This window comes from Luteimonas salinisoli (assembly GCF_013425525.1).
In the GTDB taxonomy this organism is placed as follows: Bacteria; Pseudomonadota; Gammaproteobacteria; order Xanthomonadales; family Xanthomonadaceae; genus Luteimonas; species Luteimonas salinisoli.
The window spans coordinates 57672-113451 of the sequence record NZ_JACCKA010000024.1 but is presented as its reverse complement, the minus strand read 5'-3'; the positions used below and the strand labels follow the sequence as shown (position 1 = coordinate 113451).

The window sequence follows — 55780 nt, the reverse complement described above, 5'->3', positions numbered from 1 at the left end:
CGCCCGGCAAGTGCGGGCTTCGGAGCCGGAAGCAGCGGAGCAAGCTCCGCTCTACGGCACGTCACCCCTTTGCGAGCGCGTCATGAGCGATCCGCATGACATCGTCACCATCGACACCGGCTACCAGCGGCCGCGCTTCTGCGCGGCCTACCTGATCGTCGAGCGCGGGCGCGCCGCGTTCGTCGATTGCGGCACCAATCACAGCGTGCCGCGTCTTCTCGCGGCGCTGGAAGCGCAGGGGTTGGCGCCCGATGCCGTCGACAGGGTGATCCTGACCCATGTGCATCTCGACCACGCCGGCGGCGCGGGCGCGCTCATGCGCGAGCTGCCCAATGCCCGTCTGGTAGTGCATCCGCGTGGCGCGCCGCACATGATCGACCCGGCGCGGCTGGTCGCCAGCGCGAAGCAGGTGTATGGCGAGGAGGAGTTCGCGGCCAGCTACGGCGAACTGGTGCCGGTGCCGGAGTCGCGCGTCGAGGCGGCCGCCGACGGCCACGTCGTCGACCTGGGCGGGCGGCCGCTGCTGTGCGCGGACACTCCGGGGCACGCCCGCCATCACCTCGCGGTCTGGGACGCGCGCAGCCGCAGCTGGTTCGCCGGCGACATCTTCGGGCTGTCCTACCGCGAACTGGACACGGCGCGCGGCGCCTTCGCGATCCCGACCACTTCGCCGGTGCAGTTCGATCCGGCGCAGATGCGGGCGTCGGTGCGGCGCATGCTCGGCGAGGCGCCCGAGGCGGTCTACGTGACCCACTACGGCCGCGTCACCGATGTCCAGCGGCTGGGCGCGGACCTGATCGCCCAGGTCGAGGCGATGGTTGACGCCGCGCGCGCGCTCGCCGACGATCCGCAGCGCCATCGGCGGCTGGTCGAGGCGCTGGTCCGGCTCTACGTCGAGCGCGCCCAGCGCCACGGCGTGGCCGATGCGCGTCGGCGCGTGCCGGAGCTGCTGGGGATGGACATCGACCTCAACGCCCAGGGACTGGAGGTCTGGCTCGACCGCGCCGAGGCCTGACGGCGGCTGCTCAGTGGCCGTCGTCCGCGGCGGCGGATTGCGCCGCCTGGCGGTAGAGCGCGTACTCGTCCCGGTCCAGCGCGAACCACTGCAGGGCGAACACGGCCGCGGCGCGGTCCTCGGCCGGGGCCTGCGCGTCGCTGGCCAGCCACAGCAGGCCGTCCTTGAGCCGCTCGGACCGGACGCGGGTGGCGACGATGCCGCCGACCGCGGCGCGCCTCACCTCGGGCGCGTCGTCGATCAGGGCGCGGCCGAGCGCTTCCTCCGCAGCGGCCGGCTCGCTCCACTGCGCGAACTGCACCACGCTGCGGCCGCGGATCTCCGGATCCGGATGCGCGGTGAGGGCCTCGAGCCCGCGCACGAGCGGCGCGGCGTCCTCGACCGGCATCACCGCGGGGGCGGCGAGCTCCACGTAGCGCTGCAGAACCGCGGGGTCGCGTTCGGCCTGCAGTCCCTGCGCCACCGTGTCGCGCACCTCGGGACGGTCCAGCGGGAACGCGTCGAGCAGCGCAAGGCCGCGCCGGCGCGCCTCCGCGTCGCCGCTGTCGGCCAGCGCGAGGGCGGAGCGCAGCACGTCGTCGTTGCCGACCTCGCGCAACAGCGCCAGCAGCGCGCCGCGTTCGTCTTCCTCGGCCGCGGTGGCATAGCGCTGCAGCAGCTGCTGCAGGAACGCGGGATCGCGCAGCGCGCGCGCGCGCTGCGCGCCGATGCCGGCCCCAGCCGCCGCCGGGGCCACGCCGGACGTGACCCCGCGGTCGGTTCCAGGCTTGTGGACCGTGGGATCGGGGGCCGGGGCCTCCATCGCAGCTTCGCCGCCAGGGCCCGCGCGCTGGCCGTACCAGGCGCCGGCGGCGAAGCCCAGGACGAGGGCGGCCGCGAGCGCCAGCAGCAGCCGCCCGCCGCTCATCGTGCTCCCGGCGCGCCGGGCCGGCGGTCAGCAGCGGGGCGCGACGAATCCATTCGAGCCGGTGTAGGTGTACGCATCGGGAATGAAGCGTCCGGCGCCGATGCGGTTCCAGATGTTGCTGGTGCCGTAGTAGCCGCTGATGCTCTGGCCGGTGGTCTGGCACTGGATGTTGACGCTGGCGCCGTTGGCCAGCGAGCCGACCACCGAGTAGCTGGTGCTCGGGCCGGCGCGCACGTTGAGATTGGCGCCGTTGGTGCGCACCGTGCCGGAAGCGCCGCCGCCGCAGCCGTTGCGGCTGGTGTAGTTGCGGGTGCCGTAGTAGTGCACCCCGGAGCCGTTGAACTTGATGCTCGTGGCCGAACCGTTGTAGCGCTGCTCGTAGTGCAGGTGCGGCCCGCTCGATCCCCCGGTGGAGCCGACCGTGCCGATCTTCTGCCCGCGCGAGACGCGCTGCCCCACCGAGACGCTCCACGAGTTGAGGTGCGCGTAGTAGCTGGTCCAGCCGCTGCCGTGGTTGATCACCACGTACCTGCCGTAGCTGGTGTTGCCGAGGTTGCGTACGACGCTGACGGTGCCGGCGGCGGAGGCGACCACGGTGTCGCCGAAATCGTTGGCGCGGTTGAAATCGATCGATCGCTGCGGATTGTGGTTGGTACGCGTCTGCCCCGACCAGGTCTGGTTGCAGGGAAACGGCATCTGGAACGCGGGCGCGGCCTCGGCGGCGGCGGCGAACAGGATCATCGACGACAGGACGGACAGGCGAAGGATGTTGCGGCGCATGCTGGTCTCCCCGGCAACATGGTGGCGGGCGACACTCCCCGGGTGTCGCGGCTGGGCGCGGCGGTCGCGCCAGACCGACCCTACCGCGCCGGAGCGATGCGGTCTGCTGGGGTAAACCCGTGCCCCTGAGCGACCGGTGTCGCGGTCCGGTGCGCGGCTGGCACCGTCAGTCCCAGGTGTTGAGGTGCGGGCCGAGCGGTTCGCGCTGCGGGCGTACGATGCAGAAGCGATGGCCGGTGGGCGCCTCCATCACCCACCAGCGCTCGACGAAGGCGATCTTCCTCGCGCCGAGCTTCTCCAGGCGCGCGGCCTCGGCGTCGATGTCGTCGGCCTCGATGTCCAGGTGGATGCGCGATTCGTGGTCGACCTTCTGCAGCAGCAGGATCGGTTCGTCCCGAGCGGTCTTCAGCGCGGCGTACTTGCCGTCGCCGTCCTCTTCGAGGGTTTCGACCGGTTTGCCGAGCGCTTCGCTCCAGAACTCGACGGCGGCCTTCAGGTCCCCGGTATTGCAGTCGAGGACGAAGGTGGACAGGCGGCTGTGGTGGGCCATGACGTTCTCCCGTGGATGTTGTTCCCCGCCAATCACCAATCACCAATCACGAGCCCTGCCCCAAATCGTCGAGCATCGCGCGCAGGAACCGCGCCGCCTCGCCGCCGGTGCAGGCGCGGTGGTCGAAGGTGAGCGACAGCGGGATCACCTTGTGCGATTCGAAGCCGCCGATCACCGGGGCGATCTGGTGGCGGGCGCGGCCGGCGGCGACGATCGCCACGCACGGCGGCACGATCACCGGGGTGGCGTAGCGGCCGGCGAACATGCCGAAGTTGGAGAGCGAGATGGTGTATCCGGTCAGCTCGCTGGCCGGCAGGCTGCGCTCCATCGCCTGGGTGCGCAGGCGGTCCACGCCCTCGCGCACGCCGGCGGCGTCGAGCACGTCGGCGTTGCGCAGCGCCGGCACGAACAGGCCCTCGTCGGTATCCACGGCGATGCCGATGTCGACGTGCGGGTGCAGGGTGCGGGTCAGGGCGTCGCCGTCGAACCAGGCGTTGAGCGCCGGCACCGCCTTCGCCGCCGTGCAGATGGCGCGCACCAGCCGCACCGTCATGTCGTTGCCGGGCGTCCAGGCATGGATGTCGGCATCGTCGGCGAGCGTGGTCGGCACCACCTTCGCGTGGGCATCGGCCATCACCCGCGCCATGTTGCGGCGCACGCCCTTGAGCTGCTCCGGCTGGCCGCTGGCGGCGACCGTGGGCGGCTGGGTGCGCATCGGCCGGCCGGTCGCCGACAAAGCCGTGCGTTGGTCCGCACGGCGGGTTACCGGCGCCGCGGCCGTCTCGCTGGCCCCGGGTGCGGTCCGCGCCGCGCCCCGCGCGGTTGCCGGGCCCGCCCCGGCGCGCGCGCTGCCATCGGCGGCGGCCTGCTTCACGTCGGCCATGGTGACCACGCCGTCGGCGCCGGTGGCGCGTACGCGCGCCAGGTCGACCTTGAGCTTGCGCGCCAGCGCGCGCACCGCCGGCATCGCCTTCACCCCGCCGACCGAACTGGCGCGCTCGCTGTGCACGGTGTCGGAGGACTGCATCGCCCCGACCACGGTGCCGCTGTCGGCGCGCTCGCCGTCGCCGTCGCCGGGCTCGCCCTGGGGCGGCGTTTCGCCCTCGTCGGAGATCGCGCCACCGTCGTCGGAGGCCACCACCTTGTCGCCGCCGCTGGGAGCGGGGCTGCCGGTGCCCTTGGGAGGGCCGTGGTGGTGCCCCGTATCCTGGCCCTCGGCACGCTGCGGCAGGGACGGGTCGATCTCGAACTCGGCCAGCACCGCGCCGGTCTCGATCACGTCGCCGGGCTCGCCGGCCAGCTTGAGTACCTTGCCCGATACCGGCGAGGGCACCTCGACCACGGCCTTGGCGGTCTCCATCGACACCAGCGGATCGTCCAGGCGGATGGTGTCGCCCACCTTGACGGACCACTCGACGATGGTGGCGTCGGGCAGGCCTTCGCCGAGGTCGGGAAGCTTGAAGGTTTTCGTGTCGGCCATGTCGGTCGTTGTCCTGTTCGTCCGCGCCCGGTCGGGCGCCGGCGGTTGTTTCGTCGTACGGTCCCGCTGCGCCGTGGCGTTCAGCCCGCCGCCATCGCCCGCTTCGCCGCGGCGACCACCCGGTCGACGCTCGGCAGGTACTTCATCTCCAGCCGGAACAGCGGGATGTGGGTGTCGTAGCCGGTGACGCGCTCGACCGGCGCCAGCAGGTCGTACATCGACTCCTCGGCCAGGCGCGCGGCGATCTCCGCGCCGAAGCCGGCCGTCTTCGGCGCCTCGTGCACGATCACGCAGCGGCCGGTCCTGGCCACCGACTCGGCGATGGTGTCGAAGTCGAGCGGCCTGAGCGTGGCCACGTCGATCACCTCGGCGGAGATGCCTTCATCCGCGAGCCGGTCGGCGGCCTCAAGGGTTTCCTTCACCTGCGCGCCCCAGGTGACCAGGGTGATGTCGTCGCCGTCGCGCAGCACGTAGCAGACATCGAGCGGCAGGGCCTCGCCGTCATCGGGCACGAGTTCCTTGTACTGGCGGTAGATGCGCTTGGGTTCGAAGTAGATCACCGGGTCCGGGTCGCGGATCGCCGCCAGCAGCAGGCCGTAGGCGCGCGCCGGCGACGAGGGCATGACCACGCGCAGGCCGGGCACGTTGGTGAAGATCGCCTCGTTGGCCTCGCTGTGGTGCTCGGGCGCGCGGATCCCGCCGCCCCAGGGCACCCGCAGCACCATCGGACAGTGCAGCCGGCCGCGGGTACGGGTGCGCAGGCGCACCGCGTGGCAGACGATGTGGTCGACCATCGGGTACATGAAGCCGTCGAACTGCGCCTCGGCCACCGGCTTCATGCCTTGCGCGGCCATGCCCACGGTGAGCCCGGCGATGGTGGTCTCGTCCAGCGGGGTGTCGAGCACGCGTTCGTCGCCGAAGCGCTGCTGCAGCCCGGCGGTGGCGCGGAACACGCCGCCGTTGACGCCGACGTCTTCGCCCAGCACCACCACGCTGTCGTCATTGCGCATCTCCCAGGCCAGCGCCTGGGTGATGGCCTCGATCAGGGTGATGGGGGTATCGGTCTTCGCAGGCGTCGCGGCTTCCGTCGCTTTTCCCGAGGCCTTCTTCGCGGGGGCGGCCTTGGCCGCGCTCACGTGCGCTTCTCCAGGGCGATGGCGGCCGCGCGCTGGGCCAGCAGATCTGCGGGCGGGTCGGCGTAGAGGTAGTCGAACATCGCCTCCACCGGCTGCACCTTGGATTCGAGGTAGGCGTTGATCTCGGCATCCACGCGCTTGCCGCATTCTTCCGCCCAGGCTTTTTCCTTCTTTTCGTCCCAGAGCTTGCTGGCGGCGAGAAAGGCGCGCAGGCGCGGGATCGGGTCGCGCTTCCAGGCCTCCTTCACCTCCTCCTCGGAGCGGTAGCGGCGGGCGTCGTCGGCGGTGGTGTGGTCGTGCAGGCGGTAGGTCAGGAACTCGATGACGGTGCCGCCGTCGCCGTTCCGCGCGCGCTCGGTGGCGCGGCGCATGCCCTCCATCACGGCAACGAGGTCGTTGCCGTCCACCTGCAGGCAGTGCAGGCCTCCGGCGATGCCCTTCTGGGCCAGGGTCTTGGCCCCGGTCTGCGCCGAGCGCGGCACCGAGATCGCCCAGCCGTTGTTGATCACGCACAGCACCAGCGGCAGGGTGTACGCGCCGGCGGAGTTGAGCGCCGCGTAGAAGTCGGTCTTCGAGGAGCCGCCGTCGCCGCAGCAGGCCACCGCGAGCCGCGGCTCGCGGCGCAGCTTGAACGCCAGCGCGGCCCCGGCAGCGTGCAGGCACTGGGTGGAGATCGGCACCGACCAGGAAAAGTCGTGGCGTGGCACCTCGAAGTCGTTGCCGCGCTCGTCGCCGCCCCAGTACATCAGCACCTCGCGCGGGTGCACGCCGCGCATGAACTGCGCGCCGTACTCGCGGTAGCTGGGCGCGAACACGTCTTCGGGCTGCATCGAGGCGCCGATGCCGATGTGGGTGGCCTCGTGGCCGAGGCAGGAGGCATAGGTGCCGAGCTTGCCGGTGCGCTGCAGCGCGATCGACTTGGTGTCGAAGGTGCGCACGAACAGCATTTCCTTGAACAGCGGCAGCAGGGTCGCCGGGTCGGCGAAGGCCGCCGGGAGGTCGGCGCTCGGTTTGCCGTCCGGGCCGAGGTATTGCAGGTACTCGATCTCGAAAGTCGCGGCGACGGTCATGCGCAGGGTGGTCGGTTTCGGGGCCGCCAATGTTAACCGTTCCACCGTAACGGCCCGTTGCGCGTTGCGTCATGACATGAACGGACGGCTGTGCCGGGGATTGCCCCAGGATCGCGGCGGCTCCGCAGGAGCGTGCCATGCACGCGAAAGCCCTCGCCGGCTCCGATGGCGGGAATCATCGTTCGCGGCGGCCGGAGCCCCCCGCGGCCTTCGCGGCCACGGGCCGCTCCTACGGACACAAAAGAAACCCCGGCCGAAGCCGGGGTTCTGGGCGACCTTCCTGATGAAGCCCGCGGTCAGGGCGTGAAGCTCGCCCGCAGCGAGACCCGGGCATGGGCGCGTTCGCCGACCAGGCGGACGTACCAGGTGCCGGCCGCGGGCGCGCCGACGTGGACGACCTCGTTGTTGCCCGGCCGCGCCGAGCGGGCGTCGTACTCGTCTCCGGTGGGCTGCTCGCCGTGACGCAGGTACAGGGTCACGTCGCCGCTGCCTCCGTAGCTGAGGACGCGCAGGTTGCGCGCGCCTTCCGGCAACTCGATCCGGTACAGGTGCGCCTCGCCGGCCGCGCCTTCCAGCCCGGTCACGGCCACGCCGTTCTGCAGCTCTGGCACCTCGGGCGGCTGCTCGGTCACCTCGATCGAGGCGCTGGCGTCGTTGTCGCCTTCGTCCGGATCGCTGGTCTGCGAGGTGGCGGCGGCCGCCAGCACCACGCTGGCGCCCACCGCGCTCCCCGGCGCGGTGGCGCTCAGGCCGAACACCGCCTCCGCGCCGGCGTCCAGCGCGTCGGCGGTGCAGGCGACCGAGGTGCTGTCGCTGCCGCTGGTGGGGGCGTCGCAGCTCCATCCCGCCGGGGCCGAGACCGCCAGGTCGGCGAGCTGCGCATCCAGCGAGAACCCGACGCCCGGGAACAGCGCCTGGTCCGGACCGTCGTTGGTCACCGTCACCGCGTACTCCAGCGCGCCGCCGACCATGACGCTGGACGCGACCGCCTCGGCCATCACCGCCAGGTCGGCGAAGCTGAGCGCGCCGATCCGCACCAGCAACATGGTCGGGTCGTGGTCGGACAGTCGGGTCGGCGTGTCCGGGTCGTTGCGCGCCACCACCGGGAAGTCGGCGTTGATGCGCGCGTGGCTGATCGCGTAGCCGTCGACGTCGGGCGAGGAGACGATCGCGTCGTTGATCAGCACGTGATCCAGCGATTGCGCCTGGTAGTCGAACACGAAGGAGTAGCGTTCCTCGGCTGGAGCGTCGAGGGTGGTGTTGCGCAGGTCGGGATCGACCAGGTCGGTGCCGTCGCCGTCCACCGCGGTCTCGTCGTCCGGCGACGGAACGCCGGTGACAACGCCCAGGGCGTCGACGTAGCCGTCGTTGAACTGGAAGGCGTTGAAGTCGCCCAGCACGGCGATGTTGCGGGCGGGGTCGGCGTCCTGCATGCCGTCGATCACGCCGGCCAGGTACTCGGCCTGGGCCTGACGCTTGGCGCGCACGCGCTGGCCGCCGGTGGTCCAGCCGCTGCTGCCGGGGTCCTCGCTGTCGATGCCGCTGAGCGAGCGCTGGTGCACCACGATCGCGGTCACCGGGAAGCTGCGGCCGTCGGCGAAATGCACCACCGCGTCCATCACCAGCGGCGGGCGGTCGTTGAGCAGCGTCGCCGAGCCGTCCGGATTGTCGAGCATCGCGTCGGCACCGACCTGCTCGACCGCCAGAACCTCGACCCGCGGCACGCCGGCGGCCACCTCTCCGGTGCGGGCGAGGAAGCCGACGTCGATGCCGCCGACGTCGTTGCCTTCCTCGAGCCAAGCGACGTAGCCGGGGTCCGGCTGGCCGGCATCGACCGCGTCGGCGTTGATGCGCCCGGCGAGGGCCTGCAGCACCGCCAGGTTCTCGACCTCGGTCACGCCGAGCACGTCGGGCGTGTGGAGGAACTGGCGGATGCCGATGGAAGCCTTGTTGAGGCGGCGTTCGAGCGCTTCCGGGGTCAGCACCGGATCGCCGGTCGCCGGGTCGTTCTCGGTGTCGAAGAAGCGCTCGAGGTTGTAGGTCGCGAAGGTGGCGTGGTCGGGCGTGGGCAGCTCCGCCGGGCGCGGCTGGCCGGCCTCGCCGCACTCGACCGCCAGTTCGCCCTCCGGGTAGATGGTGAAGCGGCGGAAGGTGTAGTCGAGCGGGCCGGTCAGCGAGCCGTCGACGATCTCGCAGCCGGCCGCCACGTCGGCCGCCGGGGCGCCGATGGTGGTGCTGTTGACCGCGATCAGCTCCGGGTTGAAATCCCAGCGCGGGATGTCGGTGGCGGTGCTGCCGGTAGGGTCGGGATCCGGGATCTGGATGCCGGGCTCGCGGAACGGCCGCGCGGTGCCGGTCACCACCACGGCGAAGCGGCCGTTGCTGGTGCCGGTGGCGGACGGTTCGTTGGTGAAGCCGCCGGTCGGCGCGACCACGGTGAAGCTGGGCGCGGTCACGCGCATGCCTTCGAGGTGCTCGAGCTGCTCCAGGCCGCCATCGGCGGTCGGCGTCTCGACGGTGAGCGCCACCGGCGCCGGAAGCGCGTGGCCGCTGGACAGCAGCACCACCGAGGGCGAGACGATCTCGGTCAGCGGAAGCTGGTGCGGATCGGCGGCCGGGATGTACTCATCGACGGTGCCCTGCACCAGCACCCGGTTGCCGACAGCGGCTGCGTCCGGCGGCGCGCCGCCGGTGAACACGAACACGCCTTCCGAGGTGGCCGGGTTGCCGTCGTCCTCGCCGTCGGCGCTCTGCAGGAAGAAGCCGTTGTTCTTGCGTCCGGTGACGATGCCCTCGGTGGCGACGGCCTGGCCGTCGTACGGCGAGAGCTGCCCGCTGCCCTGGATCTGGTGGATGGCGAGGGTCTCGACGTCGTCGTTGAGGATGGTGCCGGTGGCCTCCTCCCGGGCGATGAGCGCGCCGCTGGCGTTCTCCAGGACGACGAGGAAGGTCTCGTCCGGTTCGGTGGCGGTATCGCCGATCACGTCGATGGTGATCGTGACCGAGGTCTGGCCCTCGGCGAGGGCGACCGAGCCGCTGGCGGCCAGGTAGTCCTCGCCGGCCACGGCGGTGCCGTCGGCGGTGGCGTAGTCCACGCTGACGCCGTCGGCGCCCGCGGGCTGGTTGAGGCTGATGGTGAAGAAGAACGGCGTAGTACCGCTGTCGCCCTCCGCGGCGCTGGTATCGGCGATGCTCAGGTACGCTTCACCGCCGCCGCCGCAGACGTTGGGAATGGCGGCGCTGTTGCGCGGCGCCGGAGTGGCGGCGCCGAAGTCGGCGGCGTTGTCGTCGCTGTCGGTGCAGCCGGCCTCGGCGCGGAACGCCGCGGTCGAGCTGTTCAGCGCGGGCGCCGTGCCCCCGCCCTCGAAGTAGTTGGCGCCGCCGAACCCGACCAGGTCCAGGATCAGCGCCTCCTGCGCCGGCGTGCAGGGGGTGCTGCCGCCGTTGCAGCCCAGGCTGGTGGTGGAGTCGACCAGGGCCGCCTTGCCCGAGGCCGCGGCCATGTTGATCGTGCCGGAGGCGTCGGCCGCGGGCAGCGGCGCACCGGTGCTGCCGCCGGCCAGGGCGACCAGGTAGTACTGCCCGGGCTCGACGGTATCGCCGGGCAGGACCACGATCTGCGTCGCACTGGCGCCGAAGTTGCCGGTGCCGGTGGCGCTGGCGTATTGCAGCGATTTGCCGGCCAGCGAAACCGGGTCGCCGCCGCGGTTGAACAGCTCGACGTAGTCGTTGGTGAAGGTGGCGCCGCTGTTGCCGCCGCCGCCGTAGACTTGGCTGATGACCACCTGGGCCTGGGCGGAACCGATGCCGCAGGAAAGAAGCAAGGCCAGCCAGAGCTGGCGACCGATACCGCGCATGAGTGGTACTCCCCTGGAAAAGAGATGCTTTTCCGGCCCCCCGGCTACCCGATTGTGCACCGAAGCGATGGCGTTTGCATGACGGCGCCCCGGCCCGTTTGCGCTACCCTGCATCGATGACCATCGAACGCAACGAGCGCCCGCTCGAGGCCGGCATCCATACCGACCTCGACGGCCGCCTGACCTACGCCGGCTACCTGCGCCTGGACCGCCTGCTGGCGGCGCAGCAGCCGCTGTCCGATCCGCCGCACCACGACGAGATGCTGTTCATCGTCCAGCACCAGGTCTCGGAGCTGTGGATCAAGCTGGTGATCCACGAGCTCACGGCGGCGATCGCCCACCTGCGCCGCGACGAAGTCTGGCGCTGCCGCAAGGTGCTCGCGCGCTGCAAGCAGGTGTTGCGGCAGCTGACCGAGCAGTGGTCGGTGCTGGAGACCCTGACGCCGGCCGAATACCTGGAGTTCCGCGGCATCCTCGGCCCGTCTTCCGGGTTCCAGTCGCTGCAGTACCGCACCATGGAGTTCCTGCTGGGCAACAAGAACGCGGGCATGTTGCGGGTGTTCGCCCATGATCCGGAAGGGCAGGCCGGGCTGCGCTCGGTGCTGGAGGCGCCGAGCCTCTACGACGAGTTCCTGGGCTACCTTGCGCGCTGGGGGCACGTCGTCCCGCAGCGCCACCTGGAGCGCGACTGGAGCCAGCCGCACGCGCTGGACCGCGAGCTGCTTCCGGTGCTCGGCGCGATCTACGAGGACACCGACCGCTACTGGCGCGAGTACTCGCTGTGCGAGGACCTGGTGGACCTGGAGACGCAGTTCCAGCTGTGGCGCTTCCGCCACATGCGCACGGTGATGCGGATCATCGGCTTCAAGCGCGGCACCGGCGGCTCGAGCGGCGTGGGGTTTCTCAAGCAGGCGCTGGAACTGACCTTCTTCCCCGAGCTGTTCGAGGTGCGCACCCACATCGGCCCGGCGCCGGAGCCGGGCCCCTGACCGCGCCCCGCACGGTCGGCCCCCCGGTAGGAGCGGCCCATGGCCGCGAAAGCCGCGGGCGGCTCCGGCGGGATCGGCGGTGATTCCCGGCATTGGCCACCGCGCCGGCCTTCGCGTGCATGGCACGCTCCTACGGGGGCGCCCTGTGGATCGGCTTCCGCAGGAGCGGCCGATGGCCGCGAAAGCCGCGGGTGGTTCCGGCGGAACTGGCGGTGATTTCCGGCATTGGCCGCCCCGCCCGCCTTGCGAGGCGCGGTGCTGCTAGGATGCGGCGATTCATCCCAGCGACAGGAGCCCGCGCATGAGCCAGCAGCCCAGCCCGGAGGGCGCGATCGCCTCGCGCAACCTGGTGACCCGATTCCTCGATGCGGTCGAGCGCGTCGGCAACAAGCTGCCGGATCCGGCGATGCTGTTCCTGATCCTGATGGTGGTGGTCTGGGTGGTCTCGGCGCTGCTGGCCAATGTCGACTTCGCCGAGCTCGACCCGCGCAGCGGCGATCCGATCCAGATCCGCAACATGCTCGCCGGCGCCAGCTTCACCGAGTTCATGGCGCAGATGGTGCGCACCTTCGTCAATTTCGCGCCGCTGGGCGTGGTGCTGGTGGCGATGCTGGGGCTGGGCGTCGCCGAGCATACCGGCTTCATCAGCGCCGGGCTGCGGGCGATCCTGTCGTTCACGCCGAAGATGCTGCTCACCCCGGTACTGATCGCGGTCGGCGTGCTGAGCCACGTCGCGGTGGACGCCGGCTACGTGCTGGTGATCCCGCTGGGCGCGGTGATCTTCTACGCCGCCGGCAGGCATCCGCTGGCCGGCATCGCCGCGGCGTTCGCCGGCGTGTCCGGCGGCTTTTCGGCGACGCTGTTCGTGCCCTCGAGCCTGGACCCGCTGCTGGCCGGCCTGACCCAGGAGGCGGCACGGATCATCGACCCGGCCGCGGTGATCAATCCGCTCAACAACTATTTCTTCACCACCGCCTCGACCTTCCTGGTGGTCGGGGTGGGCTGGTTCCTCACCGACAAGGTGATCGAGCCGCGGCTGCGCAACACCGAGATCGACGGCGACGTCAGCGAGTTCCAGACCATGGAAGCGCTGGGCTCGCGCGAGCGCAAGGGCCTGCTGCTGGCGGTGCTGGGCATGCTGGTGGCGCTGGTCGTGTTCGCGCTGTCGCTGATGCCGGAGACCTCGGCCTGGCGCGCGCCGGCCGAGGCGGTGCCCGAAGGCGGGCACCCGCTGCTGGTGGCCGCGGCGCCGGTGATGCAGTCGATCGTGGCGCTGATCTTCGTGTTCTTCCTGATTCCCGGCGTGATCTACGGCTACGTCGCCGGCACGGTCAAGAGCCATCGCGACATCATCCAGGGCATGAGCAAGGCGATGGGCAGCATGGCCTACTACATCGTCATGGCGTTCTTCGCCGCGCAGTTCATCTATGCGTTCGGGCAGAGCAACCTCGGCGCGCTGCTGGCGATCAAGGGCGCCGCGTGGCTGCAGGCGATGGGGTTCCCGATGGGCATCACCCTGATCGGCATCGTGCTGCTGTCGGGCTTCGTCAACCTGATGGTGGGCTCGGCGTCGGCCAAGTGGGCGCTGATCGGCGCGATCATGGTGCCGATGCTGATGCAGCTGGGCGTGTCGCCGGACCTGACCCAGGCGGCGTACCGGGTCGGCGATTCCAGCACCAACATCATCACCCCGCTGCTGCCGTACTTCCCGCTGGTGGTGGTGTTCTGCCAGCGCTACGTGAAGTCGGCCGGCATCGGCACGCTGCTGGCGCTGATGCTGCCGTTCTCGATCACCCTGCTGGTGGTGTGGACTGGCTTCCTGCTGGCCTTCTGGGGCCTGGGCATCCCGCTGGGCGTGGGCGCGACCTACGCCTACCCGGCGGTGCCCTGACGGTATCGTCGCGCCGGTAGGCGGTGCGGCGATCCCGGGCCCGGCCAGCCGCGCCGGCCTTCGCGTGCATGGCACGCTCCTACGGAATAGCTGGATCGTCCCGAGTCTGTAGGAGCGGCCCATGGCCGCGAAGGCCGCGGGAGCCTCCGATCAGCGCGGCGGTGATGCCGGGCGTGTCCAGGCGCGCCGGCCTTCGCGTGCATGGCACGCTCCTACAGAACGCTGGATCGTCCAGTGCCTGTAGGAGCGGCCCATGGCCGCGAAGGCCGCGGGAGATTTCGACCGGATCGACGGTGATCCCCGGCATCCCGCCGCGCTGGCTTTCGCGCGCATGGCGCACTCGTGCGGAACCGGGGTCGACGCGGCAGTCGCCACGCCGCCAGAAGGAGCGCCTGCCTGCCGTCCCACCGCTGGCGCGTGTGGGTCAGGAATACCCCAGCAGGACCGCGGCCACCAGCGCCACCGCCGCCGCTAGCAGCAGTTTCAGGAACAGCGGCCAGGCGAAGCGGAACCAGCGGTCGTAGGGGATGCCGGCCATGCCCAGGATGGCCATGAGCACGATGTTGGTCGGCAGGATCATGTTGGAAAAGCCGTCGCCGAACTGGAACGCGAGCACCGCGACCTGGCGCTCGATTCCCACCACGTCCGCCAGCGGCGCCATGATCGGCATGGTGGCGAAGGCCTGGCCGGAGCCGGAGGGGATGAAGAAATTGATCAGCGTCTGCATGGCCAGCATGCCGACCGCCGCCAGCTCGGTGCCGACCCAGGAGAGCGGAATCGAAGCGCCGTGGACGATGCTGTGCAGGACCTGGCCGTCCTCCAGGATCAGCGCGATGGAGCGGGCGAAGCCAACGAGCAGGGCGACCACGGCAAGTTCACAAGCGCCGGCGACGAATCGCTTGGCGGTCTCGTCCAGCCCCAGGCGTGCCACCAGGCCGGCGGTCAGCGCCACCGCCAGCCAGATCGCCCCCAACTCGACCAGGTACCAGCCGCGCTGCGACATCCCGTACACCATCGCCGCGATGCCGGCCAGCACGATCAGCCCGATCAGCGCATGGCGACGGTCGAACGGCGGGTACTCGGTCACCGCGCTGTGCCGGGGGTCGTCGAGGTCCGCGACCAGGCTGGCGGCCGGGTCGGCGGCCACGCGCCGCGCGTAGCGCCAGATATGGTGTGCGGCGATCGCGACGAACGGCACGAACAGTGCAAGCCGCAGGCCGATGCCCGAGGTCGGCTGCAGGCCGGCGATCTCCTGCGCCACCAGCACCGTATAGGGGTTGGTCCAGGCGACGCCGTAGCCCACGCAATAGCCGCAGATCATGATGCCCATCGCGGTCATCGCATCCAGGCGCATCGCCATGCATAGCGAGATCAGCACCACGGCGAACGGGATGTACTCGGTGGATACCCCCAGTGTGCCGGAGCCGGCGGTGAACGCCGCGGTGCCGAAGATGATGAGCAGCGCCGGATTGTGGCCGATGCGCTTGAGCAGCCAGCCGAGCAGCGCGTCGATCACCCCGGTGGCGCGCAGCACGGCGATGGCGCCGCCGACGATCAGCAGGAAGAAGATGATCGCCTGGGCGTCGGCCATCGCCCTTGGAATGGCGGTGAACAGCACCGCCGGCGACAGCCACACGCGCTCGTCGTGCACCTGATAGCTGCCCGGTATCACCATCATCCGTCCCGCCTCGTTGGGCGCGGTCTGGAAGCTGCCTTGCGGCAGGAACCAGGTGGCGACCAGCGCCACGATCATGATCATGAACAACAGGACGAGAGTGTGCGGAATGCGGAAGCGATCGGTCATGGGCGGGTCCACGAGGCCGCGTCTCGGCGGGGCGGCCATGCTAACCCAATTCCGGAGGCGCTCCGGCCCGCTGGCGGCGCCCGGGCATCCCGGTGCCGCGACCGTGTAAAGTTGCCGGTCCGCGCCGTACCCCGGGGGTTTCCGCTGCGATGACCGCTTCCGATCGAGGTGTCCTGCCGCGCCCGCCCGCCCTGCATCGCTGGCTGGTGCTGCTGTTCGTCAGCCTGGCGATGTTCGGCAACTATTACATCTACGACGCGCTCAACCCGGTCATCGACCTGCTGCGCGAGCAGCGGGGTTTCAGCTACCGGCAGATCGGCATGCTGTCGACCGCCTACAACGTGGCGGCCCTGCTGGTGCTGCTGGCCGGCGGCTATATCATCGACCGCTGGGGTACCAAGCAGGCCATCACGGTCTTCGCGGTCATCTGCCTGCTCGCCGCAGCGCTGACCGCGGCCACTCCGCATTTCGAGACCATCCTGGCGGGGCGCTTCCTGCTGGGTCTGGGCGCGGAACCGTTGATCGTCGCGGCCACCACCGTGCTGGCCAAGTGGTTCAAGGGCAAGGAACTCAGCTTCGCCTTCGGCATCAACCTGTCGGTCTCGCGGCTGGGATCGGCATCTGCGGACTGGTCGACGTCCTTCGCCAGCCCGCTGTACACCAACTGGCAGGATCCGCTGTGGCTGGCGACCGCGGTCGCCGGCATCTCGGTCAGCGCGGCGCTGCTGTACTGGATGATGGAACGGCGCGCGGAGGGGCGTTTCGACCTGGGTACGACGGGCAAGACCGACAAGCTGGAACTCAAGGGGCTGTATTCGTTCAGCGCCTCCTACTGGTACATCATCGCGCTGTGCGTGGTGTTCTACGCGACGGTGTTCCCGTTCCGCACGTTCGCCATCGACTACTTCCAGCAGGCGCATGGACTCGACCGCGAGGCGGCCGGCATCCTCAGCAGCCTGCTGCCGGTGGCGGCGATCTTCGCCACGCCGCTGTTCGGGTTGTGGGTCGACCGCGTCGGCCGGCGCTCCCTGTTCATGGCCGTCGGTTCGCTGGTCATGTTGCCGCTGTTCCTGATGGTCACCTACCTTCCGCCCGGCCCCGATGTGTCGGTGTCGATCCCGTTCATCGGCGGCGCCCAGGTGCCGTTGACCCTGCTGCTGGTGATCCTGCTGCTCGGCGGCGTGTTCTCGCTGATCCCGGCGGTGATGTGGCCGTCCGTCGCCTACATCGTCGACGCGCGGCGGCTCGGTTCGGCCTATGCGCTGATGACGTTCTGCCAGCAGATGGGCTGGGCCGTCGTGCCGCTGGTGGTCGGCGTGCTCAACGACCGCTTCCAGGCCGGCCCCGAGAATCCTGCGGGCTATACGGCGGGCATGTGGTTCTACACCGCGCTGGCGTCGCTGGGCCTGCTGTTCGCGTACCTGCTGTGGCGAACCGAGTCGGGCCCGGGCGGGCACGGCCTGGAGCGCCTGACCATCCGCAGCGCGTCCGCCGACGGGTGACGCCGGGGGCCGGCCCCGTGCGGGCGGCGATGCGGCCGCGGCCGCGGAGAGGGCGCAGCGGGTGAGGTCGGCGCCGGCAAGATCAGGGCCGCGAGGCCTGGTCGAGCTTGGTCAACAGCCGGTCGAGCATGACGCGCTCATCGGCGTCCAGGCGCGCCAGCAATTCGCGCTCGTAGCCCAGCGCCAGCGGCACCACCTGGTCGTAGAGCGCATGGCCGGCCTGGCTGAGCTGCAGCACCGAGCGGCGGCGGTCCTTGCCGTGCATCTCGCGCTCGATCAGCCCGCGCCTGAGCAACCGCGCCACCGCCCGGCTCACCGCCACCTTGTCCATCGCGGTGCGCTCGGCCACGCCGTTGGCGGACAGCTCCGGGTAGCGGCCCAGCACCGCGATCACCCGCCACTCGGTGATGCCGATGCCGAAGCGCTCGGCATAGGCATTGGCGATGGTCTGGCTGACGTGGTTGGAGAGCACGCTCAGCCGGTAGGGCAGGAAGCGCTCGAGCTCGAGCACCTCGTGGGCGGCGGGGAGCTCCTGCGGAGGGGCGGAATCGTGGGCCATGTTGCATCGCACCTTGCAATTGGTTACAGGTGAAACTATAACTGCGGGTTCGTCAACCGCACGGCGCACTGTAGCGCGCCGCGCCCGCACAGCAGGAGCTGACCATGAGCGCCCAACCCCACGCGCCGTCGCAGGGCCCCAACCTCGGCATGCAGGTGACCACCTTCGAGAATCCGATGGGCATCGACGGCTTCGAGTTCGTCGAGTTCGCCGCTCCCGCGGGCCGGGGCGCGATGCTGCACGACTATTTCCGCCGCATGGGCTTCAGCGCGGTGCTCAGGCACAGGTCGCGGCCGATCACCGTGTACCGGCAGGGCGGGGTGAATTTCCTGGTCAACGAGGACCCGGACTCCTTCGCCGCCGATTTCGCCGACGCGCACGGTCCCAGCGCCTGCGGATTCGCGATCCGCTTCGGCAAGCCGGCCGGAGAGGTCTACGACAAGGTGCTGGCGAACGGCGGCGAGGCGGTGGACCGCAAGGAATCCACCAAGGCCGTCGGCGTGCCGGTGGTCAAGGGCATCGGCGACTGCATGCTCTACCTGGTCGACCGCTACGGCGACAAGGGATCGGTGTACGACGACTACGTGCCGGTCGAGGGCGCGGACCGGGATCCGGCCGGTTTCGGCCTGACCTTCATCGACCACCTGACCCACAACCTGTACCCGGGCAACATGCAGAAGTGGTCGGACTACTACGAGCGGCTGTTCAACTTCCGCGAGATCCGCTACTTCGACATCAAGGGCGCCAAGACCGGGCTGGTGTCGAAGGCCATGACCGCGCCCGACGGCATCGTGCGCATTCCGCTGAACGAGTCGAGCGACCCGAAGTCGCAGATCAACGAATACCTCGACGCCTACAAGGGCGAGGGCATCCAGCACATCGCCTGTTTCACCGACGACATCTACGCCACGGTGGAGAAGATGCGCGAGGCCGGCATCGAGTTCCTCGACACCCCGGACACCTACTTCGAGATCATCGAAGAGCGCATCCCGAACCACGGCGAGGACGTGCCCAGGCTGGCGAAAAACAAGATCCTGATCGACGCGGACCCCGAGACCAAGCAGCGCAAGCTGCTGCAGATCTTCACCCAGAACGCGATCGGCCCGATCTTCTTCGAGATCATCCAGCGCAAGGGCAACGAGGGGTTCGGCGAGGGCAACTTCCAGGCCCTGTTCGAGAGCATCGAGCGCGACCAGATCAAGCGCGGCGTGCTGTGACCACGAGCCCCGCCTGCCGCGGACGCGGCAGGCGGGGCGCGGGTCACCAGCCGGCGCCGGCGCCGGCCAGGCCGGCGAGCATGGCGAAGCCGCCGAGGGCGAACATCGCGGCCATGGCCAGCAACGCCACCAGCAGCATGATGCCCTGGATCATGAAGAACAGCCGCAGCTTGTCGGTGGCGCGCGCGGCGGTGGCGGCATCGCCGCTGGACACCGCCTGTTCGGCGGCCGCCGCGGCCTGGAACAGCAGCACGCCCAGCCAGATCGGGATCCAGGCCCACAGGATCCCCACGATCGAGAGCACCTGCAGCGCCCCGCAGATGATCAACACCACTCCCAGCAGTTTCAGCCACAGCTTGCCGTTGACCAGCGGTGCCATCACGGCGCCGACGGCGTTCGAATCGGTCTGCATCGATAATTCCCCAGTTGAATGTGTTACCCCGGACAACGCGGCGCGGCGGTTTGCCCGGCCGCGCAGGAGGAACCTACCATGACCGAGCCTTCGACTTCCCGCATTGCCGGCTACCTGTCCGGATTCGGCAACGAGTTCGCCACCGAGGCGGAGCCGGGCACCCTGCCGGTGGGGCAGAACTCGCCGCAGCGGGTCGCGCACGGGCTGTACGCCGAGCAGCTGAGCGGCACCGCGTTCACCGCGCCGCGCAGCGAGAACCGCCGCAGCTGGCTGTACCGCATCCGCCCGGCGGCGATGCACGGCAGCTTCGAGCCGTTCGACCAGCCGCGCTTCCACGACGACTTCCTGCACGGTCCGGTCACCCCGGACCAGCTGCGCTGGAACCCGTCGCCGCTGCCGGAGGCGCCGACGGATTTCGTCGAGGGACTGTTCACCGTGGCGGGCAACGGCTCGGCCGGGGCGCAGCAGGGCGTCGGCATCCACGTCTATGCCGCCAACGCGTCGATGCGCGGCCGGTTCTTCTACAGCGCCGACGGCGAGCTGCTGATCGTGCCGCAGCAGGGCCGGCTGCGGATCGCTACCGAGATGGGCGTGATCGAGGCCGAGCCGCAGGAGATCGCGGTGATCCCGCGCGGCGTGCGCTTCCGGGTGGAGCTGCCCGACGGCCCGTCCCGCGGCTACGTCTGCGAGAACTTCGGCGCGCAGCTGCGGCTGCCGGACCTCGGGCCGATCGGCGCGAACGGCCTGGCCAATCCGCGCGATTTCCTCACCCCGCAGGCGGCCTACGAGGATGCCGAGGGGGAGTTCGAGCTGGTCGCCAAGTTCCAGGGGCATCTGTGGCGGGCCCGGCTCGGCCACTCGCCGCTGGACGTGGTCGCCTGGCACGGCAACTACGCCCCGTACAAGTACGACCTGCGCCGCTTCAATGCGATCGGCTCGATCAGCTTCGACCATCCCGATCCGTCGATCTTCCTGGTGCTCACCTCGCCCAGCGACACCCCCGGCGTGGGCAACATGGACCTGGCGATCTTCCCGCCACGCTGGCTGGTGGCGCAGCATACGTTCCGGCCGCCCTGGTTCCACCGCAACGTCGCCAGCGAGTTCATGGGCCTGGTGCATGGCGCCTACGATGCCAAGGCGGAAGGCTTCGCGCCGGGCGGCTGCTCGCTGCACAACTGCATGACCGGCCACGGGCCGGACGCGGCCACCTTCGAGAAGGCCTCGAGCGCCGACCTGTCGAAGCCGGACGTGATCGCCGACACCATGGCCTTCATGTTCGAGACCCGCGCGGCGATCCGCCCGACCCGGCAGGCGCTCGACGCCGGGCACCGCCAGCGCGACTACCAGGCCTGCTGGGCGGGGCTGAAGAAGCATTTCGCGCCGCCGCGCTGAGCGCCGCGGTTCGCGGCCCGTTCACCCGCCATCGCCGACGCTTGCCGGCGTTCGCAAAAGGAGTCGCCGATGAAGTCCCAGGTCCTGCTGGTCGCCGCACTGTCCCTCGCCCTGTCCGCATGCGCGGACCGCGACCCGGCCCCCACAGCGGTCCCGCCGGGCGACGACGCCCTGGCCACGGATCCGGCCGCGCCGCCGCCGTTCGACCAGCCCGCCGGGGACGTGCCGCCGGCCACCGCGGCCGACGTGCCGGCCGCTCCGGGGGCGATGCCGGCCGAGGGCGCGATCGATTTCGCGGGCTTCGGCCCGGCCGCGTTCGGCGCGGACGCCGAGCAGGTGCGCATGGCCTGGGGCGGCGATCTTCAGGCGATGCCCGAGCCGGACGAGCCGGGCGCCTGCCACTACCTGATGCCGGCGATGGCGCAGGGCGAGGGCTACCGCATCGCCTTCATGATCGAGGGCGATCGATTCGTGCGCATCGACGTGCGCGACCGGGAGATCGGCGCGCCGGGTGGCGGCCGCGCCGGCATGGACGCCGCGCAGATCGAGGCGCTCTATCCCGGGCGCGTCGAGACCCGGCCGCACAAGTACGTGGACGATGCCAGCTACCTGCGCATCGCCGACGGTGCGGGCGGCGGCGGTGTGCTGGTGTTCGAGACCGACGCCGCGGGCCGGGTCGGCGAATGGCGTGTGGGCTTGCCGCCGCAGGTCGACTACGTCGAGGGCTGCTCCTAGGAGGGCTGCCCCTAGGACCGCCGCCCGCCCGTCTCCGCGCGGCGCGGGCCATCGCCTTCCCCCGCTTGCGGCTCGTCGCGCGGCGGCAGCGAGGGGCGCGGATCCTCCGCGGCGAGCGCCAGCGCCGCCTTGGCCATCAGGTGCGCGCTGATCGGCGCGGTGATGAACAGGAACCCGGTGATCAGCAGCTCGCGCAGTCCCAGGCCGTCGCCGAGCACCGCATGGTGTCCGATCGAGGCGATCATCACGCAGCCCACGCCCAAGGTGGACGCCTTGGTGGGCCCGTGCAGGCGCTTGAAGAAGTCCGACAGCTTGGCCAGGCCCAGCGAGCCCACCAGCACGAAGAACGCGCCGACCGCGAGCAGGGCGACCATCATGATCTCGAACGCGGTGCTCATTCGACGATGTCCCTGCGCATCACGTACTTGCTCAGCATCACCGTGCCGACGAAGCCGAGCATGGCGATGATCAGCGCGGCCTCGAAGTAGATCGACGAATCCAGGTGCATGCCGAACAGGATCAGCAGCGCGATCGTGTTCACGTACAGGGTGTCCAGCCCGAGGATGCGGTCGGGCACGGTGGGGCCGCGCAGCAGCCGCCACAGGCTCAGCAGCATCGCCAGGCCGACCACGTACATGGCGACGACGACGGCGGTCTCGATCACGGGAAGATCTCCTTCAGCGGCGCCTCGTAGCGCGCCTTGATGGTGGCCACCACCTGGTCGGCGTCGCGCAGGTTGAAGCAGTGCACCAGCAGGTGGCGGCGGTCCTCGCTCAGTTCCGCCGAGACCGTGCCCGGCGTCAGGGTGATGATGCTGGCCAGGGCGGTGATGCCGTGGATGTTGCGCAGGTCGAGCGGCACCTGCACGAAGCCCGGCGAGATCGCGCGCTCCGGCCCGAGAATGAGCCGCGCCACCTCGATGTTCGAGCGGACGATGTCGACCAGCACCACGGCGCCCAGTTTCAGCGCGACCGGCAGGCGCCCGAATCGCGCCCGTTCCGGGGCGAGCATGTCCGCGAGCAGCGGCAGCGCGACCGCCAGCGCCAGTCCCAGCGCGGCCTGGGCGGGACTGAAGTTGGAGACCAGCAGCATCCACAGCACGAACACCGCGAGGCTGAGCGGCAGCGATGGCAGGAATCGCTTCATGGCGAAGGCGCCCGCTTCGTCGGTGCGGTGCCGCGGATCGCGTCGGCCGCCGGCGCCGGCGCCAGCAGCTGGGCGGCGGCGGCATCGGTGTAGCGCAGCACCGGCGCCGACACCAGCATCAGCGCCCCCAGGTACCCCAGCAGCACGCCGGCGGCGATACGCTGGGCGGTGCGCGGCGGCCGCGGCGCCGCCGCGCCGTCGGGAAACGCCTCGGCGCGCCAGACCAGCTGGCTGCCCGAGCGCGCCATCGCCACCAGCGCCAGCAGGCTGGTGACCAGTACCGTGGTCCACACCAGCGCGACGCGGCCGTCGGGCACCGCGGCCAGCAGGGCGAACTTGCCGATGAAGCCCGGCAGCGGTGGCAGCCCGGCGACCGCCACGCCGGCGACCAGCAGCAGCAGGCCGAGCGCGGCCTTGTGGCCGAGCGGCGCGGCGATGTCGAGGCGATCGCCGGCCTTGCCGCGCTGTCGGCGCACCATGTCGGCGATCAGGAACAGCGCCGCGGTGACGAAGGTGCTCTGCACCAGGTAGTACAGCCCCGCCGACACCGAGGCCGGGGTGTCGAGCGAGAAGGCGATGAACAGCGTCGCGGCCGAGGCGATCACCAGCCAGGAGACCTGGGCGCGCAGCGTCGGCGAGGCCAGCGCGCCCAGCGACGCCAGCACCAGCGTGGCGATGCCGGCCGGCAGCAGCCAGTCCCAGGCCCAGCCGGCCAGCTCCCCGGCCTCGCTGCCGAAGACCAGGGTGTAGACCCGCAGCACCGCGTACACGCCGACCTTGGTCATCACCGTGAATAGCGCCGCCACCGCCGCGGGCGCGTGCGAGTAGGTTTCCGGCAGCCACAGGTACAGCGGCAGCAGCGCAGCCTTGGCGCAGAACACCACCAGCAGGATCCCCGACGCCGCCTGGATCAGCGCCACGTCGTCGGGATCGGCCGCGGCCACCCGCAGCGACATCTCCGCCATGTTGAGGGTGCCGGTCAGTCCGTACAGCAGGCCGAGCGCGACCAGGAACAGCGTCGAGGCGGTGATGTTGAAGGCGACGTAGTGCAGGCCGGCGCGCATCCGCGGGCCGCGCCCGCCGCTGAGCATCAGCCCGTAGGAGGCGATCAGGAGCACCTCGAAGAAGACGAACAGGTTGAACAGGTCGCCAGTGAGGAAGGCGCCGTTGAGGCCGGCCAGCTGCAGCTGGAACAGGGCGTGGAAATGCGGGGCGCGGCGGTCCCAGCCCGAGCATGCGTACAGCAGGCAGGGCGCCGCGAGCAGGGCCGTGGTCAGCACCATCAGCGCGCTGGTGCGGTCGACGGTCAGGGCGATGCCGAGCCGGGCAGGCCAGTCGCCGAGCAGGTAGACCAGGATCTCGCCGCGGTCGGCCTCGCGCGCGAGCAGCGCGGCCGTCGCCAGCAGCGCCGCCATCGCCGTCCAGGCGATCGCCCGCTGCGGCCCGATGCGGCGGCCGACCAGCAGCATCAGTGCGCCGGCCACCAGCGGCACCAGCACCGGCAGGACGGGCAGGTGCGCCATCATTGCTTGCCTCCGGCATCGGGCTCGCGGCCGTCGACGTGGTCGCTGCGGTTGTCGGCGCGGCTGCGCATCGCCACCACGATGGCCACCGCGGTCATGGCGAAGGCGATCACGATCGCGGTCAGCACCAGGGCCTGCGGCAGGGGATCGGTGTAGTTGGCCAGGGTCTCGGCCACGCCCTCGCGCAGCACCGGCGGCTTGCCGATCACCGGCCGGCCAGCGGCGAAGATCAGCAGGTTGGTGGCGTAGGACAACAGGGTCAGCCCGAGGATGACGTCGAAGCTGCGCGCGCGCAGCAGCAGGTAGATGCCGCAGGCGGTCAGCACGCCGATGCCGCTGGCCAGCGCGAACTCCATCATGCCGGCGTCCCCCTGGGCGCGGCGTCGCCCGTCGCCGCGGGCGGGGCCTTCCGGCGCGGCTTCACGGTCCCCATCATCGACAGGATCAGCATCGCCCCGCCGAACACCACCAGGTACACGCCGATGTCGAAGCCGAGCGCGCTGGCCAGCGGCAGCGGCCCGAACAGCGGCAGCACCGGGTCGGCGTGGCCACTGCTGAGGAACGGCAGGTCGAACAGCATCGCCGCCACGCCGGTCCCCACCGCCGCCAGCAGGCCGATGCCGATGCAGCGGACGTAGTCGAAGCCGAGCCGTTGCTCGACGTACTGCGAGCCCTGGATCACGTACTGCAGCAGCAGCGGGATCGCCAGCACCAGGCCGGCGATGAAGCCGCCGCCTGGCTGGTTGTGGCCGCGGAGGAACAGGTAGACCGATACCGCCAGCGCCAGCGGGAACAGCAGCTGGCTGAGGTTGGCGGGCATCGGCAGCAGCGCCGGGCCGCCCGGAATCACCTCGGTGGGGGTCAGGCGCGAGCGCCGCAGCAGCGCATGCACCACCAGGCCGGCGATGCCGAACACCGCGATCTCGCCCAGGGTGTCGAAGCCGCGGAAGTCCACCAGGATCACGTTGACCACGTTGCTGCCGTAGGCCTCCGGCAGGGAGCGCGCCAGCAGCTCGCCGGCGATGGTCTGCGAGGGGCGGGTGATCGTCGCGTACACCAGCCCGGTCACGCCGATGCCGGCGGCGCCGGCGATCGCCAGGTCGCGCACGCGGCGCAGCCGCGAGCGGCCCTTCGGCGACTCCTGCGGCAGGTAGTTGAGCGCCAGCAGCATCAGCGCGATGGTCACCATCTCCACCAGCAGCTGGGTCAGCGCCAGGTCCGGCGCCGACAGGAACACGAACACCAGGCTCACCGCCAGGCCCACCGCGCCGATCACCACCAGCGCCAGCAGCCGCTGGCGATGCAGCGCCACCGTGGCGATCGCGGCCGCGGCCAGCACCGCCCACACCACCCAGCCCAGCACCGGCATCGGCTGCCCGGCGCCGGCCCCGGCCAGCAGCGCGCCGTCCGCCAGCGGCGCGGCCGCCAGCACCAGTGCCGCCAGCACCGTGAGCAGCAGGTAGCGCTGCAGGTTGCCGTTGGCGATCGCGTAGGTGAAGCGCCAGGCCAGGCGCAGCAGCGCCTGCACGTTGCCGCGGAACACCCTGCGCCCGAGCGAGCGGCGGATCACCGCGTGGATGTCGAACAGCCGGCGCAGGCCGAAGTACAGCGTCACACCGAGCACCATGCTGCCGATGCTCATCAGCAGCGGCAGGTTGAAGCCGTGCCACACCGCCAGGCTGTACTCGGGCAGGGCCGGGCCGAGCACGCCGCGCGCGGACGTTTCGAGCACCGGGGCGATGGTCAGCGCCGGCACGACGCCCACCGCCAGGCAGGCCACCACCAGGATCTCCACCGGGATCTTCATCCACCGAGGTGGCTCGTGGATCTCGCGGCCGAGGTCGGGGGGGGCGCCGAAGAAGGTGTCGTGCACGAACCGCAGGCTGTAGGCGACGCCGAAGATGCCGGCGAGGAAGGCGGCGATCGACACGCCCAGGCGCATCGCGTCGTGCCCGCGGATCTCCAGCGCCTCGGCGAAGAACATCTCCTTGGACAGGAAGCCGTTGAGCAGCGGCACGCCGGCCATCGCCAGCGAGGCGATGATCGCCAGGGCGCTGGTGAAGGGCATCAGTCTTCGCAGTCCGCCTAGCCGGCGCATGTCGCGGGTGCCGGCCTCGTGGTCGATGATGCCGGCGGCCATGAACAGCGAGGCCTTGAACACCGCGTGGTTGAGGATGTGGAACACCCCGGCCACCACCGCCATCGGCGTCGACAGCCCGAACAGCAGGGTGATCAGGCCCAGGTGCGAAATCGTCGAATACGCCAGCAGGCCCTTGAGATCGTGCTGGAAGATCGCGTTCCAGGCGCCGACCAGCAGCGTCGCCGCGCCGATGCCGCTGACGGTATAGAAGAACAGATCGCTGCCGGCGAGCGCCGGGTGCAGGCGCGCCAGCAGGAACACTCCGGCCTTGACCATCGTTGCCGAGTGCAGGTAGGCCGAGACCGGCGTCGGCGCCGCCATCGCATGGGGCAGCCAGAAGTGCAGCGGGAACTGCGCGCTCTTGGTGAAGATGCCCAGCAGCACCAGCCCGAGCATCGGCGCGTACAGCGGATGGGCGCGGATCGCATCGCCCGAGGCCAGCACCACGTCGAGCTGGAAGCTGCCGGCGATCTTGCCCAGCAGCAGCACCCCGCCGAGCAGCGCCAGCCCGCCGGCGCCGGTGATGGTCAACGCCATGCGCGCGCCCTCGCGGGCGTCCTTGCGGTGGGTCCAGTAGCCGATCAGCAGGAACGAACTGACCGAGGTCAGCTCCCAGAACACCACCAGCAGCAGCAGGTTGCCGGCCAGCACCATGCCCAGCATGGCGCCCATGAACAGCAGCAGATAGGCGAAGAAGCGCGGCGCACAGTCGCTGCTGCTGAGGTAGTAGCGCGCGTACATCACGATCAGCACGCCGATGCCCAGCACCAGCCCGGCGAACATCCACGCCAGGCCGTCCAGGCGCAGGTCGAACAGCAACCCGGCCTGCGGGATCCACGCGTGGGTGACCTGCGGGATCTCCCCGGACATCACCGCGGGCGTGTACCAGGCCAGGATCGCCAGCCCCAGCAGGGGCGCCGATGCGGCGAGCCATGCGGTAGCCGCGCGCGGCACGTTGCGCAGGATCGCGACCAGCAGTGCCAGCACGAACGGCAAGGCCAACAAGAGCTCGAGCATCGGTCTCCTTGTACGGACTCACGGCGCGCGCGGGGGAGTGGCGCACCGGGCCGGAATTCTAGCAGGCGCCGCGGCGCAGGCAGGTGGCGGCGCGCTTCGCGCGACCGCCGGAGCGCTCAGCTGCCGCGTGCGTGGCTTCCAATCCGGTGCCGGCCAGATCGCGCTCCAGGCGTCGCTTCGCTGCGGCTTCGGGCGGGACGCGCCAGGCATCGCTATCCTGGGCCGATGCCGGCCAGCCACCCTAGCGTCGCAGCGGTCGTGGGCGCGTCCACGCGCACCGCGGCCGTCGCTGCGGCTGACGGACGCCGCGCCCTGGTGTTCGGCGGCAGCGGCCAGATCGGCGCCGCCCTGGTGACGCGGCTGCGCGGCGCGGGCTGGCAGGTCGAGGCGCTGACGCGCGAGGCGCGCCGGTCCGGCCCCGGCCTGCGCTGGCTGCAGGGCGAGTTCGCACGCCTGCCGCCGCTGCCGCAGGCCTGCGACGCGATCTTCAGCTGCGGTCCGCTGGATCTGTTCTCGCTCTGGTACGCGGATGCGGCGATCGAGTGCCCGCGAGTGATCGCGTTCGGTTCCACCAGCATGGCCACCAAGCGCGCGGCGGCCGACGCCGGCGAGCGCGAACTGGCGCAGCGCCTGGCAGGGGCCGAGACCCGGATCCTCGATGCCGCACGGGCGCGCGGCGCTGCCGCCACACTGCTGCGGCCGACCCTGATCTACGGCGCGGGCCGCGACCGCAACCTCAGCCGGATCGCCGCGCTGGCGGCGCGCAGCGGCGTGTTCCTGCTGCCCCGGGGCGCCTGCGGGCTGCGCCAGCCGGTGCACGTGGAGGACCTGGCGCAGGCGGCGTGGTCGGCCGTCGATCGGCCCGCCAGCCACGGCCGGGGCTATGCGCTGCCCGGCGGCGAGACGCTGCCGTACCGCGACATGGTCGCCCGGACCCTGGCCGCACTCGCGCCGCGGCCGCGGCTGCTGGAGTTGCCGGCCCCGCTGTTCCGGCTGGCGCTGGCGGCGGCGCATGCCGCCGGCCGCCTGCGCGGGCTTCCACCGGGCGCGGTGGCGCGGATGCGCGAAGACCTGGTGTTCGACATGGCGGACGCGCGCCGCGACCTCGGCTACGCCCCGCGCGCCTTCGCGCCGACCGCGGAGATGCTCGCCCCACCCCCGTAGAGCGGAGCTTGCTCCGCTGCGTCGCTGCCGGAGCCCGCGCAGCCGAGCAAGCTCGGCTCTACGCATCTGGGGGCCAGCCGCGCCACCCGCTCCGGCCGCGACGCCCGCTCGCCCGCGGGCGCCCGCTTCCCCCCGCGGTGCCCGCTTCCCCCCGCGGTGCCCGCTTCCCCCGCGACGCCCAACTCCCCCGTAGAGCGGAGCTTGCTCCGCTGCACCGTCTCCGGAGCCCGCCGCCCACAGCCCCGGCTCCACGACAGACGGGTCAGGCGGCCGGACTGGCGTCGTTCACCGGCGTACGTGCCTTCCGCTGCGTGCGCAGTGCGATCGCCAGCACCCCGCCCAGCACCATGGCGCCGCCGATCCACATCGCCGGTCCCGGCCGGTCCCCCCAGAACGCGATGCCCAGCGCCACCGCAAACACCGGCGTGATCAGCAGGTACGGCGTGACCTGGGCCACCGGGTGCCGCTGCACCAGCATGTAGAACACGCCATGGCCCAGCAGCGAGGCGAACACCGCCGCGTACAGGGCGCCGCCCCAGCCGATCCAGGTCGCCTCGCGCAGCTGCGCGAAGCCGCCGGGCTCGAACGCGGCGCTGATCGCCAGCAGCGGCAGCAGGGCGATGATCGCGGTCCACCCCTGCTGGCTAGCCATGTCCACGCCGCGCAGCCGCCGCATCAGCACGGTGCCGATCGCCAGCAGCAGCGACGAGACCAGCATCACCGCCAGCGCCGCGGGCGCCGCCAGCACCATCGGGTCGAAGCCCAGCACCAGCACCCCGGCGAAACTCAGCGCGATCGCCAGGCCGGTGCGCCAGGCGAAGCGCTCGCCCAGCCACCACCACGCCAGCAGCGCCGCCATCGGCACGTAGCTCTGCATCACGATCGCCGGCGACGACAGGTTGCCGGCCATGCGCAGCGCCAGGAAGCTGGTGCCGAAATGCAGCGCGCCGTTGACCAGCGCCACCGCCGCCAGCAGCGGCCACTGGCCGCGCGGCGGCGGCTTGACGAACCAGGCCAGCATCGCCGCCAGCATCGCCATGCGCAGCGCCGTGAACAGGAACGGCGGAATCTCCCGCAGCGCGTGCGCCGAGGTCAGGAAATTGGCCGCCCAAAACAGGCAGACCAGCAGCACCAGCGCCAGGTCGCGCCCGCGCAGGCCCCGCGCGGCGCCGGTCATCGCCTCACCAGCGCCAGCCCAATCTGCGGTAGAGCTTGGACAGCACCCACGCCGGGCCGATCAGCAGATAGACCAGGTCGGTGAGGAAGCTGGGCTTCTTGCCCTCGATCTTGTGGCCGATGAACTGCGCGATCCAGGCGGCCACGAACACCGCGATCGCCAGCACCAGCAGCCCGCGCGTGCCCAGGGCCAGATGCAGGCGCCAGGTCAGCGCGCCCAGCAGCAGGTAGGCCACCAGCATGCCCAGGCCGAGCGGTCGCGAGGCCCGGTAGTAGAACAGCCAGGAGGCGAACATCGCGATCCCGGCCCAGATGCCCGGGCGGAAGTACGCCCCGGTGGTGGGGATGCACCACAGCAGCGCGATCACGCTCCACAGGATCGCCGGCACCGCGACCACGTGGATGGCCTGGTTGGTGGCGTTGCGGTGGTCGCCGGAATAGCTGGCGAACCAGCGGTCGATCGGACGTCCGGTCTGTTCCGCGGTGGCGTTCATCGAGCCCTCCGGCAAGGTCGGCATTGGCTGGAAATCCAGCACGGGAGCATATCGCGATCCTGCCGCCGCGGTTTGTCGCCGGCCGGCCTTCCAGCGCTTTGCGGGCGCCCAGGGCGGCGCTCCGGCCTGGCCTTCGCCGCGCACGGCCGGTCCTGCCGCTTCAGTCGACCCGGATCCCGGCCAGCCGCTGCAGCGCTTCGGCATAGCGCGCGCGGGTGCGCTCGACGACCTCGGCCGGCAGGCGCGGGCCGGGCGCCCGTTTGTTCCAGTCCAGCGTTTCCAGGTAGTCGCGCACGATCTGCTTGTCGTAGCTGGGAGGGCTGCTGCCCATCCGGTAGGCGTCGGCGGGCCAGTAGCGCGAGGAGTCCGGGGTGAGCATCTCGTCCATCACGTACAGCCGGCCGTCGGCGTCGGTGCCGAACTCGAACTTGGTGTCGGCCAGCAGGATGCCGCAGGCCGCGGCATGCTCTGCGGCGAAGCGGTACAGCCGCAGCGTGGCATCGCGGATCTGCTCGGCGAGCTCGGCGCCGATGGTGCGTACCGCGGTGTCGAAGTCGATGTTCTCGTCGTGCTCGCCGACCGCCGCCTTGGTGGAGGGGGTGAAGATCGGCTCGGCCAGGCGCTCGGCCTGGCGCAGGCCGTCGGGCAGGCGGATGCCGCTGACGCAGCCGGTGCGCTGGTAGTCCTTCCAGCCGCTTCCGATCAGGTAGCCGCGGGCGATCGCCTCCACCGGCACCGGGCGCAGCTTCCGGGTCACCACCGAGCGCTGCACGTACGGCGCTGGGTCCACCCCCTCGGGCAGCACCGCGGCGACATCGATGTCCACCAGGTGGTTGGGCATCAGGTGGGCGGTGCGCTCGAACCAGAAATTGCTGATCCGGCACAGCATCTCGCCCTTGCCGGGGATCGGGTCGGGCAGCACCACGTCGAATGCCGAGAGCCTGTCGGTGGCGACGATCAGCAGGTGTTCGCCGCGCCCGCGCGCCTGCGCCGGCAGGTGGCCGTCGTCGAGGTCGAACACGTCGCGCACCTTGCCGCGGTGACGCAGGTGGAGGCCGGGCAGGTCGGCAGCGAGCAGGGTCGTGGCCAAGCAGGCACCCAGACGGAATCGGGCCGGGCAGTGTAGTGCGGTTGCGGTGCGGATGCATGCGGGCCGCAGCGCCTCGCCGGTGGCCGCGGCTGCCACTACACTGTGGCGATGAAACGCTGGTACGGGAAACTGCTCGGCTTCATCGCCGGATGGCTGCTGATGCGGCATCCGGCGGGCGGGCTGATCGGCCTGCTGATCGGCCACGCCTTCGACGCCGACTGGCTGTTCCCGCGTCGCGCCTCGCCCTATCGGGTGCTCGGGATCGGCGAGGACGCCAGCGAGGCGGAGATCGACCAGGCCTACCGCCGGCTGATGGCGCAGCACCATCCCGACCGCCTCTCCGGCGCCGCCCCCGAGGTTCGCGCGCAGGCGGAGAAGAAGGCCCAGGAGATCAACAGCGCCTACGACCGCATCCGCAGCCTGCGCGGGCGCGGCTGATCTGCCGGTCGGCCCCGCGCTTCCACCCATTCATCCGAACCCGAGCCGAACCATGCTGCCAGCCGTCATCGCCCCCTCGATCCTGTCCGCGGACTTCGCCCGCCTCGGCGAGGAGGTGGACAAGGTGCTCGCGGCCGGCGCCGACTGGGTGCATTTCGACGTGATGGACAACCACTACGTGCCCAATCTCACCATCGGCCCGCTGGTCTGCGAAGCGCTGCGCGGGCACGGCGTGACCGCGCCGATCGACGTGCATCTGATGGTCGAGCCGGTGGACCGGATCGTGCCCGACTTCGCCCGTGCCGGCGCGACTCTGATCAGCTTCCATCCCGAGGCCAGCCGCCACGTTCATCGCACCGTACAGCTGATCCGCGGTGAGGGCTGCCGCGCCGGCCTGGTGCTCAATCCGGCCACCCCGGTGGACGTGCTCGACTACGTGCTCGAGGACCTGGACCTGGTGCTGCTGATGTCGGTCAATCCCGGCTTCGGCGGCCAGGCCTTCATCCCCTCGGCGCTGGACAAGCTGCGCCGGGTGCGCGAGCGCATCGACGCCAGCGGCCGCGAGATCCGCCTGGAGATCGACGGCGGCGTGAAGCCCGACAACATCGGCGCGATCGCCGCGGCCGGCGCCGACACCTTCGTCGCCGGCTCGGCGATCTTCGGCCAGCCCGACTATGCGGAGGTGATCTCGCGGATGCGTCGGGCGATCGCCGCGGACGCGGCCTGACCTCAGGCGAGCGGCGCCGGCGCGCCCATGCTTCGGCGGCGTGCCAAAGAAAAACAGCGCCGGTGGAAGTCCACCGGCGCCGCCGTGCCTGTTGGAGGCAATCCCGCCTCCGTCCGTCGTCCCTGCGATGGACTCTCACGCTACGCGTCGACGATGACGGTCCGGTGACATTCACGGTGCGCCGGGAGGCCTCGCTGCTAGCCTGCGCGCCTCTCCCCCAGCGACGCCTCGCGATGACTCCGGACCACCTGCGGCTGATCCTGAACGGCAAGTCGGCCGACGACGATTCGCTGCGTCAAGCGGTGCGCGCGCTACGCGACCGTGGCGCGGTGGTCGAAGTGCGAGTGACCTGGAAGCCCGGCGATGCGGCACGCCTCGTGGCCGCGGCGATCGACGACGGGGCGACCACCCTGGTGGCCGCCGGTGGCGACGGCACCCTGAGCGAGATCGCCGCGGCGCTTGCCGCTCGCGACGAGGCGGCGGCGGGACTGCCGGCGCTTGCGCTCGTGCCGCTGGGGACCGCCAACGATTTCGCCACGGCCGCCGGTATCCCGACCGAGCCGCTGGCGGCGCTGGAGCTGGCGCTCGCCGAGCCCGCGCGGCCGATCGACCTGCTGCGGGTGGAGGCGGGCGACGCGGTGCACTGGTGCGCCAATCTCGCCAGCGGCGGCTTCGGGACCAGCATTACCGTCGAGACCAACGAGGGTCTGAAGAAGATGCTCGGCGGCCTGGCCTATCTGATCACCGGGATCGCCAGGATGGGCCGGATCGAACCGCTACAGGCGCGGATCTCGGGCCCCGGCTTCGCCTGGGAGGGCGGCTTCATCGCCCTGGGCATCGGCAACGGCCGCCAGGCCGGCGGCGGCCAGGCGCTGTGCCCGGACGCCCTGGTGGACGACGGGTTGCTGGATCTCACCGTGGTGCCCGAACTGGAAGGCGAAGTCGCCGCCACCCTGGGCCGGGTGGTCAGCGAAGGCCGCGCCGCCGCGCTCGATCAGGTGGCGGTGCGCGCGCGCCTGCCGTGGTTGGAGATCGAGGCGGGCGAATCGATCGTGCTCAATCTCGACGGCGAGCCCGTCGAAGCGCAGAGGTTCCGCCTCGAATGCGTAGCGGCGCGTGTCCGCATGCACCTGCCGTCCGCGTCTCCGCTGCTGGCCGGCGGCGCGGTCTCCGCGGCCGCGCAATCCGAAGGTCGTGACGCATCGGCCTGAGCGCCTGCCGGGTATCGCCACCGTCGCGCCTGCGGCCACCGCCGCACCGATGCTCCCGCGCAGGAGCGTGCCATGCACGCGAAGAGCGGCGCGGTCGGCAATGCCCGGGATCACCGCCCGAAGAGCGTCACCCGCAGCGAAAGCCGGCGCCGGCGGCCATGCCCGGAATTACCGACACCCGGCCGGAGCCACCCGCGGCCTTCGCGGCCATGGGCCGCTCTTACACGAGGGCGCCGGCCCGGACTTCGAAGCCGGCTCCGACAGCTCCCCTGCGATCCCCGGGATCGCAAGGCCCGGTCCGAGCCGGTACAGTAGGCGCCATGCGCGCCCTTCCGATCCCGCGTTCCTCCTCGGCCGACCGGGCCTGGCGATGGTGGCCGCAGTCCACCGCCGCTTCCGCCCCACCGTCTCCCGAGGAGTTTCCGCGTGATCACGCAGAGCCGCTTCCAGCAGTACGCCGCTGAAGGCCACACCCGCATCCCCGTGGTGCGCGAGGTCCTGTCCGACCTCGACACGCCGCTGTCGGTCTACCTGAAGCTCGCCGACGGGCCGCATACCTACCTGTTCGAATCGGTGCAGGGCGGCGAGCGCTTCGGGCGCTACTCGATCATCGGCCTGCCCGCCGCGCGCGTGTACGCCTTCCGCGGCAATCGGCTCGAGGTCAGCGAGCACGGCGAGGCGGTCGAGTCGCGCGAAGTCGAGGATCCGTTCGCCGAGGTCGAGCGCCTGCGCAGCGCCCACTCGGTGCCGGTGCTCGAGGGCCTGCCCGGCTTCAGCGGCGGCCTGGTCGGCTGGTTCGGCTTCGAGTGCGTCGGCTGCATCGAGCCGCGCCTGGCCGGAGGCGACAAGCCCGACGAGCTCGGCACCCCCGACATCCTGCTGATGGAGTCGGAAGAGGTGGCGGTCTTCGACAACCTCAAGGGCAGGCTGTACCTGGTGGTGCACGCCGACCCGCGCCAGCCGCAGGCCTGGGCGCGCGCCAGCCGTCGCCTCGATGCGCTCGCCCACCGCCTGCGCCATGCCGGCGCCGGCTATCCGGAAACCCTGCAGCCCGCCGCGCTGGAGGAGGCGGACTTCGTCTCCGGCTTCACCCGCGAGGGCTTCATCGCCGCGGTCGAGCGCTCCAAGGAATACATCCGCGCCGGCGACATTTTCCAGGTGGTGCTGTCGCAGCGGCTGTCGGTGCCGTTCAACGCGCGGCCGGTGGACGTCTATCGCGCCCTGCGCGCGCTCAACCCGTCGCCCTACATGTACTTCATCGACACCGGCGGCACCCAGGTGGTCGGCTCCTCGCCGGAGATCCTGGTGCGGCTGGAGCAGGCGACCCCGGGCGGGTCCGGAGCGGCGCAGGGCGGCCTGGTCACGGTACGCCCGATCGCGGGGACGCGGCCGCGCGGCCGGACCGCGGAAGAAGACCTCGCACTCGAGGCCGAGCTGCTCGCCGATCCCAAGGAACGCGCCGAGCACTTGATGCTGATCGACCTGGGGCGCAACGACGTCGGCCACGTCTCGCGCCCGGGCACGGTCGAACTCGGCGAGCGCTTCGGCATCGAGCGCTACAGCCACGTGATGCACATCGTCAGCGAGGTCACCGGCCGCCTGCGCGAGGGCCTCTCCTACGCCGACGTGCTGCGCGCGACCTTTCCCGCCGGCACCGTCAGCGGCGCGCCGAAGATCCGCGCGCTGGAGATCATCCGCGAGCTCGAGCCGATCCGCCGCAACGTGTATTCCGGCGCGGTCGGCTACATCGGCTGGCACGGCGATGCCGACACCGCCATCGCCATCCGTACCGCGGTGATCCAGGACGGCCGCCTGCACGTGCAGGCCGGCGCCGGCATCGTCCACGACTCCGACCCGCAGAAGGAATGGGAAGAGACCATGAGCAAGGGCAGGGCGCTGTTCCGCGCGGTGGCGCAGGCGGCGCAGGGGCTGTGACATGCTGCTGATGATCGACAACTACGACAGCTTCACCTGGAACCTCGTGCAGTACCTGCAGGGGCTGGGGGCGGAGGTGCGGGTGGAGCGCAACGATGCGCTCGACGTCGACGCCATCGCGCGGCTGCGCCCTGAGCGGATCGTGATTTCTCCGGGGCCATGCGCGCCGGACCAGGCCGGGGTGTCGCTGGCGCTGGTGGAGCGGCTGGGGCCGACCACGCCGATCCTCGGCGTGTGCTTGGGCCACCAGGCCATCGGCCAGGCCTACGGCGGGCGGGTGGTACGCGCGCAGCGGATCATGCACGGCAAGACCTCGCCGGTGCGGCATCGTGGCCAGGGCGTGTTCGCGGCGCTGCCGGACGGCTACGAGGCCACCCGCTATCACTCGCTGGTGGTGGAGCGCGACAGCCTGCCCGACTGCCTGGAAATCACCGCCTGGACCGAACTGGACGGGGAGTTCGAGGAGATCATGGGCCTGCGCCACCGCGAGCACCCGGTCGAGGGCGTGCAGTTCCACCCCGAGTCGATCCTCACCGAGCACGGCCACGCGCTGTTGGAGAATTTCCTGCGGCGGTAGGCGGCGTGGTGGACCCGCATCGTCATCCCGCCCGGCAGCGTCGCCCCGAGGCGCGCCGGGATCCATCGCCCTGCCGCCGCCGACGACAGACGGCGATGCCGCCTCCGGACCGCCTGGATCCGGCTTGCGTCGGGATGACGGTCAAAAGCCGCTATGCTTTTCCCGATTCCCGATTCCCGATTCCCGATTCCCGATTCCCGATTCCCGATTCCCGATTCCCGATTCCCGATTCCCGATTCCCGTCCGAGCCCCATGTCGATCACTCCGCAAGAAGCCCTGCAGCGCACCATCGAGCACCGCGAGATCTTCCACGACGAGATGGTCTGGCTGATGCGCGAGATCATGTGCGGCAAGGTGTCGCCGGTGATGACCGCGGCGATCCTGTCGGGGCTGCGCGTGAAGAAGGAGACCATCGGCGAGATCGCCGGTGCGGCCAAGGTGATGCGCGAGTTCGCGCGCACCGTCGAGGTCGCCGACCGTACCCATCTGGTGGACATCGTCGGCACCGGCGGCGATGGCGCTCACAGCTTCAACATCTCCACCGCGGCGATGTTCGTTGCCGCCGCGGCCGGCGCGCGCGTGGCCAAGCACGGCAACCGCAGCGTGTCGTCGAAATCGGGCAGTGCCGACGTACTGGAGGCGCTGGGTGCGGCGATCGATCTGCAGCCTGAGCAGGTGGCGCGCAGCATCGACGAGACCGGCATCGGCTTCATGTTCGCCCCGGTCCACCACCCGGCGATGAAGGCGGTGGCCCCGGTCCGGCGCGAGATGGGGGTCCGCACGCTGTTCAACATCCTCGGCCCGCTGACCAATCCGGCCGGCGCCCCGGCGATCCTGATGGGCGTGTTCCACGCGGACCTGGTCGGCATCCAGGTGCGAGTGCTGCAGGAACTTGGCGCCGAGCGCGCGATGGTGGTCTGGGGCCGCGACGGCATGGACGAGATCTCGCTCGGCGCCGCCACCCTGGTCGGCGAACTGCGCGACGGCCAGGTGCGCGAATACGAGATCCATCCCGAGGACTACGGCATCGCCATGGCCTCCAGCCGCAACCTGCGCGTCGCCGATGCGGCCGCGTCGCGGGTGATGCTGCTCGAGGCGCTGGACGGCAAGCCCGGGCTGGCGCGCGAGATCGTCGCGCTCAACGCCGGGGCGGCGCTGTACGTGGCCGGGGTGTCTGGCTCGATCGCCGACGGCATCGGCCGCGCCCGCGAGGCGATGGCGACCGGGGCGGCCCGCGCCAGGCTGGACGCCTTCGTCGCCGCCACCAGGCGCCTGGCCGGGCAGGGCGAGGAGGGTTGAGGATGGACGACGCCGCCTTCGCCCCGTTGCCGCAGCCGCCGTACTACGCAGCGGTGTTCGCTTCGCGGCGCACCCGCCGTGGCGACGACGGCTACGCCGAAGCGGCCGAACGGATGGGCGCACTGGCGCAGCGACAGCCGGGGTTCCTCGGCATCGAGTCGGTCCGCGGCGGCGACGGCTTCGGCATCACCGTGTCGTACTGGGAGAGCGAGGAGGCGATCCTCGCCTGGCGGCGTCATGCCGAGCACACGGTGATCCGCGAGCAGGGCCGGCGCGAGTGGTATGCGCGTTACGTGCTGCGGGTGGCGAAGGTGGAACGGGCCTACGGCTGGGAGGCCGCGGACGCGTCATGAGCCCGATGCCGAACCGGCCGGCGCGTCCGGCCGCCGACGACATCCTGCGGACGATCCTGCGGCGCAAGGCGGAGGAGGTGGCCGAGCGCAGGGCCGCGCGCCCGCAGCGCGAGCTGGCCGCACGCCTCGCCGACGCGCCGCCCACGCGCGGTTTCGCCGCGGCGATCGAGCGCCGCATCGCCGCCGGCGATCCCGCGGTGATCGCCGAGATCAAGAAGGCCAGCCCGTCGCGGGGGGTGATCCGCGAGGACTTCCGGCCGGGGGCGATCGCGCGCAGCTACGAGCAGGGCGGTGCGGCCTGCCTGTCGGTGCTCACCGACGCCGATTTCTTCCAGGGCGCCGAGAAGTACCTGGTCATGGCGCGCGAGAGCTGCAGCCTGCCGGTGCTGCGCAAGGACTTCACCATCGATCCCTGGCAGGTGCTGGAGGCGCGCGTGCTCGGCGCCGACTGCATCCTGCTGATCGTCGCCGCGCTCGACGACGGCCGCCTGGCAGAACTCGCCGGCCAGGCGCTCGAGCTCAGCATGGACGTGCTGATCGAGGCGCACGACGGCGAGGAGCTGGCGCGGGCGGCCGGGATCGCCGGCAGCGGCGGACGCCTGCCGCTGCTGGGCATCAACAACCGCAGCCTGCGCACCTTCGAGGTTTCGCTGGACACCACCCTGGCGCTGCGCGGGGAAGTGCCCGCGGGGCGCAGGCTGGTCACCGAGAGCGGTATCCACGGCCCCGCCGATGTGGCGCGGCTGCGCGCCGCCGGCATCGACGCGTTCCTGGTCGGCGAGGCGTTCATGCGCGAGGCCGACCCCGGCGCGGCGCTGCGGCGCTTGTTCTTCCCGGCATGAGCGCGCAGTTCCCTCCGGTGCGGACCGACGCTCCGACGGTGGTGTTCGATTTCGACCACACCCTCTACGATGGCGATTCCGGCAGCCACCTGTTCGCCTGGCTGATCCGCCGGCGGATCTGGCGCACCGCGCTGGCCCTGCTGGCCACGCCTCTGCTGGGGCCGATGGTCGCGTTCCTGCCCACGCGCCGGTACGGCGTTTCCGGCTACGTCTGGATCGCTACCGTGGGCCTGCATCGGCCACGCACCGTCGACGCGCTGATCGATCTCTACGTCGCCCACGATACGCCCGGCATCCGCGAGCGGCTGCTGCCGCATGCGCTGGAGGTGTTGCACCGCCACCGCACCGCCGGCGATCGCGTCGTGGTGGCCACCGGGGCGCCGCCGGAGCTGGCGCGGGCGATCCTGGCGTTCGTGGCGCACGAGGCGGTGCCGGTGATCGGCTCGGCGCTCGGCCCGCGCTTCGGGGCGGTGGTGGCGACCCGGCACTGCCATGCAGAGGAAAAGATGCGGATGCTGCGCGAGGCGGGTTACGCCACCGTCGACATCGCCTATTCGGACAGCAGCGCCGACCTGCCGCTGCTGAAGGCGGCGCGCGCGCCGGTGGTGGTGAACCCCAAGCGCGACAGCGTCGAGATGTTCCGCCGGGTGCTGCCGCCGGGCACGCCGATCCTCAACTGGGGCTGCCGCCACCGCGGCGGAGAGCCTCCGCCCCGGGGCTGACCGCCACATCCCGGAGATCCTTCGGCGCTGCGAAGTATGTGAAAGGCTTTTCGGGAGAGGCGCAACAGCGTCTTCCGGGGGGCGGGCCGGGGGATACGTGCCAAGTCGCTCCCCGATACTCGCTTGGTTGTCACGCATTCCCCGGCCCGCTCGAGACGACGCGCCCATCGGGCGGGAAAGCAGCGGTGCGGGTCGGTTCCGCTCTATCGGATCTTTTTTTGCCGACCAGTTCCGATCCATCGGGGGGGGTGTCGCAACAAAGCGAGTATCGAGGAGCGACTTGCGGCGCCAACCCCCGCCCGATGGCCGCATGTGTCCCGTAGAGCGGAGCTTGCTCCGCTGCTCTTTGGTTCCGGGTGCCGGCTACGGAGCCTGCGCAGCCGAGCAAGCTCGGCTCTACGGTTCAAGGGGATCGGGGCGCGGTCGCGGGTTGCGTATCGGGTCAGGCGTCGCCGAGCCGCTTGATGAAGCGCAGGGTGCCGTCGCTGTAGCCGCAGGCCTTGTAGAAGGCGTGGGCGTCGGTGCGCTGCGAGCCGCTGGTGATCTCCAGCCGGGCGGCGCCGGCGAAGCGGGCGCGGCGCTCGGCCTCGCGCAGCAACTGCCGGCCCAGGCCGCGGCCCTGGGCGTCGTTGCGCACCACCAGGGCGGTGATGCGGCAGGTCAGGGTGTCCAGCGGCAGGTAGTACATGAAGTCCAGCGCCAGCAGGCCGCAGACTTCGCCGCCGCAGCGCGCGACCACCAGCGCCTGGCGGTCGTTGTCGACGATGCTGCGGATGCGCCCGGCGGCGTCGCGGGCGTCGCAGGGGTAGCCCAGCTCGGTCAGCAGGGCGGCGACGTCGTCGGCATCGACCGGCGAGGCGCTGCGCAGATCGGCGTCCGGCAGGGCCTGCAGGTCGGGCCGCACGGTTACCGCGTCCCGTACAGGACGATCGTCTTGCCGCGGGCGTGCAGCTTGCCGTCGACCTGCAGCTTCTTCAGCACCCGTCCTGCCATCTCCCGCGAGCAGCCGACCAGACGGGCCAGCTCCTGGCGCGAGATCCGCAGCTGGGTGCCCTGCGGGTGGCTCATCGCCTCCGGCTCGCGGGTCAGGTCGTGGAGGGTGCGGATGATGCGGTCGGTGACGTCGAGGAAGGCCAGGCGCCCGGCCTTGCGGCTGGTGTCGATCAGCCGCCGCGACAGTTGCGCGCCGATCGAATAGAGGATCTGGGTGGCGTCGTTGGCCAGGCTGCCGTCGAACAGCTGCTGCAGGCGCTCGTAGCTGATCTCGGCCAGCTCGCACTGGACCCGGGTGCGCAGGATGACCTCGCGGCTGTCCGATTCGATGAACAGCCCCATCTCCCCGACGAACTCGCCGCTGCCGAAGTAGCCCAGCACCAGCTCGCGGCCATCGTCCTCCTCGGCGATGATGCTGACCGAGCCGCTGACCACGTAGTAGAGAGTGCCGGCGGGATCGCCCGGACGGAAGATGTCGGTGCGCGGCGGATAGCGCCGCCGGTGGCAGTGGGCGAGGAACCTTTCGATGGTCGCCGGAGAGGGCATGAGGGGATGTGAGGGGCGGTGATAGGAGTTGATCAGGGCCACAGGAGTCGGGTTCATTACCTGAACAAATCGGGGGAAGAAGGCGAGAGTAGGCGGTTGCGGGCCGGGGGGCAAACCCTCTTGTCGCGGGGGGGGCGCGCTTTGCCCCATAATTCACGTTTTCACGTCCAACCCGGGGGTCGACCGCTGTGGTCAAACCACTGCCTCGCCTGAAGCTGCAGGGCTTCAACAACCTCACCAAGGCCCTGTCGTTCAACATCTACGATGTCTGCTACGCCGCCTCGGAGGACGAGCGCGGGCGCTACATCGAGTACATCGACGAGGCCTACAACGCCGACCGCCTGACCCAGATCCTGAGCGACGTGGCCGAGATCATCGGCGCCAACATCCTCAACATCGCCCGTCAGGACTACGATCCGCAGGGCGCCTCGGTGACGATCCTGATCTCCGAGGAGCCGGTGATCGACCGCAAGGACGCGAAGGGCGTCATCTCCGACGCGGTGGTGGCGCACCTGGACAAGTCCCACATCACCGTTCACACCTACCCGGAGACCCACCCGGACAACGGCATCGCCACCTTCCGGGCCGACATCGACGTGGCCACCTGCGGGGTGATCTCGCCGCTGAAGGCGCTGAACTACCTGATCGAGAGCCTGGAATCGGACATCGTGGTGATGGACTACCGGGTGCGCGGCTTCACCCGCGACGTGAAGGGCAAGAAGCACTACATCGACCACAAGATCAACTCGATCCAGGACTATCTGGCCAAGAACATCAAGGCCCGCTACGAGATGCTCGACGTCAACGTCTACCAGGAGAACATCTTCCACACCAAGATGCACCTGAAGGACTTCGATCTCGACCAGTACCTGTTCGAGGAGAAGGCGCGCAACCTCTCGTTCAAGGAGCGGATGAAGATCGAGGCGCGGCTCAAGCGGGAGATCGAGGAGCTGTACCACGGGAGGAACCTCGTCGATTGACGAGGTTCCGGGAATGGGGAATCGGGAATAGGGAATCGGCAAAGCGAACTGTCCGACAGGCGAACGGCCCGGCGATGCAGGCGCTCCCGGTCGAGGCCGCCGGGAGCCGGATGTCCGGTCCTCGTCCTTGGCTCTTGCTGTTCCGATTCCCCATTCCCGATTCCCCATTCCCGCCGGATCTAGTGCGGGCCCGGGGCCCGTACTAGATCCGGTACGCCACCGCCTTCATCATCCGCGACGCCAGCGCCATCACCGCCGGGATCGGCTGCGGCAGTACGCGGGCGCCGGCGGTCTCGGCGTTGTCGGCGTGGCGCGCCTCGTCGGCCTTCATCACGCCGAGGATCTCGCGGCTGCGCAGGTCGGCGGGGGGGAGGGTCCGCAGGTGCTCCTCCAGGTGGGCTTCGACCTGGCGCTCGGTCTCGACCACGAAGCCGAGGTTCCAGCCGTCGCCGCGCAGACCGGCGGCCACGCCGATCGCGTAGCTGCCGGCGTACCAGAGCGGGTTGAGCAGGCTGGGGCGGTCGTCCAGCTCGCGCAGGCGCTCGGCGCACCAGGCCAGGTGATCGGTCTCCTCCTGTGCCGCCTCCATCAGGTGGGCGCGGGTGGCCGGGTCGCGCGCCACGGCGGCCTGGCCCACGTAAAGCGCCTGGGCGCAGATCTCGCCGACGTGGTTGATGCGCATCAGTCCGGCGGCGTGGCGCCGTTCCTCGGGGGCAAGGTCCATCTCGGCGGTGTCCGCGGCCGGATTGGGGCGCGAGGCGGCCGGGGTGCCGAATACCGTCTCCAGCGCGTGCTGGGCCTGACCGAGGAACTGGTCGAGAGGCGAGTGCGAGCGGGCGGGGGCCATGGGAACTCCTGGAATGGCGGGTCGCCGTGGACCCGGATCGCGGCCGGGCGGCTCGGCAGGACAGGCTCCATCTTCGCCGTATCGGCCGGGGCGGCCAAGCCGCCGCGCCCGGCCGGCAGGGTCGCTTGCGGCGCCCGGGCGCGACCGGTATCATTCCGCCTCTTGCGTTCCGCAATTCACATCGCGAGGCGACGTTCCGCCGGCCCCACCGCGGAACCAGCCCGACCAGCGACCGACAGAGATCGATCCAGTCATGAAGACTTTCAGCGCCAAGTCCGAGACCGTCCAGCGTGACTGGTACGTCGTCGACGCCACCGGCAAGACCCTCGGCCGTCTCAGCAGCGAGATCGCCCGCCGCCTGCGCGGCAAGCACAAGCCCGTCTTCACCCCGCACGTCGACACCGGCGACTACATCATCGTGGTCAACGCCGAGAAGGTCGCCGTGACCGGCAAGAAGCTGAGCGACAAGCTCTACCACCGCTTCACCGGCTATATCGGCAACCTCAAGACCGAGACCCTGGCCCAGGCGCTGGATCGCCACCCGGAGCGCGTGATCGAGATCGCCGTCAAGGGCATGCTGCCGAAGAATCCGCTCGGCCGCGCCATGTACCGCAAGCTCAAGGTCTACAAGGGCTCCGAGCATCCGCACACCGCCCAGCAGCCGCAGCCGCTGGAGATCTGAGGCAGATATGGCTATCACCCAAAACTACGGCACCGGCCGCCGCAAGTCTTCCGTCGCGCGCGTGTTCCTGCGCAAGGGCAGCGGCAACATCACCGTCAACGACCGCCCGCTGGACCAGTTCTTCGGCCGCGAGACCGCGCGCATGATCGTGCGCCAGCCGCTCGAGCTGACCCAGAACACCGACAAGTTCGACATCACCGTGACCACCCTCGGCGGCGGCACCACCGGCCAGGCCGGCGCCATCCGCCTGGGCATCGCCCGCGCGCTGGTGGAGTACGACGAGTCGCTGAAGCCGGAGCTGCGCAAGGCCGGGTTCATGACCCGCGACGCGCGCGAGGTCGAGCGCAAGAAGGTCGGCCTGCACAAGGCCCGCCGCGCCACCCAGTTCTCCAAGCGTTGATGCGGCGCGGGCCCTCCGGGGCCCGCTCCCGCCGTTCGGCGACTTTTCAGCGCCGACGGCGTTACAATCCCCTGCATAGCCCCGTCGCCAAGTGGTAAGGCACCTGACTCTGACTCAGGCATTCGGTGGTTCGAATCCATCCGGGGCTGCCAACCAAGTCGATGGCCGCCGATGCGGCCTCCGGCCGAAAAGCCCGCCGCCAGGCGGGCTTTTTTCGTTGCCGGCCCGCCCGGCCGCAGGCGCCGGGCCGGTCCGGCGAAGCAGGATCGCCCGATGACCTCGCCGTTCCCTCCGCTCTACGTCGCCGCCGACGCCCTGGTACCGGCCGTGCTCGAACGCGGTTATGCCGTGGTCCCGCCGGCCGGGGTGGCCGCCCTGGCGGGGTGCGACCTGGCCGCCCTCGATGCGATGCGACCGGCCTGGGATCGGTTGCCGCCCGATGTCTGGCTGCTGGACGGCGGCCGTTACCGGCGGCGCCGGCATGCCTGCTTCCTGGTCGAGGACGGCGAGGTGGCGCAGGTGCCGCACCGCGCGCACTGGCAACCGCGCGAGTACAACGCGCTCCACGGCGGCATGCGCCGCTGGTTCGAGCCGGTCGAGCCGGAGACGCTGGCCGCGCCGGCGTGGGCCGGGCTGCTGGCCGGCCTGGGCCGGCTGTGTTCGGCGCTCCGCCCGGCGCGGCCCTGGCACGTGGAGGCGCACCAGTTCCGCATTGACACCAGCGACGGCATCGGCCGGCCGACGCCCGAAGGCGCGCACCGCGACGGCGTCGACTACGTCGCCGTGCTGGTGGTCGGTCGGCACGGCATCAAGGGCGGGGAGACCCGGGTGTTCGAGGCCGAAGGCCCGAACGGCCAGCGTTTCACCCTGGCCGAGCCGTGGTCGCTGCTGTTCCTCGACGATGCGCGGGTGATCCACGAGTCCACGCCGATCCAGCCGCTCGACGGCACCGGTCATCGCGACACCCTGGTGCTGACCTTCCGGGCCGGGGGCTTCCAGGGCGAAGACTAGCGCGAACGGCCCGGCCGATCGTCGGCGGATCCGTCCGGGAGACATGCCATTGGGCGGCGCGAAGGCAGTGTTGCCGTCCCGGCTGGGCTAGGATGCGATGCGCAGGGCGGCGGCGGCCGCCTGTGGGGAGCAGGCGCATGGATCAGGATTTGACCGGGCTGCTGCACGACTGGCGTGCCGGCGACGAGGTGTCGCGCGATCGCCTGCTGGCGCAGGTCTACGACACGCTGCGGGGCATGGCCGCGGCACGGTTGCGCCGCGGCCGCGGCGACCAGACGCTGCAGCCGACCGCGGTGGTCAACGAAGCGCTGCTGCGCCTGTTGGGCACGGACACCGACTGGGAGGATCGCGCGCATTTCTTCGCCCTGGCGGCATTGAAGATGCGCGCGGTGCTGGTGGACCACGCCCGCGCCCGCGCCGCGGAGAAGCGCGGCGGCGATGTCGCGATGCTCACGCTCTCGCATGCGGACCGGGAGGCGGGCGATCGCGCCGAATACGACGTGCTGGCGCTGCACCAGGCGCTGGAGCGGCTGGCCGTCCGCGACGAGCGCGCCGCGCGTGGACTGGAGATGGCCTACTTCGGCGGCATGGAGCGTCGCGAGATCGCCTGCGTGCTGGGGATTTCCGTGCCGACCGTGGAGCGCGACCTGCGCTTCGCGCGGGCCTGGTTGAACCGGCAGCTGGCCTAGCCGGCGGCTGCGACCGAGGGAGCCCTGATCGTGGAAGCTGCGCGCTGGCAGGATCTGCGGCAACTGTTCGACGCGGTCTGCGACCTGCCGTCGGCGCAGTGGCCGCAGCGCCTGCGCGACCTGAGCGACGATCCGGCGCTGATCGCAGAGGCCCTGGCGCTGCTGAGCGCACAGACCGCCAGCTTCGACCGCGCGCTGCAGCCGCTCGGCGCGCTGATGGCCACCCTGTCGACCAGCGAACTGCAGGCCGGCGACCGCCTCGGTGCCTGGCAACTGGTCGAGCGCCTGGCCAGCGGCGGCATGGGCGCGGTGTTCGTCGCCGAACGCGTCGACGAGCAGTTCCGCCAGCGGGTGGCCATCAAGCTGCTGCGCGGCAGTCTGAACGATACCGCCACCGGGCAGCGCCTGGCGGCGGAGCGGCAGATCCTGGCCGAACTGCAGCACCCGAACATCGCCCGTCTCTACGATGGCGGCAGCACGCCGGCAGGCCAGCCGTATCTGGTGATGGAGTACATCGCCGGCCTGCCTCTGGATCGCCATTGCGCCGAGCGCGCGCTGGGCATTCCAGAACGCCTGCGGTTGCTGCTGCGCATCTGCGCGGCCGTGCAGGCGGCGCACCAGCGCCTGATCGTGCATTGCGACCTGAAGCCCAGCAACGTGCTGGTGCGCGAGAGCGGCGAACCGGTGCTGCTCGATTTCGGCATCGCCCGGGTGATGGTCGAAGGGCAGCGCGACGACGCCAGCGGTTTCTGCACCCCGGCCTATGCCAGTCCCGAACTGCTGGCCGGCGCCCAGGTCGGCGTCGCCAGCGACGTGTTCAGTCTCGGCGTACTGCTGACCGAATTGCTCGCTGACCGCACGATCGGCCGCAGTGCGGCCGATCGCGCACGGCCGGTGCCGCTGCCGACGGCGCTGGCGGATCGGGCGCTGCGACGCCGTCTGGCCGGGGATCTGGATGCGATCGTCGGCCGCGCATGCGCGCTGGATCCGGTGCTGCGCTACCCCTCGGTGCAAGCGATGGCGCTCGACATCGAGCGCCACCTGGCCCGGCGCCCCGTGACCGCCCGCCCTGGGACGGCGCACTACCGGCTCGGGCGCTTCCTGCAACGGCATTGGCGGGAAAGCTCGGTCGTGCTGCTGCTGTTGCTGTCGAGCGCGGCCTTCGTCTGGCGGCTGATCGAGGAGCGCGCACGCGTCGAGCGAGAGTCCGTGGTCGCCAACCAGGTCAGCGACTTCCTGGTGGCGGCGTTCGACGCCGCCGATCCGCACATGCGCGGCGCCAGAGGCACCGAGGTCGTGAGTGCCCGCCAGGTGCTCGATGCCAGTGCCGCACGCATCGACGACGCACTCGATGCGACACCGGCGGTGCGCGCCCGCCTGCGCGCCGTGCTGGGGCGCGCCTATCGCAATCTCGGCCAGCCGCAGCGTGCCGAGGCCCTGCTGACCCAGGCTGCCGAGGAGTTTCTCGATCCGGAGGTGGCCCAGCCCGGCCTGGCCGCGGAGGCGCTCGGCGAGCTGTCGTTGTCCTTGAGCCAGCGCCAGTACGGCGAGCCTGCGGTGGCCGCCGCGCGGCGCTCGCTGGCGCTGCGGCAATCCTCCGGCCGGGGCCAGGAGAGCGCCGAGGCCTACGACGTGCTCGGTCTGGCGTTGACCGCCAAGGGCGATTTCGTCGATGCCGAACGCGCTTTCATGGCCTCTCTGGCGCTGCGCGACGAACATGCCACGCCGGCCTCGCCGGGGGAACGGGCCCGCACGCTGTACAACCTCGCCCAGCTGTACCGCCGGCGCGGCGAACTGGCGCGCGCCGAGCGCAGCTATCGGGAGGCGCTGGCGATCCGGCGCGGACTCGGCGAGCGTTCGGTCGATACCCAGATGACCCTGCACGGGTTGGCGATGAGCCTGTTCGCACAGGGCAACATCGCCGCGGCCAGGCCGGTGCAGGACGAGAACCTGCAATTGGCCCGGGCGCTGTACGGCGAGGACAGCGACCGGGTCGCCAACGCTCACGTCGACCTGGCCGGCCTGCTGCACGACATCGGGCACTATGGCCAGGCGCGCACGCACTACCGTCGGGCGCTGGCGATCATGGCGCGGGTGGCGGGCGACGACAGCCTGGACTACGCGCGCATCCTCAACAACCTCGCCAACCTGGAGGAGGCCCGGGGGGCGGTGGCGGAGGCCGAGCGCCTGTGGCGTCGCGCGCTGGCGATCCGGCGGATGCACCTGGGCGAGGACGAGCGCCGGGTGCTGCGGATCGAGACCGTGCTCGGCCGGCTGCTGGCCCGCAACGATCGCGCACAGGAAGCGCAGCCCCTGGTGGAGCGCGCCCTGGCGGTATGGGCGGCGCGTTATCCGGACGATCACGCCGGTGTGTTGCTGGCGCGCCTCGGCCACGCCGAATGGCTGCTCAGCAAGGGCGACCTGGACCGGGCCGAGGCCGCGCTGGCCGAGATCGACCTGGGCCGCGGCGAGTACAACGCCCTGATGCGCATGCGTCCCGCCGCGTTGGCGGCCGAGCTGGCACAGCGGCGCCAGGACTGGGCCGCGGCGAGCCAGGCATGGGAACGGGTATTGGCATCGCCTGCCGCGGCCTGGGCCGACCCAGTGCTGATCGGTCGATGGCGGGTTCCCTACGCGGAGGTGTTATTGATCCAGGGGCGGGCCCAGGCGGCAGACGAGCAACTGCGGCTGGCCGGGCTGCCGCTGCGCCGTGAACTGGTGGCGGAAGAGGCGTTGCTCCGGCGGCTCGTCGTGGCCGAGGCGGCGCTGCAGCCGACAAGTTCGCGGCACTGAACCGCAGGATGGCGGTAATCCGCTCGCCTGCTTTCCGGTGACGCGGCCCGGCGCTCGACAAAAAAAGGAGCGGAGACAGGCGTCTCCGCTCCCGTGTTGCCGACAGCGTCGGTGCCGGGTCACGGCATCACAGGTCCAGGCCGAAGCCGATGCCGGCCGAACGTTCCGAACCGCTGAAGGCACCACCCAGGGAGAACGAACCGCGCTGGCCGACACGCTTGCCGTAGCCGACCGACAGCGCCTGCTCGCCGCCCTGGAAGCCGGCGCCGACCGCGATGCGCCCGCGCGGGCTCTGCGAGCCGGCGGCGTTGATCGCCATGTTGAGCATTGCCGCGCCCATCGCCCCCTGCCGGTCGATCCGCTGGTCCTGGCGATGCAGGCGGCGGTCGACGTCGTCGAAGCGGTCTTCCAGGGCGTCGAGCCTCCCGCTGATTGACGAAGGGTCGGATCCGACCAGACCGGCGATCTGCGCGTCGGTGTAGGCGTTGGCCGCGCCCAGGGTGCTGGCATCGCCGGTATCCGCATAGGCCTGCGCCGCGCCGAGGGTGGCGGCATCGGCGGCTTCCATGTCCCCGCGGATCGCCGCCTCGCGGTTGTCGGTGTACGCGTTGGCCGCCGTGCCGCCGGTGGCCACAGCGGTGTCGGTGTAGGCATTGGCGGTGGCCAGTGTCGCCTGCAGTTGCGAGACGTTGACGGCGTCGGTGGCGCCGGTGCCGGCCGCCACGTTGACCAGCCGGCGCTCGCTGCCGGCGCTGCCGATCGATACGGTGTCGGCCTGGGTGGCCACCGAGAGTGCTCCCAAAGCCACTGCATTGGAGGCTTCGGTCGTTGTCATGCTGCCTGAGCCGAGTGCGACGCTCCCTACGCCATAGGCTTCGCTGCCACCGCCCAGTGTCGAGGAGAAGTCGCCGAAGGACCGGCTTTCCAGCCCCAGGGCCACGCTGCCCGTTCCGGTGGCGGCGCTTGCCGCTCCCAGCGCGGTGCTGTCGTCGCCGGCGGTGCTTTCCGCGCCCACGGCGGTGCCGCCGAGTCCATTGGCGAAGCTTCCCGATCCGATCGCAGTCGCATACTCGCCGATGGCGGAACTGCTGCGCCCCAGCGCTGTGCTGCTATGGCCGGCGGCCGTGCTCAGCGCGCCCACTGAAGTGCTGTACACGCCCGACGCGTTGCTGGCGCCGCCCAGGGCGGTCCCGTGCTCGCCTGAGGCGTCGCTGGAATGGCCCAGGGCGGTGCTGCCCTCGCCGGTGGCGTCGCTGCCGGTGCCGACCGCGGTGGTCGCCGTGGAGGTGGCGCTGCTGTTGCTGCCGAGGGCCATCGCGCCAGTCGTCACCGCAAGGCTCTGGGTGCCGAGGGCGATGCTGCCGTCCCCCTGCGCCTCGCTCTGGTAGCCGATCGCGGTGGCGTAGTCGCCGATGGCCCGGGTTTCGCTGCCGTAGGCCGCGCTGTACTCGCCGGAAGCGTGTGCCCAGAATCCGTTCGCGGTGGCGGCGGCGCCCCCGGCCGAGCTGAGGTAGCCGGTAGCCGTGGCGGCGCCGCCGCTGGCCGAACTGCCGGCGCCGGTCGCAGTCGCGAAGGTGTTCGATGCGGTGCTGCCGGCGCCCGTGGCCGTGCTCGAGATGCCGCTGGCGAAGGCCTCGGCGCCGGTGGCGGTCGCCAGGTTCGCCTGGGCGCGTGCACGCACGCCGAGCGCGGTGGAACGGTCGCCCGACGCACGGGTGCGTTCGCCGGTGTCCACCTGGCCGTTGTTGTTGAGATCAAGCCAGCCTCCGAGGGCGGTTGCATTCGCGCCCGTCGCCTGGCTGTAGCTGCCCACGGCCGTGCTGCCCAGGCCGGACGCAGCGCTGTACGCACCCTGCGCCGTGGACCAGGCTGCCGTGGCCTGGCTGGTAGTGCCGAATGTGCTGCTGAAGTCGCCGGACGCGAGACTGTTGGCCCCGGTTGCTGTGCTTCGTTGACCGCTCGCGGTACTGCGGGCCCCGGTCGCCGTGGCGTACTCGCCGGTAGCCTCGCTGCCGTGGCCAATCGCGGAGCTGTAGATCTGGCTCGCCTCCGCGCCCAGTCCGATCGCGACGGTGAAGCTGCCGCTGGCGGTCGCGAGCGGTCCCACGGCGGTGGCCTGCATGCCCGCGGTGGCGTCCCGGCCGCACGCGAGGCTCTGCGCGTCCAATGCCGTCGCACCTCCACCGTCTTCGCCGGCGGCCTCGAAATCGCAGACATCGCCGGCCGAGGCGGCGCCGCTGGCGGCGAGGCACAGGGCGATGGCGGCGGCCAGCGCGCGGCGCTGGCCGCGGGAAGGGATCATGCGGATGGATTTCATGTGAATTGTCCTTGAAAGATTGGGTCGCGCGACCACGCAGGGCATGCCCTCGACCGGGTGCGGTCGGCCGGGTCTGCCCCGGCGTCCGGGGCGACGGCCACGTCGCGCTTGATGAACCAACCGGCGAAGGGCCCGCGGACCCATCACCGGAATGAAAAAAATTCGCCGCGGACGCGTGCGGGCATCGCGGTGTCGTGTGGGGAGGCAGGTTCTGTCCGGCGAGCGCTGCCGCTTCGGCACCGAGGGCAGCCGAGCAAGCTCGGCTCTACGAGGGGAGGGAACCGGCGTTCGTTCCGGTTACCTCCACCGCCCGTTTGTCCCGCGCCCGTGTTTCGTCCGGCCTTGCCGGTCAAAACCCGATGCCCACGCCCAGCGTGGTGGAGCGCTCGGAGCCGCTGAAGGCGCCACCGACGGTCAGCGCAACGCGCTTGCCGATGCGCTGCTGCAGGCCGATCGAGAACGCCTGCTTGCCGTCGTGTTCACCGATCGCGAAGCCGAGGCGGCTCTGGCCGTCCTCGACCGCGGCGGCGCTGGCCGCCATCCCGATCATCGCCGCGTTCAACGCGCCGACCCGGCCGATGCGGTCGTCCTGTTGCTCGAAGCGCCGGTCGACGCCGGCGCGGAACGCGTCGAAGCCTTCGCCGAAGCCGGTCAACTGCTCGATCGCGTGATCGGTATAGGTGTTGGCCGCCGTGAGCGTGGCGGCATCGCCGGCTTCCAGGTCGCCGCGGATCGCCGCCTCACGATCGTCGGTGTAGGCATTCGCGGCAGTGCCGCCGGTGGCGACCGCCGTATCGGTATAGGCGTTGGCGGTAGCCAGCGTGGCCTGCAGCTGGGAGAGATTGACCGCGTCGCTGGCGCCGGTGCCGGCGGCGACGTTCACCACGCGCCGCTCGTTGCCTGCGCTGCCCACCGATATGGTGCCCGCCTGGTTGGCCACGGATCCCGCGCCGAGGGCGACCGAGCCGGCGGCGTTGGCCTGGCTGTCGTAGCCGATCGCGGTGCTCGATCCACCGCCGGCGCTTGCCGCCGAACCGAGCGCGGTGTCGCCGAACAATGCGGCGCCGCTGTCGGCGCCGAGCGCAGCGGAGGCCATGCCAAGGGCATCGCTGCCGTCGCCCAGCGCCGTGCTGTTCTGACCGGCGGCGACGCTGTTGCTGCCGACCGCGGTGCCGTACTGCCCGCTCGCCTGGCTGAGGACGCCGATGGCGATCCCCTGCTCGGCCGTGGCCTGGCTGCCGGCGCCCAGCGCGACGCTCCGCAGCCCCGAGGCAACGCTGCTGACGCCGGTTGCCGTACTGCCTTCGCCTGAAGCCGTGCTGGAAGCCCCGGTGGCGGTGCTGCCGGCGCCGGTGGCGTGACTGGCTCTTCCGGTCGCCGTGGCAGAAGCGGCGGTGGCTTCGGCGGCAACACCGGTGGCGGTGCTGGAACTGCCGCCCGCGATGCTGGCGGAACCGGTGGCGGTGCTGAAGGCCCCGGTTGCCTGGGCAATGTTGCCGGTGGCGGTGCTGGATGCGCCCGTGGCGAAGCTATGGGCGCCCGTGGCGGTCGCGCCCTCGAAGGTGGCCCTGCTTCGGGCGCCAGTCGCAGTCGACATGTTGCCGGTGGCGAGACTGGCGTCGCCCGTGGCCGTGCTCTCGTCGCCAGAAGCGGTCGCGGTGTTGCCATAGGCGGTGGAGCTTTCGCCGCTGGCCACCGCCCCGGTACCGCAGGCGATGGCATCGATACCGGCAGCGGCAGCGCCGCCATCGTCCTCGCCGGCGCCGGACAGATCGCAGGTCTCGCCGGCGAGGGTCGTGCCGGCGAAGGCGAGGCCAAGGGCGAGGGCCAGTGCGGTGGGCGCGACGCGGCGGCGGCTGGGAAGGGCGTGCAGGTTCATGGCGTGCTCCGGAAGGAATGTGAGTGGAGTCGCGCGACGTCGGGGTTCGCCCCCGGCAACCCCGCCCGCCGTGCTACCGGTGCCGGGACGACGGTTTGCCGCGCTTGCAGTACCCACCGCGAAACGCGGGTGGATCCCATCACCGGATCGAGGCCCGGTGCCCTTTGGATCCTCGACCGCCGCCCCGGGGCGCCCCGGCGGTCCCGGTTACAATCGCAACCATCGCGCTGCGGCGCCGAAAACACGGAGTCCCGATGAAGCTTGGATCCCTGAAGGAAGGCGGCCGCGACGGCACCCTGGTCGTCGTGTCCCGCAATCTCGCCCGCGCGGTGCGCGCCGAAGGCATCGCGCCGACTCTGCAGCGCGCGCTGGAGGACTGGTCCAATACAGCCCCGCAGCTCAACGCGCTGGCGCAGGCGCTGGAAGCGGGCGAGGCGGAGGGCGCGTTTGAGCTCGACGTCGTGCAGCTGGCCGCACCGCTGCCGCGCGCCTACGAGTTCGTCGACGGCAGCGCCTACCTGCCGCACGTCGAGCGGGTGCGCCGCGCGCGCGGCGCCGAGGTGCCGGAGAGCTTCTACACCGACCCGCTGATGTACCAGGCCACCAGCGCGGGCTTCCTCGGCCCCCGCGACCCGGTCCGGGTGGTCAGCGAGGAACACGGCATCGACCTGGAAGCCGAGATCGTCGTGATCACCGACGACGTGCCGATGGCGGTGACGCCTGCGCAGGCGGCCGGCCACATCCAGCTGGTCGGCCTGGTCAACGATGTTTCGCTGCGCAACCTGATCCCGGGCGAGCTGGCCAAGGGCTTCGGCTTCCTGCAGTCCAAGCCGCGCTCGGCGCTGAGCCCGGTGTTCGTCACCCCGGACGAGCTCGGCGACGCCTGGCGCGACAACAAGCTGCACCTGCCCCTGCTCACCCACGTCAACGGCGAATGGTTCGGCGCCCCCGAGGCCGGCGTGGACATGCAGTTCGACTTCGCCCAGCTGGTGGCGCACGCAGCCCGCACGCGCCCGCTGTCGGCAGGCGCCATCGTCGGCTCCGGCACCATCGCCAATCAGGACACCGGCAAGGGCGCGTCCTGCTTCGCCGAGAAGCGTACCGTCGAGGCGCTGGAACACGGTGCGCCGCGTACGCCGTTCATGCGGTTCGGCGATACGGTGCGCATCGAGATGCTGGACGGCGAGGGGCGCTCGATCTTCGGGGCCATCGAGCAACGGATCGAGCAGCAGCCGCTGCCCTGAGCGGCCGCAGCCGAACGGCCGTGGCGGCGCGACGGATGGTCGGCCGGCCGCGGCGGCGACGCGTTAAGGTTCGGGATTGGCCGGCTGCAGGGGAGCCAGTATGGAAGGGGGGGAGATGACGGAGCGGCTCACGCTGTACTCGTATTGGCGTTCCAGCGCCGCGTACCGGGTGCGGATCGGCCTGAACCTCAAGGGCCTGCCCTACGAGACCGTCCCCGTGCACCTGGTGCGCAACGGCGGCGAGCAGCACCTGCCGGACTACGCCAGGGCCAACCCGCAGAAGCTGGTACCGATCCTGGAGCACGGGCAGCGCCAGCTGCGCCAGTCGCTGGCCATTCTCGAATACCTCGACGAGGTCTGGCCGACGCCGCCGCTGCTGCCGGCCACGGCGCGCGAGCGCCAGCGGGTGCGCGCGCTGGCGCAGCTGGTGGCCTGCGACATCCATCCGCTCAACAACCTGCGGGTGATGCGCTTCTTCGAGCACGAATGGAACGTTCCGCAATCCGAGCGCGACGTCTGGATGAAGCACTGGATGATCGAGGGTCTGGAGGCGTTCGAGACGCTGCTGGCCGATCACCCGTCCACCGCGGAATTCTGCGACGGGCACGCGCCGACCCTGGCCGACTGCTGCCTGGTGCCGCAGGTGTACAACGCGCGCCGCTTCGGCGTGGACATGGCGCCTTTCCCGACGATCCGCCGCATCGAGGCGGCCTGCCTGGCGCTGCCGGCCTTCGACGCGGCGCGCCCGGAACGGCAGCCGGACGCGCCTGCCGCCCAGCCCGCGTCCGCAGCCCGGGCCTAGGCGGGCCCGCTAGCCGTGCTCGCTTTCGTTGGGCGAGAACACCTCTGCATAGGGGTCATGCTCGCCGCTGCCACCCTCCGACAGCCGGAACTTCAGCGCCAGCCCATCGCGCGAGTCGGCGGCCTTGAGCGCCTCCTCCATCTCGATCTTGCCTTCCTTGTAGAGGCGGAACAGGCACTGGTCGAAGCTCTCCATGCCTTCTTCCAGCGTTTCCTCCATCGCCTGCTTGATCTCGTGCACGCGGCCGCGGCGCAGGAGGTCGCGGATCATCGGGGTGTTGATCAGCACCTCGGCGGCCGGCAGGCGGCGGCCGTCGACGCCCGTCACCAGGCGCTGGCTGACCACCGCCTTCAGATTGAGCGCGAGGTTCATCAGCACGTTCTTGTGCGCGGACTCGTTGAAGAAATTGAGGATCCGCTCGATGGTCTGGTCGGCGTTGTTGGAGTGCAGCGTGGCCAGGCACAGGTGGCCGGTCTCGGCGAACGCGATCGCCGCCTCCATGGTGGTGGCGTCGAGGATCTCGCCGATCAGGATGACGTCCGGCGCCTCGCGCATGGCGTTCTTGAGCGCGTTGTGGAAGGTATGGGTGTCGAGCCCGACCTCGCGCTGGTTGACGATCGACTTCTTGTGCCGATGCAGGTACTCGATCGGGTCCTCGATGGTGAGGATGTGGCCCGAGGTGTGGGTGTTGCGGTAGTCGATCATCGACGCCAGCGTGGTCGACTTGCCCGAGCCGGTGGAGCCGACGATCAGCACCAGCCCGCGCGGGGCCATGATGATCTGCTTGAGCGCCTGCGGCAGCTGCAGTTCCTCGATGCTCGGGATCACGCTGCGGATGGCGCGGATCACCATGCCGATCTCGCCGCGCTGCTTGAACACGTTGACGCGGAAACGGCCGGAGTCCTGCAGCGACAGCGCCATGTTGAGCTCGAGCTCGCGCTCGAACACAGGCACCTGGCCCTCATCCATCAGCGAGTAGGCGATCTTCTTCACCATGCCGGTCGGCAGGCCGGTGTTGCCCAGGGCGTAGAGCTTGCCCTCGACCTTGATGTAGACCGGCGCCCCGGTGGTCAGGAACATGTCCGAGGCGTTTTTTTCCGTCATCAGCTTCAGGAAATAGCCGATGTCCATGAACGAACCCCCTTCTACCCGCCCCCGGTCGTTGCGGTCCGGGCGCCTGCTGCCGACAATGGCCGCCTGTTCCCCACAGGTGCGGCCGCCAATGTCAGCTAGCATTGCACAATTCAGGGCGATCCTGCAGGCATCCGCGCTCGGGATCGTGCTGGCGCTCACAGCTTGCGCGAGCCTGCCGCCGCCGACCGCGGAACTGGCCGACGCGCAGCGCGCAGTGGTACGCGCCGCCGACGCCGATGCCGACCAGTACGCGCCGGACGAACTGGCGCAGGCGCGCGGGCAGCTGGCCCAGGCGCAATCGGCGATGGCCGCC

At 70.9% G+C, this 55780-nt stretch carries 50 protein-coding genes, 1 tRNA gene and 1 pseudogene (1 of these 52 running past the window's edge); 27 read left to right on the top strand and 25 right to left on the bottom strand.

Features of this window, described 5'->3' with window-relative positions:
* Positions 1–82: 82 nt before the first annotated feature.
* Positions 83–1015: an MBL fold metallo-hydrolase gene (locus tag H0E84_RS03220; protein ID WP_180677183.1), complete on the top strand. Its 933-nt coding sequence runs from the start codon at positions 83–85 to the stop codon at positions 1013–1015.
* Positions 1016–1025: 10 nt separating this feature from the next.
* Here the strand turns inward: H0E84_RS03220 and H0E84_RS03215 are convergent, their stop codons facing one another.
* From H0E84_RS03215 to H0E84_RS03185, 7 genes are all read right to left on the bottom strand, one after another.
* Positions 1026–1922, bottom strand: coding sequence for a HEAT repeat domain-containing protein (locus H0E84_RS03215; protein WP_180677182.1), 897 nt, complete (start codon positions 1920–1922; stop codon positions 1026–1028).
* Positions 1923–1949: 27 nt separating this feature from the next.
* A complete protein-coding gene (locus H0E84_RS03210; protein ID WP_180677181.1) occupies positions 1950–2702 on the bottom strand; it encodes a M23 family metallopeptidase in 753 nt (250 codons plus the stop codon).
* 166 nt (positions 2703–2868) lie between these two features.
* Positions 2869–3252, bottom strand: a complete 384-nt coding sequence (locus H0E84_RS03205) for a VOC family protein (RefSeq protein WP_180677180.1) — start codon at positions 3250–3252, stop codon at positions 2869–2871.
* Positions 3253–3298: 46 nt separating this feature from the next.
* On the bottom strand, positions 3299–4732 hold the full coding sequence (locus H0E84_RS03200) for a dihydrolipoamide acetyltransferase family protein (RefSeq protein WP_180677179.1): 1434 nt from the start codon (positions 4730–4732) through the stop codon (positions 3299–3301).
* Between the two features lie 80 nt (positions 4733–4812).
* Positions 4813–5784 (bottom strand): alpha-ketoacid dehydrogenase subunit beta, encoded by a 972-nt coding sequence (locus H0E84_RS03195; protein WP_345776259.1) that lies wholly within the window; start codon positions 5782–5784, stop codon positions 4813–4815.
* An 80-nt stretch (positions 5785–5864) separates the two neighbouring features.
* Positions 5865–6938, bottom strand: coding sequence for a pyruvate dehydrogenase (acetyl-transferring) E1 component subunit alpha (pdhA, locus tag H0E84_RS03190; protein WP_180677177.1), 1074 nt, complete (start codon positions 6936–6938; stop codon positions 5865–5867).
* A 296-nt stretch (positions 6939–7234) separates the two neighbouring features.
* Positions 7235–10795, bottom strand: coding sequence for a Calx-beta domain-containing protein (locus tag H0E84_RS03185; RefSeq protein ID WP_180677176.1), 3561 nt, complete (start codon positions 10793–10795; stop codon positions 7235–7237).
* Positions 10796–10911: 116 nt separating this feature from the next.
* Between H0E84_RS03185 and H0E84_RS03180 the strand changes: the two genes are divergently transcribed.
* On the top strand, positions 10912–11784 hold the full coding sequence (locus tag H0E84_RS03180) for a tryptophan 2,3-dioxygenase (RefSeq protein ID WP_180677175.1): 873 nt from the start codon (positions 10912–10914) through the stop codon (positions 11782–11784).
* Between the two features lie 301 nt (positions 11785–12085).
* Positions 12086–13675, top strand: a complete 1590-nt coding sequence (locus H0E84_RS03175) for an AbgT family transporter (RefSeq protein ID WP_180677174.1) — start codon at positions 12086–12088, stop codon at positions 13673–13675.
* A gap of 424 nt (positions 13676–14099) precedes the next feature.
* On the opposite strand, the gene H0E84_RS03170 is transcribed toward H0E84_RS03175, so the two are convergent.
* Positions 14100–15479 carry a YfcC family protein gene (locus H0E84_RS03170; protein ID WP_180677173.1) on the bottom strand — a complete coding sequence of 460 codons (1380 nt, stop codon included), beginning with the start codon at positions 15477–15479 and terminating at the stop codon, positions 14100–14102.
* A gap of 149 nt (positions 15480–15628) precedes the next feature.
* Between H0E84_RS03170 and H0E84_RS03165 the strand changes: the two genes are divergently transcribed.
* Entirely contained in the window at positions 15629–16981 is a 1353-nt protein-coding gene (locus H0E84_RS03165; protein WP_180677172.1) for an MFS transporter, read from the top strand.
* Positions 16982–17063: 82 nt separating this feature from the next.
* On the opposite strand, the gene H0E84_RS03160 is transcribed toward H0E84_RS03165, so the two are convergent.
* Positions 17064–17540, bottom strand: a complete 477-nt coding sequence (locus H0E84_RS03160) for a MarR family winged helix-turn-helix transcriptional regulator (RefSeq protein ID WP_180677171.1) — start codon at positions 17538–17540, stop codon at positions 17064–17066.
* Between the two features lie 104 nt (positions 17541–17644).
* On the opposite strand from H0E84_RS03160, the gene hppD reads away from it, so the two are divergent.
* Positions 17645–18757 (top strand): 4-hydroxyphenylpyruvate dioxygenase, encoded by a 1113-nt coding sequence (gene hppD, locus H0E84_RS03155; protein ID WP_180677170.1) that lies wholly within the window; start codon positions 17645–17647, stop codon positions 18755–18757.
* A 43-nt stretch (positions 18758–18800) separates the two neighbouring features.
* On the opposite strand, the gene H0E84_RS03150 is transcribed toward hppD, so the two are convergent.
* Entirely contained in the window at positions 18801–19169 is a 369-nt protein-coding gene (locus H0E84_RS03150) for a DUF5362 family protein (RefSeq protein WP_180677169.1), read from the bottom strand.
* A 78-nt stretch (positions 19170–19247) separates the two neighbouring features.
* Between H0E84_RS03150 and hmgA the strand changes: the two genes are divergently transcribed.
* Both hmgA and H0E84_RS03140 read left to right on the top strand, forming a co-directional pair.
* On the top strand, positions 19248–20561 hold the full coding sequence (gene hmgA, locus H0E84_RS03145) for a homogentisate 1,2-dioxygenase (RefSeq protein ID WP_180677168.1): 1314 nt from the start codon (positions 19248–19250) through the stop codon (positions 20559–20561).
* A 69-nt stretch (positions 20562–20630) separates the two neighbouring features.
* Positions 20631–21296, top strand: coding sequence for a lectin (locus H0E84_RS03140; RefSeq protein ID WP_257644035.1), 666 nt, complete (start codon positions 20631–20633; stop codon positions 21294–21296).
* A gap of 11 nt (positions 21297–21307) precedes the next feature.
* Here H0E84_RS03140 and H0E84_RS03135 read toward each other — a convergent pair whose 3' ends face one another.
* The 6 genes and pseudogenes from H0E84_RS03135 to H0E84_RS03110 all read right to left on the bottom strand — a co-directional run.
* Positions 21308–21694, bottom strand: a complete 387-nt coding sequence (locus tag H0E84_RS03135; RefSeq protein WP_180677167.1) for a Na+/H+ antiporter subunit G — start codon at positions 21692–21694, stop codon at positions 21308–21310.
* The gene (locus tag H0E84_RS03130) at positions 21691–21933 is read right to left on the bottom strand and encodes a K+/H+ antiporter subunit F (RefSeq protein WP_219339569.1); all 243 of its coding nucleotides are present in this window, start codon (positions 21931–21933) and stop codon (positions 21691–21693) included. Before H0E84_RS03130 ends, H0E84_RS03135 begins: the two co-directional genes overlap by 4 nt.
* A gap of 23 nt (positions 21934–21956) precedes the next feature.
* On the bottom strand, positions 21957–22442 hold the full coding sequence (locus H0E84_RS03125) for a Na+/H+ antiporter subunit E (protein ID WP_180677165.1): 486 nt from the start codon (positions 22440–22442) through the stop codon (positions 21957–21959).
* Positions 22439–23965 carry a monovalent cation/H+ antiporter subunit D gene (locus H0E84_RS03120; protein ID WP_180677215.1) on the bottom strand — a complete coding sequence of 509 codons (1527 nt, stop codon included), beginning with the start codon at positions 23963–23965 and terminating at the stop codon, positions 22439–22441. Before H0E84_RS03120 ends, H0E84_RS03125 begins: the two co-directional genes overlap by 4 nt.
* Positions 23965–24321: a Na+/H+ antiporter subunit C gene (locus H0E84_RS03115; RefSeq protein WP_180677214.1), complete on the bottom strand. Its 357-nt coding sequence runs from the start codon at positions 24319–24321 to the stop codon at positions 23965–23967. The genes H0E84_RS03120 and H0E84_RS03115 overlap by 1 nt, the downstream gene beginning before the upstream one ends.
* Positions 24322–24374: 53 nt before the next feature.
* Positions 24375–27122 (bottom strand): annotated as a pseudogene (locus tag H0E84_RS03110) (monovalent cation/H+ antiporter subunit A); the annotation flags it as partial.
* 225 nt (positions 27123–27347) lie between these two features.
* On the opposite strand from H0E84_RS03110, the gene H0E84_RS03105 reads away from it, so the two are divergent.
* Positions 27348–28286: an NAD-dependent epimerase/dehydratase family protein gene (locus tag H0E84_RS03105; protein ID WP_425600454.1), complete on the top strand. Its 939-nt coding sequence runs from the start codon at positions 27348–27350 to the stop codon at positions 28284–28286.
* A gap of 262 nt (positions 28287–28548) precedes the next feature.
* Here the strand turns inward: H0E84_RS03105 and H0E84_RS03100 are convergent, their stop codons facing one another.
* The 3 genes from H0E84_RS03100 to H0E84_RS03090 form a co-directional block, all read right to left on the bottom strand.
* Positions 28549–29463, bottom strand: a complete 915-nt coding sequence (locus H0E84_RS03100) for a DMT family transporter (protein ID WP_180677162.1) — start codon at positions 29461–29463, stop codon at positions 28549–28551.
* A 4-nt stretch (positions 29464–29467) separates the two neighbouring features.
* Complete coding sequence (locus H0E84_RS03095) at positions 29468–29956, bottom strand: Mpo1 family 2-hydroxy fatty acid dioxygenase (protein ID WP_180677161.1); 489 nt, start codon at positions 29954–29956, stop codon at positions 29468–29470.
* Positions 29957–30116: 160 nt separating this feature from the next.
* Entirely contained in the window at positions 30117–31046 is a 930-nt protein-coding gene (locus tag H0E84_RS03090; protein ID WP_180677160.1) for a phosphoribosylaminoimidazolesuccinocarboxamide synthase, read from the bottom strand.
* A 108-nt stretch (positions 31047–31154) separates the two neighbouring features.
* Between H0E84_RS03090 and H0E84_RS03085 the strand changes: the two genes are divergently transcribed.
* From H0E84_RS03085 to H0E84_RS03045, 9 genes are all read left to right on the top strand, one after another.
* Positions 31155–31484: a J domain-containing protein gene (locus tag H0E84_RS03085; RefSeq protein ID WP_180677159.1), complete on the top strand. Its 330-nt coding sequence runs from the start codon at positions 31155–31157 to the stop codon at positions 31482–31484.
* 52 nt (positions 31485–31536) lie between these two features.
* Entirely contained in the window at positions 31537–32211 is a 675-nt protein-coding gene (rpe, locus tag H0E84_RS03080; RefSeq protein WP_180677158.1) for a ribulose-phosphate 3-epimerase, read from the top strand.
* A gap of 233 nt (positions 32212–32444) precedes the next feature.
* Positions 32445–33422 carry a lipid kinase YegS gene (gene yegS, locus H0E84_RS03075; RefSeq protein WP_180677157.1) on the top strand — a complete coding sequence of 326 codons (978 nt, stop codon included), beginning with the start codon at positions 32445–32447 and terminating at the stop codon, positions 33420–33422.
* A 426-nt stretch (positions 33423–33848) separates the two neighbouring features.
* Complete coding sequence (gene trpE / locus H0E84_RS03070; protein WP_180677156.1) at positions 33849–35357, top strand: anthranilate synthase component I; 1509 nt, start codon at positions 33849–33851, stop codon at positions 35355–35357.
* 1 nt (position 35358) lies between these two features.
* Positions 35359–35934, top strand: a complete 576-nt coding sequence (locus tag H0E84_RS03065; protein ID WP_180677155.1) for an anthranilate synthase component II — start codon at positions 35359–35361, stop codon at positions 35932–35934.
* 252 nt (positions 35935–36186) lie between these two features.
* A complete protein-coding gene (gene trpD, locus H0E84_RS03060) occupies positions 36187–37233 on the top strand; it encodes an anthranilate phosphoribosyltransferase (RefSeq protein WP_180677154.1) in 1047 nt (348 codons plus the stop codon).
* 2 nt (positions 37234–37235) lie between these two features.
* Positions 37236–37586 carry an antibiotic biosynthesis monooxygenase family protein gene (locus H0E84_RS03055; RefSeq protein WP_180677153.1) on the top strand — a complete coding sequence of 117 codons (351 nt, stop codon included), beginning with the start codon at positions 37236–37238 and terminating at the stop codon, positions 37584–37586.
* Positions 37587–37591: 5 nt separating this feature from the next.
* Entirely contained in the window at positions 37592–38428 is an 837-nt protein-coding gene (trpC, locus tag H0E84_RS03050) for an indole-3-glycerol phosphate synthase TrpC (RefSeq protein WP_180677213.1), read from the top strand.
* Positions 38425–39150 (top strand): haloacid dehalogenase-like hydrolase, encoded by a 726-nt coding sequence (locus H0E84_RS03045; protein WP_180677152.1) that lies wholly within the window; start codon positions 38425–38427, stop codon positions 39148–39150. The genes trpC and H0E84_RS03045 overlap by 4 nt, the downstream gene beginning before the upstream one ends.
* Before the next feature lie 442 nt (positions 39151–39592).
* On the opposite strand, the gene H0E84_RS03040 is transcribed toward H0E84_RS03045, so the two are convergent.
* Positions 39593–40054, bottom strand: coding sequence for a GNAT family N-acetyltransferase (locus H0E84_RS03040; protein WP_180677151.1), 462 nt, complete (start codon positions 40052–40054; stop codon positions 39593–39595).
* A 2-nt stretch (positions 40055–40056) separates the two neighbouring features.
* Positions 40057–40689: a cAMP-activated global transcriptional regulator CRP gene (crp, locus tag H0E84_RS03035; protein ID WP_425600453.1), complete on the bottom strand. Its 633-nt coding sequence runs from the start codon at positions 40687–40689 to the stop codon at positions 40057–40059.
* A gap of 188 nt (positions 40690–40877) precedes the next feature.
* Here crp and speD point away from each other — a divergent pair, with 188 nt between their 5' ends.
* Positions 40878–41669 carry an adenosylmethionine decarboxylase gene (gene speD / locus H0E84_RS03030; protein WP_180677149.1) on the top strand — a complete coding sequence of 264 codons (792 nt, stop codon included), beginning with the start codon at positions 40878–40880 and terminating at the stop codon, positions 41667–41669.
* 202 nt (positions 41670–41871) lie between these two features.
* On the opposite strand, the gene coq7 is transcribed toward speD, so the two are convergent.
* Positions 41872–42516 (bottom strand): 2-polyprenyl-3-methyl-6-methoxy-1,4-benzoquinone monooxygenase, encoded by a 645-nt coding sequence (gene coq7, locus H0E84_RS03025; protein WP_180677148.1) that lies wholly within the window; start codon positions 42514–42516, stop codon positions 41872–41874.
* Between the two features lie 253 nt (positions 42517–42769).
* Between coq7 and rplM the strand changes: the two genes are divergently transcribed.
* The 6 genes from rplM (at position 42770) to H0E84_RS02995 (ending at position 48091) form a co-directional block, all read left to right on the top strand.
* Entirely contained in the window at positions 42770–43198 is a 429-nt protein-coding gene (gene rplM, locus H0E84_RS03020; protein WP_180677147.1) for a 50S ribosomal protein L13, read from the top strand.
* Positions 43199–43205: 7 nt separating this feature from the next.
* Positions 43206–43598, top strand: coding sequence for a 30S ribosomal protein S9 (gene rpsI / locus H0E84_RS03015; protein ID WP_180677146.1), 393 nt, complete (start codon positions 43206–43208; stop codon positions 43596–43598).
* Between the two features lie 77 nt (positions 43599–43675).
* Positions 43676–43750, top strand: a tRNA-Gln gene (locus H0E84_RS03010).
* Positions 43751–43871: 121 nt separating this feature from the next.
* Positions 43872–44609, top strand: a complete 738-nt coding sequence (locus H0E84_RS03005) for a 2OG-Fe dioxygenase family protein (RefSeq protein ID WP_180677145.1) — start codon at positions 43872–43874, stop codon at positions 44607–44609.
* Between the two features lie 137 nt (positions 44610–44746).
* The gene (locus H0E84_RS03000; protein WP_180677144.1) at positions 44747–45298 is read left to right on the top strand and encodes an ECF-type sigma factor; all 552 of its coding nucleotides are present in this window, start codon (positions 44747–44749) and stop codon (positions 45296–45298) included.
* Positions 45299–45328: 30 nt separating this feature from the next.
* Positions 45329–48091, top strand: a complete 2763-nt coding sequence (locus tag H0E84_RS02995) for a protein kinase domain-containing protein (protein WP_180677143.1) — start codon at positions 45329–45331, stop codon at positions 48089–48091.
* A 127-nt stretch (positions 48092–48218) separates the two neighbouring features.
* Here the strand turns inward: H0E84_RS02995 and H0E84_RS02990 are convergent, their stop codons facing one another.
* Complete coding sequence (locus tag H0E84_RS02990; RefSeq protein ID WP_180677142.1) at positions 48219–50408, bottom strand: YadA-like family protein; 2190 nt, start codon at positions 50406–50408, stop codon at positions 48219–48221.
* 349 nt (positions 50409–50757) lie between these two features.
* Positions 50758–52287: a YadA-like family protein gene (locus H0E84_RS02985; RefSeq protein WP_180677141.1), complete on the bottom strand. Its 1530-nt coding sequence runs from the start codon at positions 52285–52287 to the stop codon at positions 50758–50760.
* 254 nt (positions 52288–52541) lie between these two features.
* Here H0E84_RS02985 and H0E84_RS02980 point away from each other — a divergent pair, with 254 nt between their 5' ends.
* Positions 52542–53531, top strand: coding sequence for a fumarylacetoacetate hydrolase family protein (locus H0E84_RS02980; protein WP_180677140.1), 990 nt, complete (start codon positions 52542–52544; stop codon positions 53529–53531).
* A gap of 115 nt (positions 53532–53646) precedes the next feature.
* Positions 53647–54333, top strand: a complete 687-nt coding sequence (maiA, locus tag H0E84_RS02975; protein ID WP_180677139.1) for a maleylacetoacetate isomerase — start codon at positions 53647–53649, stop codon at positions 54331–54333.
* 9 nt (positions 54334–54342) lie between these two features.
* Here the strand turns inward: maiA and H0E84_RS02970 are convergent, their stop codons facing one another.
* Complete coding sequence (locus tag H0E84_RS02970; protein ID WP_180677138.1) at positions 54343–55464, bottom strand: PilT/PilU family type 4a pilus ATPase; 1122 nt, start codon at positions 55462–55464, stop codon at positions 54343–54345.
* 91 nt (positions 55465–55555) lie between these two features.
* Between H0E84_RS02970 and H0E84_RS02965 the strand changes: the two genes are divergently transcribed.
* Positions 55556–55780 carry the 5' portion of a DUF4398 domain-containing protein gene (locus H0E84_RS02965; RefSeq protein ID WP_180677137.1) on the top strand. 165 nt of this gene lie beyond the right edge of the window, so the window shows 225 of its 390 coding nt (coding positions 1–225); the start codon lies at positions 55556–55558; the stop codon falls past the right edge of the window.

What these genes read in the sequence shown, in the direction of transcription:
- H0E84_RS03065 (WP_180677155.1), top strand. Translation starts at nt 35,359, where the DNA reads ATGCTGCTGATGATCGACAACTACGACAGCTTCACCTGGAACCTCGTG.
- H0E84_RS03140 (WP_257644035.1), top strand. Translation starts at nt 20,631, where the DNA reads ATGAAGTCCCAGGTCCTGCTGGTCGCCGCACTGTCCCTCGCCCTGTCC.
- trpD (WP_180677154.1), top strand. Translation starts at nt 36,187, where the DNA reads ATGTCGATCACTCCGCAAGAAGCCCTGCAGCGCACCATCGAGCACCGC.
- H0E84_RS03210 (WP_180677181.1), bottom strand. Translation starts at nt 2,702, where the DNA reads ATGCGCCGCAACATCCTTCGCCTGTCCGTCCTGTCGTCGATGATCCTG.
- H0E84_RS02990 (WP_180677142.1), bottom strand. Translation starts at nt 50,408, where the DNA reads ATGAAATCCATCCGCATGATCCCTTCCCGCGGCCAGCGCCGCGCGCTG.
- H0E84_RS03175 (WP_180677174.1), top strand. Translation starts at nt 12,086, where the DNA reads ATGAGCCAGCAGCCCAGCCCGGAGGGCGCGATCGCCTCGCGCAACCTG.
- H0E84_RS03095 (WP_180677161.1), bottom strand. Translation starts at nt 29,956, where the DNA reads ATGAACGCCACCGCGGAACAGACCGGACGTCCGATCGACCGCTGGTTC.
- H0E84_RS03205 (WP_180677180.1), bottom strand. Translation starts at nt 3,252, where the DNA reads ATGGCCCACCACAGCCGCCTGTCCACCTTCGTCCTCGACTGCAATACC.
- H0E84_RS03105 (WP_425600454.1), top strand. Translation starts at nt 27,348, where the DNA reads ATGCCGGCCAGCCACCCTAGCGTCGCAGCGGTCGTGGGCGCGTCCACG.
- H0E84_RS03165 (WP_180677172.1), top strand. Translation starts at nt 15,629, where the DNA reads ATGACCGCTTCCGATCGAGGTGTCCTGCCGCGCCCGCCCGCCCTGCAT.
- rpsI (WP_180677146.1), top strand. Translation starts at nt 43,206, where the DNA reads ATGGCTATCACCCAAAACTACGGCACCGGCCGCCGCAAGTCTTCCGTC.
- H0E84_RS03045 (WP_180677152.1), top strand. Translation starts at nt 38,425, where the DNA reads ATGAGCGCGCAGTTCCCTCCGGTGCGGACCGACGCTCCGACGGTGGTG.
- trpC (WP_180677213.1), top strand. Translation starts at nt 37,592, where the DNA reads ATGCCGAACCGGCCGGCGCGTCCGGCCGCCGACGACATCCTGCGGACG.
- H0E84_RS03215 (WP_180677182.1), bottom strand. Translation starts at nt 1,922, where the DNA reads ATGAGCGGCGGGCGGCTGCTGCTGGCGCTCGCGGCCGCCCTCGTCCTG.
- H0E84_RS03115 (WP_180677214.1), bottom strand. Translation starts at nt 24,321, where the DNA reads ATGGAGTTCGCGCTGGCCAGCGGCATCGGCGTGCTGACCGCCTGCGGC.
- rpe (WP_180677158.1), top strand. Translation starts at nt 31,537, where the DNA reads ATGCTGCCAGCCGTCATCGCCCCCTCGATCCTGTCCGCGGACTTCGCC.
- hmgA (WP_180677168.1), top strand. Translation starts at nt 19,248, where the DNA reads ATGACCGAGCCTTCGACTTCCCGCATTGCCGGCTACCTGTCCGGATTC.
- crp (WP_425600453.1), bottom strand. Translation starts at nt 40,689, where the DNA reads ATGCCCTCTCCGGCGACCATCGAAAGGTTCCTCGCCCACTGCCACCGG.
- H0E84_RS03085 (WP_180677159.1), top strand. Translation starts at nt 31,155, where the DNA reads ATGAAACGCTGGTACGGGAAACTGCTCGGCTTCATCGCCGGATGGCTG.
- H0E84_RS03055 (WP_180677153.1), top strand. Translation starts at nt 37,236, where the DNA reads ATGGACGACGCCGCCTTCGCCCCGTTGCCGCAGCCGCCGTACTACGCA.
- H0E84_RS02970 (WP_180677138.1), bottom strand. Translation starts at nt 55,464, where the DNA reads ATGGACATCGGCTATTTCCTGAAGCTGATGACGGAAAAAAACGCCTCG.
- H0E84_RS03120 (WP_180677215.1), bottom strand. Translation starts at nt 23,965, where the DNA reads ATGGCGCACCTGCCCGTCCTGCCGGTGCTGGTGCCGCTGGTGGCCGGC.
- maiA (WP_180677139.1), top strand. Translation starts at nt 53,647, where the DNA reads ATGACGGAGCGGCTCACGCTGTACTCGTATTGGCGTTCCAGCGCCGCG.
- H0E84_RS03185 (WP_180677176.1), bottom strand. Translation starts at nt 10,795, where the DNA reads ATGCGCGGTATCGGTCGCCAGCTCTGGCTGGCCTTGCTTCTTTCCTGC.
- H0E84_RS03170 (WP_180677173.1), bottom strand. Translation starts at nt 15,479, where the DNA reads ATGACCGATCGCTTCCGCATTCCGCACACTCTCGTCCTGTTGTTCATG.
- H0E84_RS02980 (WP_180677140.1), top strand. Translation starts at nt 52,542, where the DNA reads ATGAAGCTTGGATCCCTGAAGGAAGGCGGCCGCGACGGCACCCTGGTC.
- H0E84_RS03135 (WP_180677167.1), bottom strand. Translation starts at nt 21,694, where the DNA reads ATGAGCACCGCGTTCGAGATCATGATGGTCGCCCTGCTCGCGGTCGGC.
- H0E84_RS03160 (WP_180677171.1), bottom strand. Translation starts at nt 17,540, where the DNA reads ATGGCCCACGATTCCGCCCCTCCGCAGGAGCTCCCCGCCGCCCACGAG.
- H0E84_RS03100 (WP_180677162.1), bottom strand. Translation starts at nt 29,463, where the DNA reads ATGACCGGCGCCGCGCGGGGCCTGCGCGGGCGCGACCTGGCGCTGGTG.
- pdhA (WP_180677177.1), bottom strand. Translation starts at nt 6,938, where the DNA reads ATGACCGTCGCCGCGACTTTCGAGATCGAGTACCTGCAATACCTCGGC.
- coq7 (WP_180677148.1), bottom strand. Translation starts at nt 42,516, where the DNA reads ATGGCCCCCGCCCGCTCGCACTCGCCTCTCGACCAGTTCCTCGGTCAG.
- H0E84_RS03000 (WP_180677144.1), top strand. Translation starts at nt 44,747, where the DNA reads ATGGATCAGGATTTGACCGGGCTGCTGCACGACTGGCGTGCCGGCGAC.
- H0E84_RS03220 (WP_180677183.1), top strand. Translation starts at nt 83, where the DNA reads ATGAGCGATCCGCATGACATCGTCACCATCGACACCGGCTACCAGCGG.
- H0E84_RS03150 (WP_180677169.1), bottom strand. Translation starts at nt 19,169, where the DNA reads ATGCAGACCGATTCGAACGCCGTCGGCGCCGTGATGGCACCGCTGGTC.
- yegS (WP_180677157.1), top strand. Translation starts at nt 32,445, where the DNA reads ATGACTCCGGACCACCTGCGGCTGATCCTGAACGGCAAGTCGGCCGAC.
- rplM (WP_180677147.1), top strand. Translation starts at nt 42,770, where the DNA reads ATGAAGACTTTCAGCGCCAAGTCCGAGACCGTCCAGCGTGACTGGTAC.
- H0E84_RS03180 (WP_180677175.1), top strand. Translation starts at nt 10,912, where the DNA reads ATGACCATCGAACGCAACGAGCGCCCGCTCGAGGCCGGCATCCATACC.
- H0E84_RS03130 (WP_219339569.1), bottom strand. Translation starts at nt 21,933, where the DNA reads ATGTACGTGGTCGGCCTGGCGATGCTGCTGAGCCTGTGGCGGCTGCTG.
- hppD (WP_180677170.1), top strand. Translation starts at nt 17,645, where the DNA reads ATGAGCGCCCAACCCCACGCGCCGTCGCAGGGCCCCAACCTCGGCATG.
- H0E84_RS03200 (WP_180677179.1), bottom strand. Translation starts at nt 4,732, where the DNA reads ATGGCCGACACGAAAACCTTCAAGCTTCCCGACCTCGGCGAAGGCCTG.
- H0E84_RS03125 (WP_180677165.1), bottom strand. Translation starts at nt 22,442, where the DNA reads ATGAAGCGATTCCTGCCATCGCTGCCGCTCAGCCTCGCGGTGTTCGTG.
- H0E84_RS02985 (WP_180677141.1), bottom strand. Translation starts at nt 52,287, where the DNA reads ATGAACCTGCACGCCCTTCCCAGCCGCCGCCGCGTCGCGCCCACCGCA.
- H0E84_RS03005 (WP_180677145.1), top strand. Translation starts at nt 43,872, where the DNA reads ATGACCTCGCCGTTCCCTCCGCTCTACGTCGCCGCCGACGCCCTGGTA.